Here is a 57,671-nt window from a genome sequence, read left to right as displayed (position 1 = left end):
CTGGGAACTAGACCAAAAAACTCCTAACTCCAAACTCCAAACTCCAAACTCCCAACTCCAAACTCCCAACTCCTAACTTCTCAAGTTGACGCCGAATTTTTCCACCAAGGCTTCGCGGACTTTATTGTGTACTGGTTCAACTTCGGCCTCAGTAAGAGTGCGATCGCTAGCCCGATAAACTAAGCGGAATGCTAAACTCCGTTGTCCTTGGGGGACATTTTCGCCGCGATATTCATCAAACAATTCCACCGATTCCAGCAAATCTTTACCCGCTTTGGTAATTACTTTTTGAATTTCGGCAACTGAGATTTTCACGGGTGCGAAAAAGGCGATGTCGCGATCGCTAGCTGGATAGGTAGAATAGGGCTGGAATGTTGGCACAATAACTTCATCTTCTCCCAGAGAATCTAAAAGCACATCTAGATCCAACTGGAAAACATAAACGGAATCTGGTAAGCCTTTTTCTCGTCGCAATTGGGGATGGAGTTGCCCAAAAATCCCCAGTCTGTTACCCTGAATCCACAGGGAAGCGGTGCGTCCTGGATGTAAGCGATCGTCGCGGCGATCGGGTTGAAATTCGATTTGCAAGCCAAGTTGCCGAAATACACTTTCTAAAATGCCTTTGGCTTCAAACCAGGTGATGGGTTCTTCACGTCCACTTTTTGACCATTTGCCAACAGAAATATCGCCTCCCACAATCCCAGCAAGGGCTTCTGTTTCTTGCAAACCGTCTTCTTCTCGCCAGAAAATTTGCCCGATTTCAAAGCCGTTAAGGGCACCATTACTCTGCTCTAAATTATATTGAAAGGCATCAATCAACCCAGATAGCAAATCGGTTCGCAGCGCTGAATATTCGACAAATAAGGGGTTTGACAGGACTATATTTCTGTCTTCTCCTGGTTTGACTAAAGAATAGTGGATTAATTCTGTCAACCCTTGAGCCCGCAGGAAAGCTCGTAACTTGCGAATCAGTTCCTCATCTAAAGGCAGATAGCCAGCTTCCGCTTTTTCTGGTAAGGTATCACAGAATTTGTTGTAGCCATAGAGACGGGCAATTTCTTCAATTAAATCAATTTCTCGCTCTAAGTCGCGGTAACGATATGGTGGTACGGAAACTGACCATGTACGTTGATGTGTAGTATCTTGTTCTGGGACATCAGCTGAAGGAGTTAACTGACATCCCAAGGCAGTCAGGATGCGCTCAACATCTTGTTTTTGGAGTTCTCCTGTGTCCTCTCCCAATTCGATTGGCCCCAGTATCTGATTAACTCGGTCTAAACGCAGTGCGATGGAACGACTCCAGGTAGATGGATGAGGGCGGGTGTCGGCAATTTCCTGGTGGACAAGAATTCCACTAGCTAACTCGCTAATTAAGGATAAAGCGCGGCGATTAGCTACTTCCAACTCAGCCCGGTTAACTCCCCGTTCATATCTGCCAGAAGCCTCACTTCTTAATCCTGTACTGCGGGAAGAACGGCGAATTGCCACAGAATCAAATAAAGCTGCTTCTAAAACTAAACTTTGAGTCCCTTCATGGACTTCTGTTTCTTGTCCACCCATGACTCCCGCCAATGCAACGGGTTTTTCGTTAGCGGTAATTAACAAATTTTGGGTTGATAGGGTGCGAGTTTGTCCATCCAGGGTTTTGAGGGATTCTCTAGCAGTGGCAAAGCGAACGCCAATTGTTAAATTTTCACCACCTGCAACAGATTGTAGGCGACTCAAGTCAAAGGCGTGCAGTGGTTGTCCCCATTCCAACAAAACGTAGTTAGTAATGTCCACCACATTACTTATGGGACGTACCCCAGCCGCCCGTAAACGCTGTTGCAACCATTCGGGAGATGGAGCAATTTTGACCTGTTCAATTACCGTACCAATGTAGGCAGGACATGCTTGGGTATCGGCAATTTTTAAAGCTAAATTTCCGGCATTTTGGGTAATTGATAGTTCACCCGGTTTAGAAATGCTCAACTTTCCACCCGTCAAAGCTGCTACTTCCCGTGCTACACCTACCATACTCAGAGCATCAGCGCGATTAGCAGTTGCAGTGAGGTCTAAAATTACATCATCTAGACCCAACAACGGACGGACATCACTACCCAATGGTAAATTTTCCTGGGTAAAAATATGAATTCCGTCTACATCAGTGGGCAAACCGAGTTCCTTTAAAGAACAAATCATGCCCTGAGATGCGACACCACGCAGTTTCGCAGGTTTAATTTTTAAATCGATGTTGGGTAAGTAAGTACCCGTACTTGCTACTGGCACATAGATATCTGCCTTGACATTGGCAGCACCACAGACAATATTTAAAGTCTCATCTGCACCGATATCGACTTGGCAAACACTCAATTTATCGGCGTTGGGGTGAGGTTGACGCTCAAGCACTTTCCCGATAACCACGCCATTTGCCCAAGTGCGGCGGTCTTCAATCTCTTCTACCTCAAACCCCGCCATTGTCAGGGTTTCGGCTAATTCTTCTGGACTAAGTTTTATCTCTACTAGTTCGCGCAGCCAATTTAGAGAAATACGCATGGAGTGTGATTGTTTTAGGAATCGTCTTTTGCTCTAATTTTAGGGTGTTTACTAGCGATCGATGGCTACTCGTCCCGCAAAGCGTACCCTTTCATTTGAACAATCCTACTACGTTAGATTAGCAGAACAATCTCTCATGCTAATCTTTTCTTGGCGTCTTGGCTTCTGTGAATGTGGGAGATATGTTTGAGCCAACTAGATATATTAGCCCGCTTATTCGCCACCAGTTTTTAAATTTTAGAAAGAAAGAACTTAACGGCATCAGCGATCGCAGAACTTGAATCTTTAAAACTCGATAAAACCTCATAAGTAATATTTTGTCACTCAAAAGACTACAAAAATCAAGCTTGACTCTTTTTTGTAGTGTAATTGCATTGTATTGTAGTACTCAAAAGAGGTAAATTTGCCCTGTTTGAGCCGAAAAAGCACTACTAAAACAGCCTCTAAAGCATTCACCATAAGGATTATCGGGCAATTTTGCTGAAATCTGCCTAAACAATATCAAAAGAATGGCCAATTCCATCTAAATTTTATTCATTTTAAATGTAAATCTGATTTTGTATAGTTTTGCTAGGTGTGGTACTTGCTGTTTTTATCAGTATTTCTTTATTGAAGATGAAAGTTAAAAAATGCTTTCATTCTTGTCGTTGATCTTCCTCTTGATGGATGAATTTCAGTTTGAGTAATAAGTAATAGGAGTTTAATTCTAATGGCAACTTCTGACAATAGCAATCAAACAACTGCCGGGTCACAAGGTAGTAGCAATTCAACTGGTAATGGCAATTTTTCTTTCAGTGATGGCAAATGGCAGTCCACCGATGGCAGCAGTTTAGATGGTGGCGGTAGCTTTGGTGGCGCTGCTAGTGGTAGTAATATCTTCGCTTCCTTCATTGGTGGTGGCAATTCATCCACAATCAGTAAAGATGGAAAGTACGCCTACAATTACGAGCGACCACTCGACAAGCGGGCTTTAACTGATACTAATAATCCGTTCAATCAACTGATCGGAGTCCTTGGCGGTGATACCAGCGCATTAGGTGGTAGCACATCTGGTGGTGGTAGCAACCCCTTTGCTGGTGGTAGCACATCTGGTGGTGGTAGCAACCTCTTTGCTGCTAGTAACGCATCTGGTGGTAGTGCCTCTAGTGCTAACAATACCGCGGCTAGCGGCAACCTCCCTGGTAACTTACCATTTGGCAGCACTCCCCCCTCTAAGGAAAGTGGTAGCAACCTACCTGAAACAGGCAACGGTCTACCTGTACCTTATAACAGCGACAACTGGGTATTTGATATTCAAAACTTAGATGGTGCAAATGCTACTGATAACAGTGGTCAAGGTAACGGCAACTGGTTATATGGTAGTAACAACACAACCGATGGTAATGGTAACTGGAATTTTGGTAGTAGCAACACAACCAACGGTAACGGTAACTGGAACTACGGTGATGATGGCAAAACTGAAGGTAATGGCAACTGGAGCTTTGGTAACGAAAACACAACCTCCGGTAATGGTAACTGGAACTTAAGCAATAACAACGACATCTTTGGTAATGCCAATACACAGACTAGTAGTAACAATGACATCCTTGGTAATGGCAACACTGCTAGTGTAAGTAACAGCCATCTCCTTGGAAATCGGATTGAAGCCAGTGGTGATGGCAAAACACTCGTTGGTAATGAAGGCTGGAATTTTTCTGATAGTAGCGAACTGATATCGCTAGGTAGTACTACGCCCAACCAAGGTATCGGCACTGATGTCAGCAGTTTACTCAGCAGTCCTGATCTTGTAACATCCGCCATGTCAAATCCAGGCTACAACAACCCGAATTATGATTTCTCTGCCATATCCTAAAACTTTGTAGCAGACAGAAGCCAGTTTTTGCATCGGTTACCCTGTCTATTGTGTTCCATTTACAAGCTTCCAGGCTATTTGCAATTAATGTGGGTTCAGCCCAATACTACTCGCTTAAGAAATTTAATTGATTTATCTTCACTAGCTCAAAGTCGTTAGATTTTGTGGTTAATTTAAGTCAAATGCATAAAGATTATTTTCAGTAATTCGGCGCGAGTAAACGGTTTAGTCAGATATCCAGATGCCCCGACTATTTTCGCTTTTACTTTGTCTACAATTCCTTTACTCCCAGTGACAAAAATGATCGGAGTCTTCTGAAAAATTGAATTATTTCGTATAATCCGACATAACTCATAACCATCGATTCCTATCATGTTTAAATCCAGCAAAATTAAGTCTGGTTTGTGCCTTATAATTGACAAAACGGCTTTTACGGGATCGTTGATAGTTACTACAGAAAAGTTTTCCTTTTCTAAGAAATAGCTAATTTCTTTGAGAATTGTGGGGCTATCATCTACAGAAACAATTTTGTGGACTTTTTCTGCCGTTACAGTAGCAGCCGTTACTCTTTGGTAAGCAGGATTTATGTTATTTGATATTGTTGGTCTCTGAAAGTTTTCTTTGGGAGGAGCAGAAATCTGTAGTAATCGTTGAACAGGAGCTATGTTCTCTTCAGAAATATCTGGGTAAGACTTGACGCTACTACTTAGTTTTTCTTTAGTATCAACTAATGTAATTAATTTTGAGAAAAGCGTAGGCGTAGCCCGTCGTAGATATCGCTCTTCAAATATCTTTGGTAATTTATCATATGGTGGATCAGGTTCATGCAAGATAATCTCGCCCTTAACGATGTAAGGGTATAAATTGCGAACCAGTTGGATTTCATCTTGATTCAAAATTGCAGCTAGATGACACAGGCTGAAACCCTTCATCCAATTAGTTAAATTTGGCTGGAGATTTGGGAAATCTTTTTGCTCAAGTTTGCTGTTAATCAACAGATATGGACGTTGATATGGAGAGGAAATTTTCGGAACAAAAGCCTGCCAATTCTGTAATCTTACTTGGCAACGTTCTAGAATTTTTTCTACATCTAGCCGACAAATTTTTGGCATTCTATTAAGTGGTTCTGTTAATTCATAAGTACCTTCTTTGATTAGCAAAAATGATTCAATCACCTCTTTAACCAATTCTTGAATCAGCGCTGCTGCTTGTGTAGAATGTAGATGTTGTTGACTAATAAGCCAGGATATAGCCTGATACTCAGGAGGGTGGCTTCTCGAATTGCTGTCATGTTCGATTAACTGACTGTGTGAGTCAGATTCAAACATCAAACGTAATTGAACACGAACCTCACTCGTAAGTAGTGGAATTTGGTGGCTAAGGCGACGCAAATTACGTTCTAATCGATCAAAGGGTTCCACTGAATGAGTAGCGTAGGTTATTTTGCCCTGTTCTAAGTAAATCAACCAAGAAACTGAGTTACTCAATGCTTGTAAACAAGTACTGTCGGAGCAATTGGATAACTGTCTTAACAAACTTAAAGGACGTAGTTTGGTGAATGCACCTGAATTATTCATATTTTTCAAGTTTTTTTGCGGAATCAACAACCGAACATTTGTAAATTGAAAATATCAGCTATGAAATATTCTCTTCTTTGTAATATTTCTCTACTCACAAATTATTTTTTTTAAAATATGTATATATATGTTAAAAATTATAATTTTTATAAATACTTTGTTATATTTATTACACTCTACTTAATTTATCTCAAAAAACAAGTAAGTTGGTATGAATAAAGGTAAACACTGATCATGACTAGACTAACAGTAGATGTTGGTTGCTTCAGGATTTTACTCACTACCGACAACTCTTGGCTGAAGAACCTAATCATGACGTTTATTTATACCCAATCAGTTAAAGAGGCAAATTTGATTTAAAGTTCGCGCAGTGACACTGGTATACTTCTAGAGCTAATGATCTTAATTATGGTTAATCACTTTTCTACAAAGGAACGATTCTTCTACACAAAATCTTTAAAAACTTATCTAGGAAAGTTTACGTATTTATTGTACTGTAGGTTTAAGGGATATAAATTTTTGGTAGATACATTACAACAGATAATGCTGGGTTTTGATAAACTCTTTTTTGCTAAACTAAGCTGTACTCAAGTTATTCTTAAATATATAGTGAACTTCATGAAAATAATTTGTTTAATAAAGATTAGAGCATCTACCACTAGATACTATATTCTGTAGTCGCCTCGGCGACGAGAATTACATACTATGAGAAAAGGGAAATAAAGCTTTGGACTTTAACATAACACAAAAAGTTATGCATGATACGTTAAGACTTGATGAAGTAGTAGAATTTGCTGAGAACCCAGAACCACGTTGTCCTTGTGTGCTATTGCTAGACACATCTGGCTCGATGCAAGGAGATCCGATTGAGGCTTTAAATCAGGGTTTATTAAGTTTAAAGGATGAATTAGTCAAAAATACCTTGGCCGCAAGACGGGTGGAAGTGGCGATCGTCACTTTTGATAGTAATATCAATGTAGTACAAGACTTTGTGACTGCCGATCAATTCAATCCGCCGATTTTGACAGCACAGGGCTTGACTACAATGGGTGCAGGAATTCATAAAGCTTTAGACATAATTCAGGAGCGGAAATCTCAGTATCGTGCCAATGGTATTGCCTACTATCGTCCTTGGGTATTTATGATTACCGATGGAGAACCGCAAGGCGAGTTAGATAATGTGGTAGAGCAAGCAGCCCAGCGCCTACAGGGAGATGAAGCAAATAAGCGCGTAGCATTTTTTACAGTAGGTGTAGAAAATGCGAATATGACGCGTTTAAATCAAATAACTGTGCGTACCCCGTTGAAGCTCAAAGGATTGAATTTTATCGAGATGTTTGTCTGGCTATCAACTAGTATGTCAGCTGTTTCCCATTCGCAGGTGGACGAACAGGTAGCACTACCGCCAATTGGTTGGGGGACTGTTTAATTAAAAATCGCAGCTAGCTGTGTAAACATCAAGCTGTTGTCAAAAAATCTATGAACATATCAAAACAGATTGCTGAATGGCAGATTGTGGCTGCGTCTGTATGTGGTACAAGTCACTTAAAAAACAAGCAGTTATGTCAGGATGCTCATCACTGGCAGATATTGTCAGATAATGTTTTAGTGGCGGCCGCAGCAGATGGCGCGGGTTCTGCTAGCCTTGGAAAAGTGGGAGCGATGGTTGCTGTGGAGACAGCAATAGAAAACATTTCCACCAAAAAACTCACCCGACAAATTTTGACTGATGATGCCTATGTGCGATCGCTTTTAAATAATGCCATACTAGCTGCTAAAAAAGCTGTGGAGGATGAGGCGGCTACTTGTGACAAACAGCCTCAAGATTTGGCAACAACCTTAATTATCATGGTCGCCACACCAGAAGTTGTAGCTGTGGCACAGATAGGTGATGGTTTGGCAGTGGCAAAAGATAGCATGGGCAACCTCTTGGCACTGACTATACCTGAAAGTGGCGAATACATTAATCAAACCACTTTTTTGACTTCGCCTAGTGCCTTAGATACAGTGCAGATGAGATTATGGCGCACAGACATAGTAAATGTTGGTATAATTACTGACGGACTACAAATGCTGGCTTTGAATATGGTTGTTGGCGAACCTCACAAACCCTTCTTTTTTCCGCTGTTTGAATTTGTAGCCAATACCGAGGATAAGACACAAGCTAAGGAGCAGTTGGTAAAATTTTTACGCTCGGAGCGGATTACACAACGCACTGATGATGATTTGACACTCATTATAGCTGCATTCAACGACTCATAAGCAATAAATCTACAGGTTTCACATCTTAAATAACTCCCGTTAGCGGTAATTTCATTATGCAGGTACTACGTTGTTCCCCTAGAAAAGAAATCCTCAGCCTCAATGTCAGTTTGGGGCGTGGCGGTGAAGCTTGTGTTTATGCAGTGCCATCCGATAACAACTTGGTGGCAAAGATTTACCACAAGCCAACGACTGCCCATGCTGATAAACTCCAGGCGATGCTTGCCAACCCGCCAGAAAACCCTACGGCTAGTTTGGGGCATATCTCTATCGCTTGGCCAGAGGATTTATTACGGGCGGCAGATGGCAAAAATAGCATCCTGGGCTTTTTGATGCCACGTATTCAGGGGATGCGTCCAATCATCGACTTTTACAACCCCAGAACCCGTCGCCAACACTGCCCCCTATTCAACTATCAGTACCTGCTCCGCACGGCTCGTAACCTGACGGCGGCTTTTGCAGCCTTGCACGCTAGTGGATATTTCATTGGTGATGTGAACGAGTCCAATATCCTCGTCAGTGACACAGCACTGGTGACTTTGATAGACACAGACTCTTTCCAAGTACGCGACCCCAACAACAATGTTGTTTATCGCTGCCCAGTAGGTAAACCAGAGTTTACCCCACCAGAACTACAGAATAAAACTTTTGCCCAGCACGATCGCGAAATCTCTCACGATTTATTTGGGTTAGCGGTGCTGGTATTTCAACTCTTAATGGAAGGCACCCACCCATTTTCTGGGATTTTTCAAGGTGCTATTGAGCCACCACCCTACGAAGCACGCATTGCATCCGGTCATTTCACTTATAGCCAAAAACGGCACGTACCCTACCTGCCTACACCCATTGCACCCGCTTGGGAAATTCTCCATCCCAGCTTACAGGAACTATTTGTGCGTTGTTTTGAAGAGGGTCACAACAACCCACTACTACGCCCTAGTGCCCAGACTTGGCTCTCAGCAATAGCTGAAGCCGAAGATTCCTTGATTACCTGTACTACAAATCCCCAGCATCGCTACAACAATCATATGCGTAGCTGTCCGTGGTGTGAACGGACTGTGCGATTAGGCGGACGCGACCCCTTCCCATCACATCGGGCTATAGAAGCTAAAGAACATCTACAACCGCGAGTCAAACCGAAAAAGCACTACACCCAGACACCGCGTTTGCCACAGCGAGCCATGTCATCGCACCTAGCTAATTATTGGCAGCCAGTAATTACCCCAAGCGGTTCATATTATAAACCTTCCAAAAAGTCAAAATTATACCCGATTATTTTTTGCTTGCTGGGTTTTGGTTTATTGGGATATGCAGACGTAATGATTAAATTTACTCAGCCATTGGTTTCTCAAAATGCTTATACCCAACAAGCATTGAATTCTCGCCAGCCAAATAACAAACTTAGCTTCGCTGATTACTATCAACAGGGTGATGCTGCTTACAAACAGCGAGACTATGAAAAAGCAATTGTCAACTTCACCCAAGCAATTGAACAACAACCTACACATGCTAGAACTATTGTAAATCGTGGCAATGCCCGCTATAACCTGAAAGACTACGAAGGAGCAGTTATAGATTATAGCCAAGCTCTCAAAATCAACCCCAATCAAATCAAAGCTCTTGTAAATCGTGGCAATGCCCGCTATATGCTCGCCGAATATAGCAACGATCCTGATACAGAGTATAATCTAGCGATCACTGACTATAATCGGGCCATCGGTCTGGATAATAATGAAGTTGAAGCTTATATCAGACGGGGGATTGTCCGCACCCAAATGGCTAAATACAGCGGTGAATCTCAACAAGCTTACAAAAAAGCGATCGCAGATTTTACTCAAGCGATAAAACTTAATGTATCTAAAGCAGAAGCTTACTTTCAGCGGGGTGTTGTCTATTATCAAATTGCTCAATATAGCAGCAATTATGAGCAAGAATATAATCAAGCGATCGCTGACTTTAACGAAGCATTAACTATTAGCCCTAAACTAGCAAAAGGGTATCTCAAACGAGGTATGGTTCGCTATGAACTGGCACAGTATGGTGGTACTGATTCTAACAAAAACCAGACGAAAGCTATCGAAGATATACAGGCATCCGCCAAAATGTTTCTTGAGCAAGATGATATGGATAATTATCAGCAAGCACTCAGTAACATGTGTGTAGTCGTAGAAAACAAATGTGATCCTTTATTCACTGGGCCAAGTAATCCAGAAAAAACTAATTAAAAATAAGTAACTTTTGTTACTTAAATATTATTGGTTTTGATTTCAGAAATCAAGCCTGACTAGGATTAGCGGTAGCTAACCCTAGTTATTTTATGGATGACATTTTTCTTAAATTGAGTAATTTATTTTTCTATTTCTAAATATTCATAGAGCTTTTATATAGAAAAGATTTTAATTTATGTTTCCTTCATAATTTTGCCAAAAATTATAGTTAGATTATTGACGGAGAAAAAGAAATCAGAAATAAATTTTTCTCTATCTGAGTGCATCCTCTTCATGTCGAGAAAGTCAACTAATTTTGGATTTTAGATTTGCGATAGCGGAGTCTTCTCCCAACGCGAAGAAGCCTCTTTGGGATTAGTCATCGAAAATCATGAGCGTATGAGTACATTTGTTCCGTCCACTTTCAGAGCGGGGCATCTATCAAAAAACTCTTTTAATCCAAAATCCGTCTTGAAAAGCTTTGATGGGAGGAAACCTCCGCTCAAACTTTTCGCAAAATCTAAAATTGGCACGGTCAAATAATATCCCTACAAATCTCCGAGGTAATTGCATGAAAGCGGTGATTTTGGCTGGAGGGCTTGGTACACGCCTCAGTGAAGAAACTAGTATCAGACCCAAGCCGATGGTTGAGATTGGTGGTAAGCCAATTCTCTGGCACATAATGAAAACTTACTCTGCCCACGGCATTAATGACTTCATCATTTGTTGTGGTTACAAAGGTTACATAATTAAAGAGTATTTTGCTAACTACTTCTTACACATGTCAGATGTTACCTTTGACATGCGATTTAATCAGATGAACGTGCATTCTGGTTATGCTGAACCCTGGCGTGTCACTTTAGTAAATACGGGTGATAATACAATGACAGGCGGACGCTTAAAGCGAATCAGCGAACATCTTGGTAATGAAACTTTTTGCTTCACCTATGGTGATGGTGTAAGTGATATTAATATCACCGAGCTAGTTAACTTTCATAAACAACAAAATACCTTAGGAACACTCACAGCCGTTCAACCAGCCGGACGTTTTGGAGCTATTTCCTTAGGATATGAGCAAACTAAAATCACCAGCTTTCGAGAAAAACCTGAAGGTGATGGAGCTTGGATTAATGGCGGTTATTTTGTGCTAGAACCAGAAGTAATCAATTTGATTGCTGATGACTCTACGGTGTGGGAGCAAGAGCCATTAGAAAAGCTAGCTGATATGGAACAGCTGTCTGCTTTCAAACATCAGGGTTTTTGGCAACCGATGGATACTTTACGCGATAAAAACTATCTAGAGGGGCTATGGAATAACAGTCAGGCTCCTTGGAAAGCTTGGTAGAAAGAGTTATGAGTTATGAGTTATGAGTTTCAACTCCTCACTCCTAACTACTAACTTCTGACTTTATAGATTTACTGTAATTTCAAGTAGAATAATACTAATGTATGATTTTGCAATTATAGGTGGGGGAATAGTTGGACTCTCGACAGCGTTGGCTTTAGGAAAACGCTATCCCAATGCCCGTATTTTAGTACTCGAAAAAGAGAGCCAATGGGCATTTCACCAAACCGGCAATAATAGCGGGGTGATTCATTCTGGTATTTACTACAAGCCAGGGAGTTTTAAAGCTAAATTTTGTAGTGACGGTTCTCGCTCAATGGTAGAATTCTGTCAAGAGCATGGAATTGACCATGAAGTTTGTGGTAAGGTAATTGTTGCAACTGACTCTCAAGAGCTACCACGCTTAGAAAATCTCTACAAACGCGGTTTAGACAATGGCATAGAAGTCCAGAGAATCAGCCCCGAAGAAGTCAAGGAAATTGAACCTCATGTAAGATGTGTAGGTGGAATTCGGGTATTCTCAACTGGTATTGTTAATTACAAGCAAGTTTGTTTCAAATATGCCCAGCTAATTCAACAGCAGGGTGGGGATTTACACCTCAATACAAAAGTTCTAAAAATCTCCCCAAGTGGTAAAAATCAGGTACTGGAAACAAACAACGGTAGCTTTGAAACGCGCTTTGTGATTAATTGTACTGGATTGCATAGCGATCGCACTGCCAAATTAGGTCAAGTTGAACCCCAAGCAAAAATTGTCCCATTCCGGGGAGAATATTACGAACTCACACCAGAAAAACGCTATCTGGTCAAGACACTAATCTACCCAGTTCCCAATCCAGATTTCCCCTTCCTGGGTGTCCACTTTACCCGGATGATTGATGGTAGCGTCCATGCAGGGCCAAACGCGGTTCTGTCGCTCAAACGCGAAGGTTACAAAAAAACCGACTTTGACCTGCGGGATTTTGTCGAAGTCATTACCTATCCCGGTTTCTGGAAGTTAGCGGCAAAACACGCTGATGAAGGCATCCAAGAAATCATTCGTTCTTTTAGTAAAGCAGCCTTCACCAGAAGTTTGCAAAAACTAATTCCAGAAGTCCAAGCAGAAGACTTAGTTCCCACCCATGCAGGAGTCCGCGCTCAAGCCTTAATGAACGATGGCAAGCTTGTAGACGACTTTTTGATCGTTTCTGGTCAAAACTCTATCCATGTTTGCAATGCTCCTTCTCCTGCTGCCACATCTTCTTTAGAAATTGGCAAAGCGCTTGTAGCAGAAATTCCCCAATTCTCGCATCTAGATAGTGTAGTAACTGCATAGATAGTATAGCTGTTACTTCCGGGGCTGCTGAATTAAGGGATGAATCTTGTATGGTGGGCATCTTTGCCTGGAAATACAAGGGACGGGCAAGATACCCATCCCACAAAAAAGTGTAGTGCATCAATTAAGAACCGCTATAGAGTGCTGCTACCCAACGAGTAAACCTGCAAAAGGTTTATAGCAACTATGTAATGACTGTTAGCCTCATATATAGCGCTTCTGTGTTGAGTCCAATGACCTAACCCCCAACCCCTTCCCTACTAGCGTTGGGGAGTAAAATTCAAAGCCTCTCTCCTCTTAGGAGAGAGGAATGGAAGTGAGGTTATATTGCATACAAACGAAAAATATAGCGGTTCCCTTTTCGATGCAACACGCTGTAGGGCGTATATCTGTGCGCCCCTACTAAACGAAGAATTTAACTCATCAATACAAAGGCATTAACCATAATGAAAATATTAGTAACTGGAACAGAAGGCTATCTTGGTTCGTTATTACCTTCTCTGTTAATTGAACGGGGACATGAAGTTATCGGTCTAGATACTGGTTTCTATAAAGTTGGTTGGCTATACAACGCTAATGGGGTGACACCTAAAACCCTCAACAAAGATATCCGCAACATCACCCCTGAAGATTTGGAAGGTGTCGAAGCAATAGTTCACATGGCGGAACTCTCCAACGACCCAGCCGGACAATTGGCACCCAATATTACCTACGAAATTAATCATATAGGTTCAGTTCGTCTAGCTAGTCTGGCTAAGGCTATGGGTGTGCGTCGTTTTGTATATATGTCTTCGTGCAGTGTCTACGGTGTTGCTACCGCAGGTGATGTCACAGAAGAATCCCCAATTAATCCCCAAACAGCCTACGCAGAATGCAAAACTCTGGTAGAAAGAGATGTCAGACCACTCGCTGACGATGATTTCTCTCCCACCTTTATGCGGAATGCCACAGCCTTTGGTGCTTCTCCCAGGATGCGCTTTGATATTGTTTTAAACAACTTAGCAGGGTTGGCATGGACTAGCAAAGAAATCAAAATGACCAGTGATGGTACACCTTGGCGTCCATTAGTCCACGCACTGGATATTTGCAAAGCAATAGTCTGCGCTTTGGAAGCACCACGGGACATTGTACACAACCAAATCTTCAACGTGGGAGATACAGCAAACAACTATCGCGTCAAAGAAATCGCTGAAATTATTGCTGATATTTTCCCAGATTGTAAATTGTCCTTTGGTGACAACGGCTCAGATAACCGCAGCTATCGGGTATCCTTCGAGAAAATCAACACAATCCTACCCGGATTTAAGTGTGATTGGAATGCCCAACTTGGTGCCCAGCAGCTATTTGATTTATTCAGTCAAATACATATGGCTGAAGATACGTTCTTATTTAGAGGATTTACTCGCTTAAAACAGCTAGAGTATCTGATTCGTACTGAGCAAATTGACAAAGATTTCTTCTGGAATAAAAAGTAGCTAGAGTTAGCTATTAGTATGTAAATAAATAATTTAATCATAGGAACTATTTGAACTTTCCATATTAATCAAGTGGAAATTACGAAGCAATTAAATCAAAATTTACATATTAATAGCATCAACTATTCCGAAATTAATAATACTTGGTTCAGACTTTTTTCACCTATCAAATTATTTGCAATCAGTGAGTTGAAATTTATGGCGATCGCAAAATGTCGTTTCAGTGGTCAACCTCTGCATCAAACCTTTATTGATTTAGGAATGTCACCTTTAGCCAATGCTTATCTTAGGGCAGAACAGCTAAATAATGCCGAAAAATTTTATCCTCTCCACGCTTATATCTCTGAAGACACTCTCTTAGTTCAATTAGAACAGTTTGAAACTCCAGATCACATTTTTAGCGACTATGCTTACTTTTCTTCCTATTCAGTAACTTGGCTCAAACATGCCAAAGCTTACACCGATATGATGTTAGAAAGGTTTGGCTTTAATCATGATAATCAAGTTATTGAAATTGCTAGTAACGACGGCTACTTACTACAATATTTTTTAGAAAAAGGAATCCCAGTTTTAGGAATAGAACCAGCGGCAAATATAGCAAAGGTTGCTGAAGACAGAGGCATTCCTAGTATCAACAAGTTTTTTGGAGTTGAAACTGCCAAAGAACTCGTAATCCAAGGAAAACTGGCTGACCTTTTGATAGGCAATAATGTTTTAGCTCATGTACCGGATCTAAACGATTTCATTGCTGGGATGAAACTCATCCTCAAACCCAATGGCATTTTGACAATGGAGTTTCCTCACATTTTACAACTCATTCAAAAAAATCAGTTTGATACGATTTATCATGAGCATTTTTCTTACTTCTCATTCCTGACTATCGAAAAAATTTTTGCAGCACACAACCTGCAACTTTTTGATGTGGAAGAATTACCAACTCATGGTGGTTCACTAAGAATTTATGCCAAACATGACCACGCTGATAATCCCAGCATTAGTAAACGAGTTAGCCATCTGAAAGCAAAAGAAATTGCTGCTGGACTGCATCGGATAGAGACTTATATTACATTTGCTGAAAAAGTCAAAGAAACAAAGCACAAGCTATTAAATTTTCTTTTGACGGCTAAAGCAGAAGGTAAATCAATCGCTGGTTATGGCGCACCAGCTAAAGGCAATACATTGCTCAATTACTGTGGGATTGGTAAAGATTTTATCGATTATACAGTAGATTGCAATCCCTACAAGCAGGATTTATTTCTACCTGGAACTCATATTCCCATCTTTGAACCAGATAAAATCCGCCAAACCCAACCAGATTATGTCCTAATTTTACCTTGGAATCTCAAGGAGGAAATTATGGAACAAATGGCATTTATTGGCGAGTGGGGTGGACAGTTTGTAGTGCCAATTCCTGAAGTAAAAATTTACCCATGTTCTGTTCCGGATAAGCTTTTAATAGCTTCGTAATTACTAAATAGAAGTAAAAAATGCCTTTTGTTACTAATTATTTAATTGTTTAGATAAAAAGCAATATTTAAAGACTAATTAAAAGGCGTATCTCCTATAAAGTTTTTGTCACCAAACACAAAAAAATAGACTAAAAAGCAGCTTAGTAATTAACAAGCTGTTGTGAGTCATGATTCTTATTAAGTACAAGTTTGAGTTTAATATGAATAAATTGCTTACTATCGCCATTCCTACATTCAATCGTGCCCAGCTTTTAGATCAACAACTTACATGGTTAGCTAAAGCTATTAAAGGGTTTGAGTCTGATTGCGAAATCTTTATTTCTGATAATTGCTCTACAGATAATACTCAAGAAATAATTAAAAAATGGCAGATAATTCTCAGTAATGTCAGATTTACATCAAACCGAAATAGCGAGAATATTGGCGTAATGGGTAATATTGCCTGTTGTTTGAAAACCCCAAATAGTAAATATGTTTGGACAATTGGTGATGATGATCCAATTCAGGACAGAACTCTAGATTATGTGTTAACAACACTAAAAAAACATTCAGATTTAGCACTAATGTTTTTAAACTTCTCCGGTCGCCAAAAACGAACAGGTCAACTTGTTGTAGAACGCTGGTTGAATAGTAATAACGATGATATAAGAGTTGATGGTAAGGCTGTATTTCAAGGTTATCTGAATGAAAATTTTGGTGGTGTACTTTTTATATCAGCAGCAATTTATCGCACAAATATAGTAAAACAAGCTTTACAAAAGTGGCCATCCGCTACTAGTAATTGGGCATCTCAAGCATATTGGACTGCGTTTTGCGCTGCTCATGGAAGTGTGATCATCACTAAAGACACTTATTTAGAATGTACTATGGGCGCTAGTCTTTTGGATCTTGATCCAACATGGAATTTTAGAATGCGATATGCGTACATACCTGAAGTTTATATAAAACTACTAAAAGTAGGATATCCTCAGAAATTTTGTCAAGAAATGATTTGGCAGAATTTCCAACAAAAAACTGACTTGAAAATCTTGTTAGGTGCTTTAAAACGTTGGCCTTTATTGACAATAAAGATATTTATTCCTTACCTGCGTTTGTTAAGCATATCAGCCTGGGCAATTCTTTTTCCACCCAAGCAGCTAGGAACTAGCCTGTAATTTAGTGTATTAATTGCCAAGTTACTGTTAACACTAGTTCTTGGCGATAAGCATTCATATACCAATTTAACTACTATTTCTTACCATGCATAAATTACTGACTATTGCCATACCCACTTATAATCGTGCTAAGTTACTTGATAAACAGTTAGCATGGCTGGCTCAAGCTATTAAAGGTTTTGAAGATGACTGTGAAATTTTAGTTTCTGATAATTGTTCAACAGATAATACTCAGGAGGTGATCCAAAAATGGCAAGTAACACTTAGCAATATCACATTTAAATCAAATAAAAATTTCCAGAATTTAGGCGTAGTCAAAAATATTATGTATTGCCTAAATTCTTCAACAACAAAATATGTTTGGACAATTGGTGATGATGATCCAATTCAAGATAGAGCCATTACTTATGTGATTAGCAAACTCAAGCAATATGAAGATTTATCATTATTGTTCCTTAACTTTTCCGGCCGTAACCAAATAACTGGTTCACCAGTCCATCCACCAACAATTATTGGTAATCGCTGGTTTGATGTAGATAGTGAAAATGGTGATGGTGATGGGAAAGCTATATTTGAGCATTGTTTCTCCAAAAGTGTTGGCGCAGTTATTTTTCTGACTGCTACAGTCTACCGTACTGACCTAGTAAAACGCGCTCTACAAAGTTGGCCAGATGCTGAAAATAACTGGATATCTTTAGCATATTTAGCCGGATATTGTGCTGCTAATGGTAATGTAATTGTCACTAAAGAGACTTATTTAGAATGTATTGTTGGTGTGAGTTATTGGCAGAAAGAACCAAAGTCTGCACTGTTAATGCAATACAAACACATACCCGAAGTGATTTTAAAGTTGGAGAAAAGTGGATATTCTAAGCAGTTTTGCAGGCGGATGCTTTTGCAGAACGGCAAAGAAGTTAACTTGAAAGTTTTTTTTGGTGCTTTAAGAAGATGGCCTATGTCCGCTATTAAAACAGTAGTTCCATTTTTGGCTTTAGTCAGCTTGTGTGCTTTTGACGTGATGGTTTCTAAAGAGTTCAGATTAGCAGAATCAAGTGAAATATCTACTCAAGAAGTGCAAAGTTATAAGCCATAAACTACTAAAATTCTGATAAATATACATTAAAATTAGAAGGGATTAATGTCATGTTTAGTGCAATTAAACGCAAAATAGCTACACTGTCTCCAGACTTTGAATACTACGTAGCTCGTTGGAAGCATAGCAGAAATCTGCCAGCATTGGAAGAACGCGATCGCCACATCTTTAATACTCTCAAAAAAGATGGCGTTTGTGTCACAACCCTGGCAGATTTAGGGTTAGACTCTAGCTCAGAACTGCTCAACGCTGCTTACAATCAATTGTCTCATATGGAAAATGCAAACAATGACCATCTAGAACAAAAGTGGCCGCAAATTTCCACAGTTACAGGTTTACCAGAATTTTATGCCTGGGGGATCGAGAAAAGGCTGCTCAATATCATCGAAAATTATATTGGTCTTCCCATTGCTTTTCACGGTGTACATTTACGCAAAGATTTCAATAATAAACATCAGTTTGGAACGCTGCTATGGCATAGTGATGCAGAAGACCGCCGCATTATCAAAATCTTTATTTACTTGAATGATGTAGAAGAAAAAACTGGGCCTTTTGAATACATTCCTCGCTCTTTAACTCCCTTATTTAGTTGGAATTATTTTCGACTTTACTACAAACTTTGGAAGTCAGGTTATATGGGTATCGATGATGAACAAGTAAAACCAGTCATCCCCAAATCAGCTTGGAAATCCTGCCCAGGCCCAGCAGGTACAGTCATTCTTGTAGATACGAAAAATGCTTTGCATCACGGCACAGTCCGCACAGAAGACCGGTCAGCGCTATTCTTTTGTTATACCGCCAACCCCCCCGAACGACCAGACCTTTGCACCCAATACTGGGATGATACTTATCCCAGAGCAGAGTTACGTTCTTCATCAGATGCAGTTAAAGTTTCGACTTAGTACCCTTTCGTAGGGTGTGTTAGCAACAGCGTAACGCACCGAAAGCAGCAGCAATGATGTGTTAGGGACATAACGCACTCTACGAAGTTGTAGGTGATTAAATCCACGTTCATTACTGTTATTTTCTAGCGCCAACACTGAGCAGTTATCAAGTATCTTCTATACTCAACATTCATCTCTAAGGAATCATATGATTTTCACCGAAACCGCACTTCAAGACGCATTCATTATTGACTTAGAAGAAAAACCAGACCACCGTGGTTTTTTTGCTCGGTCTTTCTGCGCTCAAGAATTTGAAGCACACGGATTAAAGCCAACAGTTGCCCAATGTAACTTGTCTTTTAACTACAAAAAAGGCACTATCCGGGGAATGCACTATCAAGTTCTTCCAGCAGCAGAAACGAAATTAATTCGTTGTACTAAAGGTGCTATCTATGACGTAATTATTGATATGCGTCCTGAATCTCCCAGCTTTTTATCACACATCGGTGTAGAACTAACCCCAGAAAACCGTCGCGCTTTGTATGTTCCAGAAATGTTTGCTCATGGCTATCAAGCACTCACAGATGAGACTGAGGTCGTATATCAAGTGGGTGAATTTTACACGCCAGGGTATGAGAGAGGTTTACGCTATGACGACTCATTCTTTAATATTGATTGGCCTCTAGATGTGACTGAAATATCTGAGAAAGATTTAAGTTGGCCTTTGTTAAGAATGATGACTGTTGGCGGTACAGCTTCCAGATAACTATAGGCTTTTTCTCTGCGCCTCTATATGAGGGTAAAATAATTAATTTAGGTAGAAATAAATGCCAAATACAATTCTATCTCGTGTCGGTAATACTATTTCTTTTGTCTCCAATAAAGTCCAAGCACGCATCAATTACGCCAAGACTTTACAAGTTGTTTCACTGAAGCCGAAACAGCCTTCTAAAGGAAATGTACTTCTTTCTTATCGGATTGAACCATTTCTAATAAAATCAGGTCAGCCTATCCCCAATGACCAGAGTTGGAACTGGGAATGTCTACTAATCGCCCAAACTTTTTTAGACCTGGGTTATAACGTTGATGTTATCCAATTCCACAATAATAAATTCGTTCCTCAAAAAGACTACGCATTTTTAATTGATATCCGTCATCGTTTAGAAGCACTTGCACCAAAACTGAATAAAGATTGCATCAAGATTTTCCACGTTGACATTGCTAATATGGTGTTTCGCAATGCAGCTGAATGCAACAGACTTCTAGAACTCCAACAACGTAGAGGAATTACCTTACGACCACAGCGATTTGAGACGCCCAACTTGGGAATTGAATATGCCGATTACGCTACCGTCTTGGGCAACAATTTCACAGTTGATACATTCAAATATGCGAACAAACCAATGTATCGTATTCCCATTTCTTCGTCACTCATTTATCCCTCTCCCGACGAGAAAGACTTTGAAGCGGTAAGAAAGCGTTTTCTGTGGTTTGGTGGTAATGCTCTAGTTCTCAAAGGATTAGACTTAGTTTTAGATGCCTTTGCCCAAATGCCGGAATACCATTTAACAGTTTGTGGCCCAATAAGTAATGACAAAGAATTTGAGCAAGCTTTCCATAAAGAACTGTATGAAACACCTAACATTCACACCTATGGTTGGATTGATGTTAGCAGCCCTGACTTTTTAAAGGTTACAAAGAATTGTTTGGGACTTGTTTATCCTTCCGTTTCTGAGGGACAGGCAGGAGCAGTAATAACTAGCTTGCAAGCCGGATTAATTCCGATTTTAAGCTACGAATCTGGTGTGGATGTTCATGATTTTGGTGTGATTTTCGAGAATCTTTCCCTTGAAGAAATTAAGACGAAAGTTAGAAGTATTTCCAATTTGCCTGTAGAAGACCTAAAGCTTATGTCTCATAAGGCATGGGAATATGCAAGAGCAAATCATACCAAAGAAAAGTTTGCCCAAGCCTACAGAAATGCTGTGGAGCAAATTATTGAAAATCACAGCCATAAAAAACAGACTTGTTTGATAGCATCTAGCAAACAACTGGTTAGCACTTAGCCCTGGCGATTAGAAATCACGGCTATACAAACTTTCGTCCGCCTGCGCGGGCTGATGGGAATTAAGGGTTTTTAACCCGCGCAGGCGAGTTTTGCCTGTATAGCCGTGACTTATAGTCGTTTGGTGCAAGCTAATCCTAATTCACCATGAAAATGTACTTAATATTTAGTTGTCACCAATTATTAAGTACAAGATTATAGAGAATTTGTATCACAATAAACAGTTCTATAAAGGAGTTTAGTTCATGATTATTATCGATCGCGCCTTACAAGCCCGTGCAGCAGCAGGCAATCCCATCAAAGTGGGAATGATTGGTGCTGGTTTTATGGGTCGAGGAATTGCCAACCAAATTGTCAATTCAGTGCCAGGAATGGAGTTAGTTGCTATCTCCAATCGTCAGATTGATGCAGCTAAACAAGCTTATTCGGAAGCCGGAATTGAGGATATTCAAGTTGTTGCAACTGTCAGCGAGTTAGAAGATGCGATCGCTAACGGTAAATATGCAGTCACAGAAGACGCTAAGTTACTGTGTCGGGCCCAGGGCATCGATGCATTAATCGAAGTCACAGGTGCAGTGGAATTTGGCGCTCATATCGTTATGGAAGCGATCGCCCATTGCAAACATGTGATTATGATGAATGCCGAACTCGATGGCACTATTGGCCCCATCCTAAAAGTGTATGCTGATAAAGCAGGCGTCATCCTCAGCGCCTGTGATGGCGATCAGCCAGGGGTGCAAATGAACCTCTACCGATTTGTGAAAAGTATTGGTTTAACTCCGTTATTGTGCGGTAACATTAAAGGACTCCAAGACCCCTATCGCAATCCCACCACCCAGGAAGGATTTGCTAAACGTTGGGGTCAAAAGCCCCACATGGTGGCTAGCTTCGCAGACGGAACCAAAATTTCCTTTGAGCAAGCGATCGTTGCCAATGCCACAGGCATGAAAGTTGCCAAACGAGGAATGCTAGGATATGACTTCAACGGTTATGTCGATGAAATGGCCCAGATATATGATGTTGAACAACTCAAGGAACTGGGCGGCATTGTCGATTATGTAGTTGGAGCAAAACCTGGCCCAGGCGTATATGTATTTGCCACTCACGATGACCCCAAGCAACGCCACTATCTCAACTTATACAAATTAGGCGAAGGCCCTCTTTACAGCTTCTATACTCCTTATCACCTCTGTCATTTTGAAGTTCCCCTGTCCGTAGCGCGTGCTGTCCTATTCGGTGATGCCGTTATGTCTCCACTCGCAGGCCCGCTAGTAGATGTGATCACTACCGCCAAAATTGACCTGAAAGCAGGAGAAACCTTAGATGGCATCGGCTACTACATGACCTACGGACAATGTGAAAATTCCGATATCGTCCAACAGCAAAATCTCCTACCAATTGGTTTAGCTGAAGGGTGTCGCCTGAAACGAGATATTACTAAGGATCAAGTCCTCACATACGAGGATGTAGAATTGCCTGAAGGCAGACTTTGCGACCAACTACGAACTGAGCAAAACACTTATTTCGCTCCAGAAAAAATCTTGGTAGCAGTTGGGTAATATCGGTTCCAAAAATATTTGCAACAAATAAATTGGCTGTAGGGGCGTACAGCTGTACGCCCCTAATACGTTTCGGATAAGATCCCCCCGCCTGCGGCGACCCCCTTTTTAAGGGGGTAAAGATCAGAAAAAGCTTTTTAAGGGGGGTTGGGGGAATCTCCGAGGCCCCTACCAACATATTTGTAGGAAGAATTTCGTGAAGAGGATAGAAGTTATACTGCTGAACACTAAAGTTGTTGATAGTAACTTGCTGGGGAGCGTTGAAAAAAACCTGATCGAAACTTTAGGTCAAATTCATGAAAATTGCTCTAGTCCATGATTATTTAACCCAGCGAGGTGGGGCAGAGCGTGTGTTTGAACTGCTTTGTAAGCGCTATCCTGAAGCAGATATTTTCACATCTTTGTACGATCCCCAAAAAACTATTGATCTAGGCGATCGCATAGTCAACACGACTTTCTTACAAAAGATTCCTGGTGCAGCAAAATATTTCAGGTCGATGGCTCCTCTATATTTTCCTGCCTTTCGTGCCTTGGATCTGCAAGCCTATGACCTAATTATTAGCAGTAGCACCAGCTTTGCCAAAGCAGTGCGAAAAAATCCCAATGCCCGCCACATTTGCTTTTGCCATAATGTCACCCGTTTCTTATGGGATACAACAACTTATTTAAGAGAGTATGGAGACTATAGATATTTAGCTCCTTTAATTGAACAAGTATTTCAAGTAATGAGAAAGGTAGACCTGAAATATGCACAGGAACCTGACCTTTACATTGCTAATTCTAGTGTTGTTGCCCGCCGTATTGAAAATATTTATGGCAAAAAGGCAATGATGGTGAATTATCCAATTGATACTAGTAAATTTGTTTTTTCAGATATAAAAGATGAATATTATCTGGCCTCCGCCCGGATGATCAGTTATAAGCGACTTGATATAATAGTCGAAGCTTTTAATTGGTTGGGGTGGCGGTTATTAATATCAGGTGATGGGCCAGAACTAGCACGATTAAAATCCAAAGCATTACAAAATATTGTGTTCTTGGGACACGTAAGTGATAGAACCCGTAAAGACTTGTTTTCCAAAGCCAAGTCTATTATTGTCGCAGCCCTAGAAGACTACGGACTAGTTCCAGTAGAGGCTAATGCTAGTGGCACACCAGTCATCGCCTATGGAGCAGGTGGAGTATTAGATACTCAAATCCCAGGTGAAACTGGAGTCTTTTTCAAAAGACAAACACCCGAATCTCTACAAATTGCATTACTAGAAGCCAATGGCATCGCTTGGGATTACGATCGCATCCGTAATCATGCAGTAGCAAACTTTTCAGAGAATGCATTCTTTGGTAAAGTTGAGCAAATTATTCACCAAACTTGTGGTATGCATCAATTATTCATTTGATTTCTTAATTTTTTTCCACAAGAAGATTATCTATGTATTTTTATCTCTCCTCCTTGGCGGTTAAAAAAATAGGTATTCTTCGGAGTATCTCTTAGCGTAAGTCTTAAAGACAAGGATAATAAAAGTGGTTCAAACTAGTCTAAATCCTCATATAGCTCCAGCTTCTGAAAATGAACCAAGTTACGGACAATTGTTTGCCGTATTTGTCCGGAGATTTCCTTGGTTTTTAGCAGTATTTATTAGTTGTATTGCTATTGCAACCATAGTAAATTTTAAGACAAAACCTACTTATAGAAGTTCAATGCAACTGCTAGTAGAACCTAACTATCAAGGTAAGACAGAAGGTGCTGGGGTAGACAACCAGTTTACGGACTCTAATGTGGTCATAGATACTGCCACCCAGCTTAACTTGATGCAGAGTTCGGGACTTATCCAAAAAGCAGTTGATAAACTTCAGTCTGATTATCCAGATATAACTTCAAGTGAGATTAAAGCTTCTTTGGTTTTAACTCAATTAAGGAGCAAAGAAGATAATGTCGCTACTAAAATATTTCAAGTGGAATATACTGCTGGAGATCCAGGGAAGACACAAAAAGTTCTGGGTGCAATTCGACAAGTTTATCTGGAATATAACAAAGAACAACAGAATTCGCGTTTACAAAAAGGTCTGCAAATTATCAGGGAACAGTTAAGTAAAGCCAGTGAAGAGGTAAACGCGGCTGAGGCAAATTTACAAAGGTTTCGCAGAAACCAGAATTTAATTGATCCAGAGTCACAGGCTAAAGCGATTGAGACAGCTTTGAACAATATTGCCCAAGAGCGACAGACAACTCGTTCTCAGTATGGGGAAGCTTTGGCACGCCAAAAATCGTTGGAAGAACAACTTAACCGTTCTCCCCAGAATGCTCTAGTTGCTTCTCGCCTGAGTCAGTCTGTTCGCTACCAAAGCTTACTAAACGAAATCCAAAAAACAGAACTGGCATTAGCACAAGAACGCTTACGCTTTACAGATCAAACTCCGAGTGTGCAAAAGTTCAAAGAACAGCTTCAGGGTCAGAAGGAATTATTGCAACAAGAGGTAGGAAGAACTTTAGGTGGAAAGTCTGCTAGTGCATTCACTTCTGGAGATTCTCTTCTCGAAAAAGGACAGCTCGGTGAAATTGATCTCAGCCTTGCTGGTCAGCTAGTGGAAACGCAGACAAATCTAGTTGCTTTAACTGCTCGCGATCAAACTTTAGCTAAAAAAGAGAACGAACTGCGTTTTGAAATCAAACGTTTCCCGCCTCTGTTGGCTTATTACAATCGGATGCTACCACAGTTGCAATTTAGTCGTGAAAGGTTAGAGCAGCTTTTAAGAGCAGAGCAGCAATTGCGGCAAGAACTTTCCAAGGGTGGATTTAATTGGGAAGTGGTAGAAGATCCCCAAAAAGGCGGACAATTAGGCCCAAATCTCCAGCAGAATTTGCTCTTAGGTGCTGTGGTTGGGTTTATGTTAGGAGGCATTGCTGCCTTTATTCGAGAATCGGCGGATGATGCAGTTCATACCACTGCTGAGTTAGAAAAGCAAATGGCCATGCCGTTGTTGGGAACAACTCCCAAGTTACCGCCAGCCAAACCCAGAGAATCAATGATCAAGTTGCCTTTTGGTAAGCCAGAAGTTCTCGCCCCCTGGACAATTCAGGTATTGCAATCTCCACCGCGTTGGGAATCGCTGGATTTGATTTACAAAAACATTGAGCTTTTAAATACTGTTACTAACTTGAAATCTTTGATGGTCACCTCGGCTTTGCCGGATGAGGGTAAGTCAGCTTTGGCGTTGGGTCTGGCAATGAGTGCTGCCCGTTTACACAAAAGGGTACTGCTGATTGATGCCAACTTACGCGATCCCAGTCTGCACCAACAACTGAATCTTCCTAATGAACAGGGGCTTTCAACTCTATTGGCTAGTGATGCAACTCTACCCAACCAGATTAGTCTTCAATACTCAGGCTCCGCTTACATCGATATTTTGACCGCTGGCCCCAAACCTGCTGACCCAGCGAATCTGTTGAGTTCCCCTCGGATGATCCAATTAATGGCAGCATTTGAGGAAAACTATGATTTGGTACTCATAGATGCTCCCCCAGTTCTTGGTTTGGTGGATGCCATGCTTACCGCATCATCTTGTCGTAGCGTGGTTATGGTGGCAAGCATTGGTATTGTGACGCGAAGTCAGCTGACTCAAGCTACAGCTATGTTAAGTAAGTTAAATCTGATTGGGGTTGTAGCTAACGGGGTATCAAACTCTAGCAGTAATTACGTACCCTATACCAAACAACAGCAATTAGCCCTACGACAAGCTGTAGAAAAGTAGCTAGTACCGCTAGATGATAGATCCCTGACTTCTTAGAGAAGTCGGGGATCTTGTATTTCGCATTTATAGCAGATTGCAACTTGGTGAGGTACAGATTATCGTAGGGGCATAACATGTTGTGCCCCTACCCGTGTACCAATACGGTTCAGTTAAAGCTAAAACTCTTTGTCAAAGTCAGTTTTTTTAACGAACCGCAGAGGCGCAGAGAAGCCAGTGCGTTGGGCGGGTTCCCCGACTTGTAGCAACTGGCGCGACACAGAGAGAAGAAAAAAATGCTTAACTGAACTGTATTGACCCGTATACTTCATTTACCTGCAATACGCTGTATAACCAAAATTTCATTTTGTTGCTATCAGGAAAATTCCAGTAGATTTATGCTATCTTTATGGATTATCAGAGAAATCACTGGCTCTTTAAAGAGTAAATAAAGAATTTATTTGAGCGATCGCTATTTCTACATAATCTTATATTCTAGAGATTAAAGCATCTTAAAAAAGGCTAGAAGACAACAGGGGACTGGTTTTGTTAATATCGACACAATAAACACCTCAGCACAATTAAACGTAGATATAGATTCATGGGTAATTTCCCTCTACACTTCTCTACTGTCAGTAGTTCCCGGAAAATCATGATTTACCCATGAATGTTAATAGTAGCGGTGATTGCTACCAATGTAATTAGTATCTGTCTAATTTGTATATCTCTACACCAGCAGAATTCTGCACGATATGTGCTTGGCTGAGTGGCAAAAAGTAATAACATATTTTTGCCCTCAATTCTCTCCAACTTTTTGGACTTACAACAAGATGCGGATTTGGGTCAAAGGCTATCAATGCCTTTGATAACGCCTCAGCAATTCACTCCTGTATAAACCCAAAGACATTATGACAACTTCAATAATTCCAACTCTAGAGAATTTATATGATGTAACCCAGGAACACCAAGATAATCGTGGGTACTGCACACTCCAGTGGCGACGGGGTAAACTGTTGGTGAAGCCGCCTGGACTAATTAAACAACCATATCTGCCTTCATTAGATAGTAAGCGATCGCTAGTAGAATGCTTACAACATTCTCCTGTAAGTTTGGTGAGCATAGATCCAAAACTGGGTGAGGCTTTGCTCAGGTTTTGGGCAGATGCATGTCAAAAAGCTAAAAAACCAATATTCCTAAGCATACCCGCTGGCAATAAACTGCCTAACCAACCCTTGAGACAATTGCAGCGACTAATTGATTGGATTGCTGCTTTAGTGTTGCTGCTATTAGTAAGTCCAGTCATGTTGGGATTGATTGTATTAATGCAGGTTTTCTCGCCAGGGTCACTTTTTTGTCGTGAGTGGCGGGTTGGAGAACGGGGTAAACTCTTTCAAGCGATTAAGTTTTGTACGACTGCAAAGCAGAACATCACACCGTTAGGGCGTTGGATGCGTAAATATGGTCTTGACAATTTGCCCCAGTTATTAAGTGTATTGCGGGGTGACATGAGTTTGACCGGATCTTGTTGTTGGACTTTAGAAGATGCAGTACAGCTAAATAAACTACCAGAAATTAAGGCTTCATGGGAAGTAGAGGCACAGTCTCACCTGTTACATCTAGATAGCCAAACACTGTAATTTATCTGTGCGGTAACTGATGATTTCATCTGCCGCACTGAGGCTACAGCAAAAATTGCTTACTTAGCATCTATATCGGTCTATCTACCTTGCCAAACTATTATGATAAAATCCATGCATTTCCAACTTCCTCAACAACTCCGTAGTCTGCTCAAAGCTAGCAGCTTCTGGCAGGACAACTATTTGATATTGCGAGAATTTAAACACTTTCGCAAAATTGCAACTTTAGCTCTGATATTCTCGATTTTTGCGGCAACTTTTGAAGGTGTGAGTATTGGTTTTTTACTTTCCTTTTTGCAAAGCTTAACTAGTCCTAATGCTCAACCTGTTCAGACAGGAATACACTGGTTTGATATCTGGATTTTGGGAGCTAAGACATCGGCAATTAATCGTCTGTACCGCGTATCTTTGCTGATTTTATTGAGTACTTGGTTACGTGCAACCTTTAATTACTTTTCCCAAGTCTATACTGAATTATCTCAACTACATCTTGCCGATCGCTTACGTAAGCAAATTTTTGAACAGTTACAAGCCTTGTCACTAAGTTACTTTGCCAAAACTCGTTCTGGTGAACTAATTAACACAATTACCACAGAAATTGAAAGGATCAGACAGGGTTTCAGTGGCGCAGCCTTTTTAGTAACTAGAGGACTAACAACCTTTGTCTACTTAATATCAATGTTTTTGATCTCATGGCAACTAACGCTGATATCAGCATTACTATTTACACTTTTAGGTGTGGGGTTGTCAAATCTGAACGCTAGAGTCAGAGAATCAAGTTTTGGGATGACAACTGCTAATGCTAATTTTACCTCAACAGCCATAGAATTTATTAATGGTATTCGCACTGTTCACTCCTGTGGTACTCAAGAATTTGAGCGTCAGCGTTACTACAAAGCTAGTGACAAGGTAATAAGTACTACAACGAAGGTTGTGTTCACCTGGACACTTGTTAAGCCAATTGCCGAAGGGGTAGCGACTACGGTATTGATCGGAATGATTATTTTGGCGTTCACTAGCCTTGTTACTAATGGAACACTACAAGTTGCTTCTTTACTAACCTTTTTCTTTGTGCTATTTCGCTTCATACCATTTGTTCAAGATATTAATGGCACGAGAGCATATCTCAGCACTTTACATGGTTCAGCAGACAATATTAAAGATCTCTTGAAAACTGATGATAAATATTACTTTCAAAATGGCACAACTGAGTTTAAAGGGTTAAAAAGGTCAATAGATTTAGTATCTGTAGATTTTGGCTACGATGATCAAAATATAGTGCTACATAATATTACCCTGACTATTGAAAAGGGAAAAATGACAGCATTAGTCGGAGCATCTGGTGCTGGTAAAACAACCCTTGCTGATTTAATTCCCAGATTTTATAATGCTACAGATGGATATCTTTTCATGGATGAAGTTGATGTACGGCAGTTTGAAATTAACTCCCTACGTCGCAAAATAGCTGTCGTCAGTCAGGATACTTTTATCTTCAATACTAATGTTTGGGAAAATATTTCTTACGGAACTCCAGAAGCTACTAATGATGAAATCGAAGAAGCTGCTAAACTAGCGAATGCACTAGAATTTATTTTGGAAATGCCGGAAGCTTTTAACACCCAATTGGGAGATCGAGGTGTTAGGTTATCTGGGGGACAAAGGCAGCGAATTGCTATTGCGCGAGCTTTACTGCGGAACCCAGAAATTTTGATTTTGGATGAGGCAACTAGCGCCTTAGATTCTGTATCTGAGCGCTTAATTCAAGATTCATTAGAAAAGCTATCTATTGGTAAAACAGTGATTGCGATCGCTCACCGTCTTTCTACCATTTCTAAAGCAGATAAAGTTGTAGTTTTAGAACAGGGACGGATAGTAGAGCAAGGTAAGTACCAAGAACTCTTGGATCTCAAAGGCAAGCTTTGGAAATATCATCAAATGCAGTATGAAGTAAGGCAATCAGATTAGAAACAATATCCAAAGGTTCGTCAGATTTAATTAAATCAATTTACCAAAATCCTTGCAACACATGAATCGGCTGTACACCCTTACAGCCGTACACCTCTAACTATATGTGAGTTCGACGGGTATAAATAAAGAACCCCTCTCCAAACCTCTCCCCGCAACGGAGAGAGGCTTTGAAACCTTGATTTTTTCGTTCAAAACTCGAAAGATTTCTGCCCCTCTCCGACACGGAGAGGTTCATCGAACTCACGTTAACTATGTATTTATATCAGTAGCTTTGTGAAATAGGAACGCAAAAAAATAATATTAGAATGCCCATTGTCTCTACAAATAAGTTGATAATAAATATTAAAATTAGTGCTATATGCTAAACATTAACAGAAAATATGTACCAGAAAATATTTGACAAAGACCTGATTTATCAATGCTCCAATTTTGAGGTAGGTGAAGGCGGAGGTGTTGAAACTTATTTAGCTTCTCTGTTTGAACATCGACCACCTGATGTTAGCAATCGCGTGATAAAATCGCTTAATAATGTTGACCAAAGCCAGTTCAAACTCTTACATATCCATAGCCCAGATTTGCTATTACAGCTTACAGGCGAATGTCCTACCATCTTCAGCGTTCATAATCACTCATTCTACTGTCCTAGTGGCACAAAATATTTAGCAGGGCAGCAGACAATCTGCGATCGCAACTTTTCTTATTTAGGATGTACCTGGGGCAAACTAGTAGATAAGTGTGGTAGCCGTAAACCTTTAAGAACTCTTAAAGAACTTCAAACTACTGAGCAGTTTTTAGATGTATTAAAAAAGGTAAAAATTACTTTCATTGCTAATAGCGAATATGTGCGGCAACAATTGATTCAAAATGGTGTACCCCCAGAGCAAACTGTAACGCTACACTGTGGTATCTCTGTACCGCAAACAGCAACTGCACCTCTGAGTTTAGAAGTACATCAGAATCATAGAATTTTGTTTGCTGGACGGATTGTTTCTGATAAAGGTCTAGAATGGTTACTCAAGACCTTAATACATACAAACCCGCAAATTAAACTTGATATCGCAGGTGAAGGATGGGAAAGACCCCGCTTAGAAAAGTTAGCAAACACCCTTAGATTGAATAACCGGATCACTTGGCATGGCTGGTGCGATCGCGATAAATTAAATAAACTTTATCAACAGTGTTTTGCAGTAATCTTTCCCAGTGTCTGGCCTGAACCTGCCGGTCTTGTAACTCTAGAAGCCTATGCTCGTTATCGGCCTGTAATTGGTAGTGCAGTTGGAGGGATTCCAGAACATTTACGAGATGGAGAAACAGGTATTCTTGTTCCAGGCAATAATATCAAAAAGCTGGCTGATGCCATTAATGAGTTGTATATAGATCATCAAAAAAGCCGACATATGGGTGAACAAGGTCATGCTTTATTGATGAATAAATTTACAATGGATACTCATCTAAAAAATCTGCGGACAATTTATGCAAAAACAATAGCAGAATTTCCTTCTAGAGTGAAAAAATTATATAGTATCCCTCAAGCTAAATAAATTTAGTTTGCTCGAAATATCAAATGGTGTATCTTTTACCTATGAGAGGATGTTTTAAAAGTCCTATTGTCGGTATCAAAACGTTCTAGATCCTCCTAAATACCCCTTCAAAAGGGGGACTTTGATTCCGGTTCCCCCCTTTTGAAGGGGGGTTAGGGGGGATCAATAAGTGCCTAAAATCACAGCCAAACACTTTTAAAATATCCTCTGAAATATAAAGGGAAAAAATATGTCATTGCATCAAGAATACCAACAACCTTTAGTTAGCGTTATTATCCCCACCTATAATCGGCCAGAGTATCTTAAGCAAGCGATCGCTAGTGCTATTAAGCAGACTTATCAAAATATTGAAATTATTATTTCTGATAATTGCAGTTCAGAAAATCCCCAAGCACTTGTTGCGTCTTTTGGTGATTCACGCATCAGATTTTGGCGGCATCAGCAAAATGTGGGTATGTTAGCTAATCAGCAGCATGGCTTCAAGATGGCGCGAGGTAAATATGTTGCTAGTCTCCATGACGATGATATGTGGAATGAAGACTTTTTAGCAAAGCTTGTACCACCACTAGAAGCCAATTCTGATTTAATTATCGCTTTTTGTGACCAATATATCATCGATGCTAATGGCATAATTAATGATGCTGGAACTGAAGAAAATACACGTGGTTATCAGCGGGATAAATTAGCACAGGGAATTCATCAACCTTTCTATAAAATTGGGTTGATAGATAAAAGTATACCCACTGCGGCAGCTTGTGTGATTCGGAATAATTTTGTGGATTGGGATAGTATTCCCTCAGAAGTTGGCGGCATGTGGGATTTATATTTAACTTACCTTTGCTGTATATCTGGTCGTGGTGCTTACTACTATCCAGAAAGGCTGACGCGATATCGTGCCCATGAGCAAACTGATACCATGCTCAGTGGTAGTCGAGATGTGCAGGCAAAAATTCGCAAAGCTAAAAGCGAAATAATTTGTTATAAAGTCTTTATGGAAGATACTCATCTACAGGAATTTAAGACTTACTTTGAACATAAATGGTTAGAAGCTAATACAACTTTGGGAATTGGTTTGCTGCGAAGTGAACAGATAGCAGCAGCACGTCCTTATTTTTGGCAGGCGCTGAATATACAAAAATTTAATGCTCGAACTATCGCAGCACTTACTCTTAGTTTTACTCCACAATTTTTAGCAAGTAAGTTAATGAAAATATCGAAATACTAGAGCCATCGTATCTAAATCTTGGAGTTTATTTTTTAACGAACCACAGAGACGCAGAGGACACGGAGAGAATAAAAATAAGATTATTTTAAACTCTTTGTTTACAGTTTTGCGTGAGTTTATATTATTCAGGAAGGTAGTGTATGAAACTTTGTATTGTTACCCATAAAATTAAAAAAGGTGATGGTCAGGGACGGGTAAACTACGAAGTTGTTCAAGAAGCAATTCGTCGTGGTCATCAATTGACATTATTGGCTAGTGAAGTCGCACCAGAACTAGAAGACAATAGCCAAGTTAATTTGATTTTAATTCCAGTCAAAGGCTATCCCACAGAATTTGTGCGGAATTTCATATTTGCTAAAAAAAGTGCAGATTGGTTGCGTCAAAATCGCTCTGGCATTGATTTAGTTAAAGTCAATGGGGCAATTAATATGGCTGTGGCTGATGTGAATGCTGTACATTTTGTCCATAGTTCATGGTTGCGATCGCCTGTTCATATTTCCCGCAATCGTCGAGATTTGTATGGTTTTTACCAGTGGCTGTTTACGGCTTTTAATGCCCGTTGGGAAAAACAGGCTTTCCAAAAAGCGCAGGTTGTGGTGGCTGTATCCGAAAAGGTAGCTCAGGAATTAGTCAATATTGGTGTACCGCGTTCTCGGATTCGCGTAATTGTCAATGGCGTTGACTTAGAAGAGTTTGCCCCTGGCCAAAGCGTAGGCGTAGCCCACCGTAGGCATCGCCAAAAATTAGGTTTACCGGAGAATGTCACCCTAGCACTGTTCGCCGGAGATATCCGCACACCCAGAAAGAACTTAGATACGGTATTGCACGCCTTGGCGAAAGTTCCCGATTTACATCTGGCGGTGGTGGGTCATATTGAAGGTAGCCCCTTTCCTCAACTAGCCGCCTCTTTGGGGTTAAACGAACGCGTACATTTTGTGGGATATCGCCGTGATATCCCCGAAATTATGCGGTCAGTAGATTTATTTGTTTTTCCTTCCCGATACGAAGCTTGCACTCTCGTATTGTTAGAAGCACTTTCTTCAGGATTGCCAGTAATTACTGCCACAGCTACCGGAGGTGCAGAGTTGGTGACACCAGAATGTGGCATCGTCTTACCCGACTCAGATGATATCGATGCTTTGGCTGTGGCGCTGATGTCCTTGGTGAGCGATGTTTCGTTGATGCAACAGATGGGTCAAGCAGCTCGCTCTGTGGCAGAACAATATAGCTGGACTACTATGGCACAAACTTATGTGGATCTATTTGAGGAGTTAAGCAAGAATGCGGAACACCGTTCTCATACCGACTTATCGCCGTCCACAAGACCTCTCACGCTGCCTTTTGGCACTACAGGAGCAAATTAAACCCGTTGATCAGGTGATAGTGGTTGTCCGCGATACGGATGCAGAAACTTGGCAATTTCTTGCCGAATACAAAGCCGACAACTTGCCACTGCATATCGTGAAAGTGACACAACCGGGGGTAGTAGCAGCTCTCAACGCCGGACTAGCAGCAGTGGAGGGCGATATTGTTTCCATTACTGATGATGATGCTGCACCCCACCCGGATTGGCTAGAGCGCATCGCCGCTTACTTTAGCTGTGATAGTCGCCTCGGTGGTCTGGGAGGGCGTGATTGGATATACCACGGCAGCAAATTAGAAGACGAATCCCGCTTAGTAGTCGGACAGTTGCAATGGTTTGGGCGAGTGATTGGCAACCATCATCTGGGAGTGGGAGAACCCCGCGAAGTCGATATTCTCAAGGGCGTAAACATGAGTTTTCGTACCCAAGCAATCGGACAACTGCGCTTTGATCAGCGGATGCGCGGGACAGGAGCGCAGGTACATTTTGAAATGGCATTCACTCTGGCATTAAAGCGGGCTGGTTGGAAGATGATTTATGATCCTAACGTTGCTGTAGATCACTATCCGGCACAACGTTTTGATGAAGATCAGCGAAACAACTTTAATGAAATTGCCTTTATTAATTTAGTCCATAATGAAACTTTAGTTTTATTAGAGCATCTGTCATTTATCCGCCGGATTGTATTTTTGTTCTGGGCAGTATTCGTGGGTACATGCGATAGTTTGGGCTTTGTACAATGGCTAAGATTTTTGCCTAGCCAAGGGCAGTTGGCGGGGAAAAAATTACTGGCATCCTGGCGTGGGCGTTGGCAAGGATATAAACAATTCAAAATCCAAAATTAAAGACCTATTTCAATACCGTTCACTTAAGAAGAATCGGAGGTTGGGTTAAGCGCAGCGCAACCCAACAAAGTCTTGATAATTTTGGGTTTCGTTCCTTAACCCAACCTACATCAGTTTTAGTTTTTAGCCTTAGCTGAACTGGAGCCAGGGAACGAGTTGATCTGCCAAATTTATTTATGTGTACATCTAAAATTGAATGAATTCTAAGCAGATACTTTTCAATAGTTTTTTACAAGAAAACTATTCTCCCGAAGAGCGATCGCTACAGGGTTGGATGGCGATCGCAGGCTTTATATTACTGACTGTAGTTTGCTATTTTGCTGGTGCCACTGCCGCATTACGCCTAATTTACCCGGTGACAGCTTTAGCAGTAGCCGTATTTTTATACTTGCGGCATCCCATTCTCTACATCAGCTTTACCTGGTGGATCTGGTTTCTCACGCCCTTAGCTACTCGCTTAGTTGACTATCGGGTGGGCTGGGACGCTACCCGTCAAATGCTGATAGCACCCTACTTAGTGGTGTTTGTCACCATAGCAACCTTCTTCAGACACTTTCCCCGCGCTTCTCGTCAAGGGGGCTTGCCGTTTGTTTTGGCTTTTATCGGAGTGTTCTATGGCTTTCTAATCGGTCTGATTTACAATCCACCTATCCCTGTAGCACGCGGATTGATGGATTGGCTCAGTCCGATCATCTTCGCTTTTCACTTATTTATTAACTGGCGAGATTATCCCAGCTATCGCCAGAACATTCAGCGAACATTCCTCTGGTGTGTGTTGATTTTAGGAGCTTATGGCGTATATCAATTCGTCGTGGCTCCTGAGTGGGACAGGTATTGGCTGATCCAATCAAAACTATTCATGAGTGCTGGAAATCCTGTACCTTTTGGGATGCGTGTCTGGAGTACATTGCACTCAGTCGGCCCCTTTGGTTCAGTCATGCAAGCTGGTTTACTGTTGTTATTTACCAGTTCAGGAAATTTAATTTTTCCGGCTTCAGCTGTTGGTTATTTATCCTTTTTATTGACACAAGCACGTACTAATTGGGGAGGCTGGTTATTTGGAATAATTATGATCATGGGTTCAGTCAAGGCCCGGATTCAAATGCGCTTAGTCACCATAATCGTAGTAATGGCAATTTGTGTTGTCCCATTGACAACTATCCAGCCAATTTCTGGGGTTTTAGCAGCGCGTATGGAAACTTTTTCTAATCTTCAAGAAGATGGCAGCTTTAAAGATAGATCGGGAACTTATGACAAAAACCTTGGTCTAGCTCTTTCTAATGGTCTAGGTAACGGTTTAGGAAATATCTGGAAGGTCAACGAAAAAACCGGTCAAATTGAAGTAGTGGTGATTGATAGTGGCATTTTAGATATGTTTTTCACCCTTGGTTGGTTTGGAGCCATCTTTTATATGGGTGGATTAATCTTGTTGATTATTAGTGTTAGCAGTTATGGTGAAGGCCGTTTCGATAGTTTTATCAGTGCTGCCCGCGCCATTGGTATCAGTTCTGCTGGACAGCTAGTTATCGGTAGCGGCATGTTGAGTGTCGCAGGTATGATTCTTTGGGGATTTTTAGCTATGGCTATGGCAGGACATAAGTACTATAGCAATCCTCAGATGCCTTCCAAGATCCCCAGCTTTTTAGAGAAGTCGGGGATCTGATAAATCTTACAACTTAAATAGGACTGATATAGATTATGAAAGTAATTATTGTAATGCCACTGGCCGAGCAACGAGGCGGCGGTGAAATGATGCTTTGGGATTTGGTGCAGCAGGGACGTAATGCTGGTGTTGAGTGGCTGGTGATATTTTTAGAATCCGGCCCAATGGTAGAACAAGTAAAGTCCCTCGGTATTGATACGCGAGTTGTAGAAAGTGGACGTTTACGCCAAATTCACCGTTTTATTGGCGCTGTTTTTCGGATAGCTGCGATCGCTCGCCGCGAACGTGCAGATATAATTGTCAATTGGATGTGGATCACGCATATATCTGGAGGTTTGGCGGCGATGTTGGCGGGGTTGCCTGCTGTGTGGTATCAACTAGAAGTGCCTAGTGATCAGACTTGGTTGGTGCGAATCGCCACTTTAATCCCAGCCCAGGCAATTATCACCCTCTCCCAAGATGGTAAGCAAGCACAAGCAGAAATTTGGCCCCACAGACCAACACCTTTGGTTTATCCTGGTGTCGCACTAGACCGATTTGAGCCTGATGCTTTGCCTTCTCCTAAAGAAGCACGGCGCAAGTTGGGCTTACCTTTACACGGGCCGTTGATTGGAATTGTTGGACGATTGCAACGATGGAAGGGAATGCATGTATTAGTGCAAGCAATGCCCAAAATTTTACAGAAGTATCCCGATGCTCATTGTGTAGTGGTTGGCGGTAAACACGATTTGGAACCAGATTATCAGGACTTCTTAAAAGCAGAAATCGCCGTCTTGGGCTTGAAAGAGCAGGTAATTATGGCTGGGTTACAGCGTAACATCCCGGAGTGGGTGCAGGCGATGGATGTATTTGTCCATGCATCAGATAAAGAGCCATTTGGGATTGTGATTATTGAGGCAATGGCGCTGGGTAAACCTGTGATTGCTGGCAATGCAGGCGGCCCGACAGAGATTATTACCGATGGGATGAATGGACTATTAACACCTTACGGCGATGCAGAGAAATTAGCGATCGCAATTCTCCGCTATCTTGACGAGCAAGAATTTGCCCAGAGTGCAGGAGTAGCTGCCAGGCAACGCGCCCTCGATTTTTCAACGCAGAATTATGCCCAAAACTTTATTAGTGCAATTCGTTCTGCGATACCGAGTGTTTCATAGGCTGAATGAAACGGTAAACTTCTCGCATAAGTCAATTTTATGAAAATTAAACCACAGATGTACATAGATAATTAATCGATGTACATCTGTGGTTAAGAATAATAAATCAGATTAAAAGGAATTAAATTAATGTTGATTGATAGCCGGAGATTGCCAATAGATGAAGTTATTAATACCGAAGTTTGTATAGTTGGTGCTGGCCCAGCCGGAATTACACTCGCACGAGAATTAATTGGGCAAGACTTTCGAGTTTGCTTACTAGAAAGTGGTGACATTGAATTTAATCAAGAGACTGCATCTCTCGGTGAGGGTGAAACCGCTGGAGATCCTTTTCCACCACTGCAAGATATGCGTCATCGTCAATTTGCTGGACTGGCTAATGTCTGGAATATTGAAATCAATAAAAATCAACTTGGTCTGAGGCATGTGCCGTTAGACGAAATAGATTTTGAAAAACGTGATTGGGTGCCATACAGTGGCTGGCCTTTTAGTAAATCTCATCTGAATCCATTTTATCAGCGTGCTCAAGCAGTCTGTAAGCTCGGTTCTTTTGCTTATGAAGCTGAGGCTTGGGAAAATGCTCAATCTCCTCGGACACATTTCACAAGTGACCGAGTTTCTACCAGTATGTTTCAGTTTGGCCCCCGTGATATTTTTACCAATGAATATCGCCACCAAATCAATCAATCTCCTAATATCACCACATTCCTCAACGCCAACGTGGTAGAAATTGAGGCAGATGAAACAGCCCAGAAAGTGAAACGCGTGCAAGTAGCTTGTTTATCTGGTAATAAATTTTGGGTTGTTGCAAAAGTATTTATTTTAGCCACTGGTGGTATTGAGAACGCGCGTTTATTGTTGCTATCAAACCGGATTCAAAAGAATGGATTAGGCAATCAAGATGATTTAGTGGGTAGGTTCTTTATGGATCATCCTTTTATCCGTTGTGGTATGCTTGTTCCGCAAAATCGCAAAATCTTCAATTCGATGGCTTTGTATGACTTACGCCGGGTGAATAATGTCACAGTGATGGGAAAATTTGCCCTAACGGAACAAGTTATGCGTCGCGAAAAATTACTAAATATGACCGCGTTGTTATATCCCAGAGATGAAAGGTTTAGATCGGCAGCAAAGGCTTCTGCGAGAACTTTGTTCTCTTCAGTTCGACAAGGGCAGTTACCCAAGAATGTTTTTCAACATTTGCAAAATGTCATTAATAATATTGATGATTTAGTAACTGATTGGTATAAGTATAATGTCAAAAAAGAATATTTATTCCCTGATTTAAGTCATGGAGGATGGTCATACCATGAAGGTAATGAACAGAAATATACAAAGTTTGAAGTTCTCAGCCAAACTGAACAAACCCCAAATCCAGATAATCGGGTGACACTCAGTAATCAACTAGATAAGCTTGGCTGTCCTCAAGCAAAATTAACTAATCATTGGAGCGAAATAGATATTTGCAGTGTGAAGCGATCGCAGCTAGTATTTGCAGAAGAGTTTGCTAGTGCAGGGCTGGGTGAGTTGCAGATTGAATTGGATGGAGATCGTCCAGTTGCTTCGCTGAGTACCCATCACAATATGGGAACAACACGTATGCATCATGACCCAAAACAGGGAGTAGTAGATGCAAATTGTCAAGTTCACGGCATCTCTAATTTATTCATAGCAGGTAGCTCTATTTTCCCTACAGGAGGCTATGCTAATCCGACGCTCACCATTGTTGCCTTGGCAATTCGATTGGCAGACCATGTGAAAGCTCAATTGTGTCACTAAGTACAACTTTGCATAAAATCGTCACGCTTTTAAACCTAGCTATCGCCTGAGCGCACATCACCAGATTACAGGATCTGCACCGATCCTAAGCCTGTTGCTACTGCCAGAAGCCAGCGAAAAATGACTTTTTAGTGGTCTATTGCTGGATTAGAAGATAAAAATTGATTTTTCTTTCACCAAAAGTCCTTCAATCGCAGTTGGAGGACTTTTGGTGGGATACTTACTGTAAAAGTTTGTTTCGCTCATTTTGTACATTGCGTTCATTTTGAATAGGAGCTATTATAGAACCCATTTGGTATCTTTTACAATGTAGAGAAATCAAACTAAGAGATGAAGTAAATGTACTCAAGTAGCTTAACGGATCAAGAGTGGTTAATCATAGAACCGCTATTGCCAAAAAAAAGCTGACTCGTCCACCGACACTATACCGTTTCATTGGTATTATTCGACCCTGCGGCGATAGCGTTGGAAGTTGCGATCGCCCTCACCCAGCGTAACATCGTCAAATGCCGCCACACTGTATGCTAGGATAACGGCGAGATTTGGCGCTAATCCCATGAATAAACAGTGGTGAGTTAAAAGCGAAAGTCATCGGCAAGGGTTGGCGAGTTAAACGCAGTGACCTAGAAGTTTATATTGACAAGCTGTGAAAGATTCTTGTCAAATTGCGACAGGGTAAATCTCGCCAATAGCGTAGAGCGTATTAGGGTACTTGAAACAGTGGCGAGATTTAACGCGATTGCACTCTCTACTGGAGTTTAGACTAAGCCATGCAAAACGACTCAGCAGGGCAGAGTTAATCACAGACGTAGTGAAATTATGAATAATCTTGAATATTAAACAGCAATTGATGGTTCTTTAAGTGGTGCATCTCGATGAATTAAATCTTACCCTACCTCGGATGGTGCCACTTTCTTTCCCACCTGATTGCTGATCAGGTAAGTCCTCTTGTCAATAGGTTTTGAGACGCGCTAACCCTGTAATACCACGCTTGACTTATTTGACTGTAAACCTTGTACCTTGCCCAAAAACCGTTGTGAGCAAGCTTTTTAAGACTTAACTGGAAAAGTCCGGTTTTTGCATACCTGAATTTAACTGAATTTAACTGAATTGACTGAATTTAATTGATTTTAAGAATCCTGAATTTAACTAAACTACAGAGTTAAAAAGCCAAGCATACTTTAAATTGTGATGAGCAACAGAATAATTATTGATGTTTAGACCAGTTCCCGGTGCGAAACTCTTTTTGAGTCCAAGTTAACTCTCATTCAGCTCAGTTACTTGAGAACAAGCTATGGTTTTTTGTGAATGACTTCTAACTTTCAACGAAGTTGGATCAACACTTAATAAGTACATTTGTTCTAATTTAGAGTTTTGCACCAGGAATTAGTCTAAACTCCAGTTCTCACTATTATTCCTGGTTTTTCCTAAAACAGCTCGTACATCAAACATCAAATTGTTAAAAAATCACAAGATGATGTTTGTCATAATAGCAATTCAAAAAAAGAATGGACATGTAATTATGGTGAATTCAGTGAAAAAGTTTGTGAACTCAGCAAAAATTCTGGCAGTTGCGTTGTCGTTGCTAATATTATGTTTCCATGCATCCGCAATTGCAGATACAATGCCAGACACGATTCAGATGAAAGATTCAAGTAATTATGCACAGCGTGGTGTAACTATCAACAAAAAACTGGGTATCCCTGAGTCGGTTATGATTCAAGATGGATTTTTTGCTGTTGGAGTACAAGGTAATGTACCAAAGGACGTAACAGTTGAAGAAGCAATTGTTTCATTTCCCGAAAAACCTGAAGAGAAGGGAACGATAAACCGTATTATCATTGTAGGTCCAGATAAAAGCATAGAATTCGATTGTCGTCCCGATATCTCTGTGAGTCAAGATGTTGATTTAATTACAATATGTGGTAAAGGTCCAGTTAAATTGAAGGCTGGAAACACTGATTACTTGGCAATAGGAACTGGTTTAAAACCAGATCTTTATACCCGTCTGCGAGTTAATCTACAATAGTAACCGTTCACACTCCTCCCTACCCCTCAACGAGAAATTAAAGCTTTCGGCAATTTTCCAGGGGGGGGGAGGGAATAATTACATAGGTACTTCATTTAATGGATAATACTGACGGACAATACAAGTTAATAGAACTGCAAAACTTTTGGCTTAGACTCAATCCAAATCCTAAAGGAGTCGTACTCTTTATAGGAGGCTACTTTCTTCTTGACGAAAGTTATAGCAGGCTGTTGGATAAATTGTATGACAACGGTTATACTGTTCTATCTTATTCGTACTCTTTCCTTCAGACTAATCACTGGTGTATTGCAAAAAATTTATTAGAACAAATTGAGAAGTTGCAAGAGAACATCATTGAAAAAGCTGATTCTATGGACTATGAAACAAATATTTACAAAGATTTTAGTAACTACTGTTTCTTAGGTCACAGCTTGGGATGCGAGTTGATTGCTCTGATCCAATTCTTGAGTATTCAAAGAGACGCTCGAAATCAACTTTTGAAAGAAGCTTTCGATGTTTTAGAACCTTCTTATGTTACAGAAGATGATATTTCGGATGTTCAAAACATTTTCTTTGAGAAATTTATTCCCTTCAAGGCAAGTGTACTAATGGCTCCTTGCTTCCAGCCTCCAAAGTCTATTTGGTGGTTCCCTTATATCGATATACAACCAAAACCAAAACTGCTCCAGTGTCTGATTAACACAAAGCGTTTACTCCCTTGGACGACATTGATTTCTTTTGAGGGAGACAACATTGCTAATGAGGATGTCGAGTGGTTGCATAAAAACTTAGAAGATGGTCGTCTAGTTAATTACAGTAAGATTGAAAAGCAGAAGTACATAATTTCTCACTTGATACCTATCTTGGAACCTATTATATCTGGTCTTTCGGATTGCGTGATTAAAGATCTAGAGAGCTTAATACGTTATCAGAAAGTCAGTAGACCGAAAACAGGGGAAATTTGACGAGAGAATAAGGTATCCCCTCAATACTTCGGGGTAAAGAGTTATTGGGGCATAGATGAATAACCCAAGGAATTAAGAACAGATTTTTCAAGAATAATAGTCGCCAAAGATGGAATATTCCCAAGTTGAGAAATGTGGTCACGCACATACTCAAAAAAGCTGATTCCTAACTGACGAATAGCAGCAACAAGAGACATAAAAGTATCCCAAGCCTTAGTACCTTCTAGAGTTTGAGTGGCATAACTACTCTAGACCAAGAACTCATTGCTATTACTAAACTTACCACTAACTGTGCTGGTAGCGATCGCTTTCGTTCCTGTTCAGTTTGGGTATTAGCCATCGCCATCTCAATTGCTTTAAGCACATCACCACTTTGTATCTCAGGAGACACCAAAGAGAAATCCTTAAGATGCACCACACTCTATTTCCATTCTTGGGAACAATACCTAATTTACATGACTTTTAGCCTTAACTGACCGTATTGGGGTAGAGGCGGCGATCGCCGATAAGCTGCTACTAACTATTACAGAGGCACAAGCTTTGACTGGATTATCTAGGGAAGTACTGAAAAGTGCGATCGCTTGCCTTGCCCCTTGCCACTTTTCTTGGAGGAGATTTCAGGCTGTGGCTGGGCTTGGGTCAAGAGAGTACAGCGCTGGGGGAGGAATTTTAGGTGGGCGGGCGATCAGGGACATCAATGAACGGAGAAGACTTTGAAGCTCTGATTACACGTATTAACTTTCAAAAGTTTTCGGTCTACTGACTTTGAGCAGTTTGTAGAAGCAATGGCACTTTTCTCTCACGAGAGTCAAAAAAGAGCGTTATAGAAGCCATTTGAGATCTATGCGTGGGCTAACCGCTTAAGCATAAGCCGGACAAAACATAGATTGAGCTTGGTAGTCGCATGAGTGAGAGTGCGCTGTTACACCCGTTCTTGAATTGATAAAAGATACCATCTCAGATTTGTCGCTTTGTCCACTTTGGCGGTCTAGTTTGCTTTTTCTGGGGTAACAGTGTTTCAATTATTTGCCACTCTTTATCTTAGGACTTACGCACAGGTAATGGAAAATCAACCGCAGAGGACATAGAGGTCACGGAGGAATGAGAGTTTGAGAGGGTTTTTGCGTAAGTCCTATATCTGTTAAGCTGCTGGAGTACGGCATTTATTTTTTATTTTACCCTCCATCCCAAGATACCAAATGGGTTCTATAAGCGAGGGTTGGAATTAATTACAAAATCTAAGAAGAAAATGAAAAATCGTTTGGTAAAACTAATTGATAAGATTCTTTTACGCAAACGAGCAGTTATTGAATCGGTGAATGACCATCTCAAAAACATTTGTAAAATAGAACACTCCCGACATCGTAGTCCATTTAACTTTTTGGTTAATTTAATGGCAGGGTTGGCTGCTTATACCTATTTGCCTAAAAAACCTTCTATTGACATTTACCCAAAAGACTTACCTGCTCAACCTCCTGCTCTTTTTTAGTTCTATCGAACTCACGTCGGCATGAATGGGAGCAAGCAATTGCAAACTGTTTAACCACAAGTGTTACAGCTTTTACTAGTACAATTCAGTGCAAAAACTTACTACGGTCTTACCAAATGTTGCACCAGCCAGCAATGTAAGCCCACCATTAAGAGCGCCAATGGCAGCATCAACATTGGGATGATTTCTAAATTTGCCCAACTTGCAACCCAGCCTGCTCCAGTAGGTATGATCGCTGCCCCCAAACTGGCGGCACTAGTGGCGATGCTAACAGCCGCAGGAACATGGGCGTCTGGCAATCGTTGAGGGATTAACCAAATGGTCGCAGGAAAGATGGCTGCCAACCCAAAGCCAATCAACGGTAAGCTAATCCATTGATCTGGCAGTTGCCACCAAGCAAGCAATCCAATGATCACCAGACTAAGCGACATACTGATTGTGCGGACTGCCCCAAGCCATCGCAAGAAATAACCTAAGATGAAACGTCCCAATGTTAATCCCAGCCAGTATGCACTAACGCTATAACCAGCAATGAGCGTGGGAGTGTGACGAGCGACGGATTGCACAGTGTATGCCCAGTTGCCGATGCAGGCTTCAGTGCCAACATAAACCAGCAAAAGTAGCCCAGTTAGTAGTACTATCGGAGTTTGGAGCGCTCTGCCCAGATTTTCTAACGCAGTTGTATTCGATGGCAATACCCGTAGTGTCATTGGTGTGTAGTTGAAGATGATTACGCCCAGCACGCTCACAATTAATAGGCTGACAATCCCGGCTAATACCCCATAAACCTGTCGCCAGTTCATGCCAATTGCTAACAAAGTAGTAGCGATCGCCGGACCTGAGAGGGCGCCAATACCATAGAAAGCATGGAGCAAACCAATCAGACTGGCACTGCGGGAATCTTGCACAATGTAGGTGTTGATCCCTGCATCAATCAGCCCAATGCCCAATCCCAACAATGATCCAGCGGCAACCATGAGAAACCAGGAGGGTGAGGTGGCATAGATCATCAGTGCCATCGTCAGCGCACCCGCAGCAATCAACAGCATTCGGGCTAACCCCAGCCGACTACTCACAAGACTGCTGGTGAATGCTGCCAGAATGTAGCCGCTAATTTGACTGATAAAAAGTAGGGTAACGGTTGCTGGAGTCAGGTTATAGGTAGATAGAATCGAGGGTAGAAGAACTCCTAATCCTGCTTCAGCGATGCCAATGGCAATAAAGGCATAGAAGGCGATCGCCAAACCTATCCACACAGGCGGTAGGGTGCGTTGATAGTCTTTCATTGGCTGGAATACTCCTGGATCAGACAATTTGACTGCTGAAATCGCGACATCGAGGTAGGAGCATCTATGAAAGAGCAATAAGTCCAGTATTAGAGAGGATGAAAAAATTATCCAAACACATTTCTGTATCTTTATTTGTCGATCTGCTCAATTAAAAACTGCCCAGAGGATTGCTTGATTCAATTTCAGAAAAAATAGCGGTCGCCTGCATTAATAGTGATGTATTTTTCTGCCCTAAACTATTAGTAACCATCTCAAAACCTCATCACCATGTTGCCAAAAAGTCTACAAGGATTTATCTCAAACCCTTGTAAAAACTAGATTGCAAATTTTCGGACAGGTCTATCTATCCTTCCTTTTTGAATACTTGAACTGCTAGGAACGCTAATGCTAAGGTACCAGCGATCGCACCCCACTGGAGAAGCGGATTTTTTTCTAGCCAGTCGGAAACGCTAGGTACAACTAAGTTACCATAATCCCCGTTAACTCTGTCGTCTTCAGCAACAGGTTGGTAAAAATTATTTGGTGCATCTTCAGACTTCAGTTCAGAAGTCCGCTGTAAATCTAAGCCGACCAGCACTAAAAGTGAATCTACTAATGATGGGGAGAGGCGCTGTACCACATCTAATATTTTCGCTACATCCCCAACCAAGTAGTCACGAGTTGGATGTTCGGCTACATAGAGGATAGCATCAGCTACAAGTTTAGGGTCGTAGTAAGGTGGTATCCCGGTAGGTTTTACGCCTAATTTCGTCAAACCATTGTTCCAGAAAGGGGTGTTGATCACCGCTGGTTTCACACTCGTGACGCTGATCGGCCATTTTTGATATTGCAACTCAACGCGCATAGCTTCGATAAAGCCCTCAACCCCGTGCTTGGCTGCCGAGTAAGCACTTTGGTAGGGGAGCGATCGCCTACCTTCCATTGAAGAAACGTGGATCAGTGCCCCCCGTCCCTCACGCTTCAGATGCGGTAGGGCCGCCATTGCACCATACACCTGTCCCATGAGATCGACATCAATCACATGCTTAAACTCTTCCGGTGTTGTATTGTCAACAGTAGCAAAGATGCCGATCGCGGCGACATGTACCCATGTATCGAGTCGCCCGTAGACTTCCACAGTTTTATCTGCGATCGCTTTTACTTGCTCAAATACTTCCACATCAGCTACGTAAAAAGTTGCCTCGCCGCCAAAGCTGCGAATCTCGTCTACTAAAGACTTTAGCTTCGATTCACTGCGAGCCGAGACTACGACTTTTGCCCCGCGTCTAGCAAACTCAAGAGCTGTGATCCGTCCGATACCGCTGGAGGCTCCAACGACGGAAACAACTTGCTGATTGATTGGCTTTAATTGCATAAGTGTTACTTTTTAAAATAAATTAGGGATTGGGAATTGGCTACTAGGGGTTGGGGATTAAAACAATTCTTTCCAACAGTGGTGCTGTTTAAGGGAGCCATTGTAATCCCTTATTCTGTAATTTATGCTCGATATGCTGCATTTGTTCGATAGTTTCTCCAGAAACGATCGCATAAATTTCGGTGTAGATTTTTCCGTATTTGACCTTCTCTAAAGCCGACAGGATGATCAAGTCTTTGCGATCTAGTTCTGGTTTTAAGGTCACTAAAATTGAATCCAACGTTCCTTCCATCCGGTAGTCACTGGAATATTTAGCTACTTCCTTTCCCTGTCCCAGTAAGGTATGGCGCTGCAAGCACAATGGAGTTGATCCATTGACTCGGAAATTGGCATCGATCGCATAAAATTGTCCGTCTTGATCTTCTAACACATCGAAGCCAATCACGCCGAAATAACTCTGTTTGTGAGCATACTGACCAATGGCGGCAATCATTTCAAAGAACTTGCTCATGTCAGTGTTGTGGTAGTCAATCAGTCCCCCTAAATAGTTGCCTTCTGGAGTCACGAGTTGCCTGGTAGTGCCGATCAGGGTTATCTCTCCTGCCTTGTTGACATAGAACTGTACGCAATAATTCTGCACTTCATTTTTGACGAACTCCGAAACAATAATTTTATCGAGCAACTTAATATTGAGATATTTCCTGATTTCTTCAAGGCAGTAGTTCAAATCGCTGAGGCTTTTGATGATATAAGTGCCTTCTCCTGAGAGTCCGTGGGACGTTTTAATTAAGTAGGGAAATTGTGGTAACTGAATATCTTCCAGACTACAGGTGTGCAGATTGTAGCTCTCATATTTTGGACATTGCACCCCCAATTCGGCTAATGTTACTTTGCTGAGTAAGCAGTAATGGGTATCTGAATCAATAGCGTGTTTTTCTCTTTTGAGGTGATCAAAAGGAAATAGAGTAATGAGTTTGTCAAAGTATTCGCTGTGGCTGAGGTCATTCAGATAAGTCAAGCGATCCATCATCTCAATATTGGAGTAGCTGAAGCCGAAATGCTCTTGCCAGTATTCAAGCAGCGACTTTGGCGGCGGAATAATCACAATTCCGGGAATGCGATCGCCTAACACAGCCAGAATTTTCCAAGGTTCCTTTTGGCAAATCTTGTCAAAGGAAGTTTTGGTGGCTTCACTACTACCATCTTGAATAAAATATTTTTTCAGGTTGGGATAAGCAGCCCAACTGGCAGTTGCAGGATAATTTAGGATAAACCCATAAGATGTATCTGTGATATCTTGAGCAAACAAATCACAAAGAGAACTCCCTTGAAAGTATTGAAAGTTATATTTTGAGTTCATTTAGCCCTCCTTTGAAACTGCATCTCCTTGTGGATGCAGTTGTTGATATAACTGGTGTAATTTGAGTTTGGCTTGGTGTTCCCACAGCAATTCGGATAACTTACCCACGCCGATTAGCTGATAACAAGAAATGGGGTGATGAATTTATTTACTAATTGCAGATAAGGCTTAGACAAACTCTGGCTAAATGAATCTATCTACTGGTGGATTTTGCTCAAGAATTAGTTGTAATTGTTTAATTTTTTTAGTTTTAATACTTAAAACATTACCATAGTTTTTTGGATAAAACTAACATTTGGTAATTTGCTTTTTAGCTATCTATATTCTATTTTGCTATTTTTTATTTTAATTAACTCTATCAAACGAAATAAAATTAGTTTATTTATTGTCCTCTTAATAACGTTACTCATAAATTATTGTTCATATCATATATAGAAGTGATGAAGCTATATGCATAAATGTGTAGATATGTAAATATCGCTATGGTTGAGATATTTAACCCAATTTTTTCTACCTGCTAGTGCGATCGCACTTCTAAAATATTCAAGCGGCGATTTGAAACAGGTATAATTCTTAAAATTGCCTTTAATCTTTGCTATAGCTCCTTGGGTGAAGTATCATCTCGTTCCAATATTGAGTGAAACGTACCTAAAAGCTGATCTTAGCTATAGGTAATGCACCAACCAGTTCAGATTCTAAATAAATGCGATCGCAATTTACTTTCAAAACTGTCGAATCGAGGTAATGGCAATCTAGACCGATAATTTCTTATCTACATGCCATTACCTCATATATTCGTTTTAACTGTACGTGACAAAGAGCGGTATAGAATCTTTTCCCTCTTTTGCTAATTGAGTGACTTCTTTTTCAAATCCCTGAAACCGTTCGGGTGTCAATACAATACATCCCATTGAGCCAGGAACATTAGCATCTTTATGAATCCCAAAATCGCCTCTTACACCTCCTTTATCAGTCTTGAATTCAGATGGAAGAATTTGGTAAAAATTGCCTTCTACACCTTTTTTCTCTTTCATTGAGATAGGTTTAGTATTAACAGTCCAAAATTTTAGTTCCAGTACTCTGTACTCAGGTGGTATCATACTTCCTTTCTCATGAAAGCTCTCTGGAAATTGCTTTCCAGTGGTAGCTGGTGTAGCTACCCAAACTTGTAACGTACCCTTTTCAAGATGACGTAAATACAAGCGACCCTCTTCTAAACCTGGGTCTTTATCGAAGTTCAACGAAAAAGTTAAGAAGTACATTTTTAGTAGGTTTACTTGAAATATACATAGATTCATCGGGTGTGAGTTGAAAATTTATGCAAGCCTATATAAAGTTTAGATTTATTAACTACCTGTTGTCGAAATACACGGTTTGCTGTATAAACGTGTTCTCACAACTCAACGATGAAACTGTCCCGCAAATGAAAGTCAGCCTCTGCACCTCGATGAGTTAACGCCCAGTAAGTCACCTCACCATCTCTATGTTTAATAACTGTAGTAATGGCAACTTCAATGGCTTGTTCTGCCGAGACAATTCTATCTAAATCGACATCTAACGCAAGTGCTAAACCATCGGCTTGATTCTGAACATTAAACGGAAGTATTGTAAAAGCTGTTTCTTTTTGCATTCCTTGACGGTAGCCATCAAAGCGATAGACATTCCAGTGTCCGGCAGGGGAAAGATTGAATTCCCAATACCGTGCAGAATCTTTGATGCCAACAAACAACTCAAAACATGTGTCTTCCCACAGTTCATGCTTGCGTGATCGTGCATTTGATGGTAATGCGATACCTACGGTAGACTTCTCTACGAGACGCTGCGCGAATGCCAACGCAATTTCTTTTAAATCGCCTTCAAGCATATAGCGGATGACAAGTTGATTATAATTTCGGGCGATATTGCCTGCAATTTTCAAATTAGGCAGGGATTTTGGAGAAGGAAAGGGTTGCAGGGAAAATGTCTGATCGTTCATTTCATGTCTTTGATAATGTTACGAATCTGCGTTTCTTGAGATTCAATACTTTCGGTAAGCTTAAATTGGACGATCGCTCTTGCCAAGTTATGTTCTGGGTGCTTAACTTTAAAGTAGACATTCCCTGCTAAGTAATCAGCAAAAAATCTCAGTCCTAGTTCAAAGGTGATGAGACGAATTGCATCGTAAATATAGGTATAGTCATTCTCAGAAAGAAATGCCTTTGCCACCGATAGATAACCTTTGAGAATTCCCTGACACAGATCAGTATCGAAATAAATACTTTCCCAATTCTCAGTTTCTTCTCCAGTAGGATTGCAACCCGATCGCAGGCAATCACCAATATCGTAATGTACCAAACCGGGCTTTACGGTATCGAGGTCTATAATGCTGACGGCTTGCTGGGTAGCAGTGTCAAACATGACATTGTTAATTTTTGGATCACCATGCATCAGACGCAGAGGTAGCTTGCCTTCAACTTTGGCATTTTCTAGGATATGTGCAAAAGCTTGGCGATCGCTCACAAACTGTAAGCAATAATTAACTTCCGAAGATTGACGCGCACTAGTTTTCGCTAAAACTTCTTCGTAATTCTGGAAGTAAAGGGGTGTAATATGGAATCCTTCAAGAGTGTCGGCGAGTTTTTCTGGTGGTAAGTCGCTGATCAGATTGTGGAACATCCCCAAGGCATAACCGACTTCTTTGGCGTGAGAGCGATCGCGCATAGTATCAAAAGACTGGGAACCTTCAATAAAGCTAATCGCCCGCCAAAAGGAACCGTCTGCATCCCTCCAGTGGTCTTGATCATCCTTGTTCAACAGTACGCGTGGCACTTCCCAGCGACGATTCAGGGGTATGTGTTGTAAACGTTTGTGAACATGCTCAGTGAAGGTACGCATATTCTGCATAATCAGTTGGGGCTGACGAAATACCTGCGTATTGATGCGTTGTAGGATAAAATGTTGTTTTTCTGAGGAATCTAGAGTTACTAAGAATGTGTCATTGATATTACCACTTCCAAATGCTTTAACGCCTGTAACCTTCCCCCATTGGGCGAATTGATCAGCGATCGCAACTAGATTTTCTGCGCCCTGTGTATTAAATTCTTCTGTCATGTTCGTGTTTAACCTGCATTACTCCTCACGAAGATTTTAGGCTGATAAGTAGATCCGACAAATAGTCAAATTGCAGGCTTGCTTCAACAGATGCTCACGGTGTTGGATGGTTTAAGCAAATATTTAATGACAGATATTGATTTTTGTAATTTGATTGATTATTATAGTTTTATCACCACAGTGGAGAGGTTGTTATGCTATCGCGTCAACTTGGAAAAAACGGTCAAACAATATCGGCAGTTGGGCTTGGCTGTATGGGCATGTCTGATGTTTATGGCCTAGCCGATCGCAAAGAAAGTATTGCAACAATTCATGCAGCGCTTGATGCAGGCATTACCTTACTGGATACAGGCGACTTTTACGGCATGGGGCACAATGAGCTGCTGCTACACGAAGCCCTAGCAGGACGGCGGCGGGAAGATGTCTTCATTGCTGTTAAATTCGGTGCGCTGCGGTCTCCTGACGGCAACTTTATTGGCTTCGATGGTCGTCCTGAAGCCGTAAAGACTTCACTTGCCTATACATTGAAACGACTGGGAACCGATTACATAGACCTTTACCAGCCAGCTCGCCTCGATCCGAGGGTGCCCATTGAAGACACCGTTGGGGCGATTAGCGAAATGGTGAAAGCTGGATATGTTCGCCAGATTGGTTTATCTGAAGTGGGTGCAGCTACAATTCGGCGTGCTCATGCGATTCATCCGATCGCCTGGCTTCAGATCGAATATTCGCTCCTGACTCGTGGCATTGAGGATGACATCCTCCCAACAGTGCGGGAATTGGGCATTGCTGTCACCGCTTATGGAGTCCTCTCACGGGGGTTGTTGAGCGGTCACTGGTCGAAAGAACGCTCTGAGCAAGCGCAAGACTTTCGAGGAAATCTGCCCCGCTTCTCAGGAGAAAATCTGGATCACAATTTGTTGCTAGTCGAAGCCCTTCGCCTGATTGCCCAAGAACAGAGTGCGACAGTTGCTCAAGTAGCAATTGCTTGGGTACTGTCGCGGGGGAACGATATTGTGCCGCTGATTGGGGCACGGAGTCGCGATCGCTTGAATGAAGCGTTGGGGGCGCTGGATCTGCACTTGGGCGAAGATGATCTCGCCCGGATTGAGGTAGCAGTGCCACTGGATGCCGTAGCTGGCGATCGCTATGCTCCAGAACAAATGGCAATGCTGGATAGTGAAAAGAGATAAAATACCCATAGCATGAATGATTCATGCTGGATAGTGAAAAGAGATAAAATATCCCTAGCATGAATGATTCAGCTTTGACACCGGAGCGGATTCTTGACGCGGCGGAAGAGGTTTTGCGTCGTTACGGTCTGGCAAAGGCAACAGTCGTCGATGTGGCTCGCTTTTTAGAGGTGAGCCACGGCACGATTTATCGGCATTTTCCCAGCAAAGCTGCCCTGCGTGATGCGGTAGCAGAACGATGGCTGCATCGGGTTTCCACACCGCTAGCAGCGATCGCCCAAGAGCAAGGTTCCGCCGTTGAACGGTTGCACCGATGGTTTGAGCAACTCATAACCCTGAAACGTCAAAAAGTCCTGGACGAGCCAGAGTTGTTTGCAACCTATTCTGCGATCGCTCAAGAGGCACGAGGGGTGGTTCAAGCTCACATTGATGAACTCGTAAAGCAAGTAGCTGCGATCGTCGAGAGCGGTATTTCTAGTCACGAGTTTAAGGTCACTGATCCGCAGGTAGCGGCGAAGGCAGTCTTTCAAGCGATGGTTCGGTTTCACCATCCAGCTCACGCATCCGAATGGAGTGATCCAGCCATCGACACAGACTTTGCCCAAGTATGGCGCTTGGTAATTGCTGGTCTTGTGGTGGGTGAGTTAATCGTTTAGGTGCTTGTCAGCATTGAGTGAAAGCAAGCGCACGCCATCGGGGATAGAAACATTCCCGTTAGGGAAAGTGGTTATGTAAAGTCAGCTAGTTATACCATTTCTTTGTGAGGCTGCGCTAAACCCTTTTAACTTCTTTCTTTCTTTGTGTCCTTCTCTACGAGACGCTACGCGAATGCGTCCTTTGCGGTTCGTTTTTCTTTCTTGTACTTAAATATGGTTTAGCGCATCTTCATACAGAATTGGTATTAGCCTGCTCCAACAGCAACAATTAAGTAGAATGTTTCCATCCCCTTTAGGGGAAGTGGTTATGTATTGTCAAGCTGTATTGCCTATTTCCCCGTTTCCAGTTGCTCCCGTTGCTTACCATACTCCCGCAGCTGCTTCAAGAGGTCTTCTTGAGATGAGTTAGAGATAGACGGACTGGGGGTTGGTTCAAGGTTGGTGTCAGTACTGACAAAATTAGCAGGTGAGGGATTAATTACGTAGACGGGTAGAGACTTGTCATTAAACATCGCCTGTTGGGTTGGTGCTGGGGTAGGAATTAGATTATTTGGTTTACTGACAGCAGCTTTTACCGAATCTAGAGTCGTAGCAACTTGCACTTGTTGCTGCATTTGTTGTGTAGAAGATACTAAACCACTTAGACCATTCACCAATTGCCGCAAATTTTTTCGGAAACTAGGATCACCTGTCAATTCATCCAAATCAGATGTAATTTTTTGGCTATTTTCAAACGTTACTCGTGCTGAATCTAATGTTTGTTGCAGCAGCACCACATTCTTTGGATCATTTAAGGTTTTAGAAGCATCGCGTAAATTAGCTGAGGCTTGCGCTGCATTTGCTGAAAGAGTTTCTAAATTGTTGAGTAATTGTCCTTGAGTTAATCGATTCACAGATGGTGATAAGCTACTGACTGTAACACGCAGTTGGTTGCTGGTTTCGGTGATATTGTTCAAAGCGCCAACCAGCGAAGAACGATTTGTTGTCAACAGATTATCCAGGTTGTTCAGCAAACGATTTGCTTGAGTTGCAGTTGCACCGAATTTATCGACTGTTTGAGTCGCGGATGCATTAAATTGCTTTGTCGCCCGTTGCACTGAATTAGCAGTGGCTGAAAAGGTATTAAGTTGTTGTCGCAAGCTTTTGGTCAAACCTTGTAAATCCTGACTTAGCTCAGTAAAACTGGTTGCTGCGCCTGTGGTAGTTTCTAGAACCTTATTGACATTTCTAAAAAACTTTGGGTCATTGTATGCAGCAGCTAGGTCAGTTGAACTGCGAATTAGGTCATCAACACTGATGCCAACCTGACCTTTTAACCGAGAGCCATTACAGACTATGAGGCTGTTATCACAATTTTTATCTAGAGGTTTAGCATGCACAACCCCAGGAGGTAAGGTTGCTTTTGGTGTGATGTCGATAATACTTTCGCTAATTAATCCGCTTTGATTAGCTTCCACCACTACATTCCGGGGGATAATTAGGTCAGTTTGGGCAATTTCAATCTCTACATCAATGACATTTGGCCCTGGTCGAACCTGGGAAATAGTTCCTATTTTAAAGCCACGATAGCGAACTGGTGATCCCTTTTGCATTCCGCCAGCGTTAGCAAATTCCACAATAGCTTTGTATGAACGGCTAGGAGCAGTGAATCTATTTAACCACAAAAAGAGTAATCCAAATACCCCTAGTCCTAGCAGGAGTAACAACCCCACAGAGCCTTCTCTAAATGTTCGCCCAGACGCGAAGCGGATTGTCATAAGACCTCGCATTTTTTTGCCTCCACCAACAACCAATTAGGAGTTAGGAGTTAGGAGTGAGGAGTTATAAGTTTAATTTAACTCATAACTCCTCACTTTATAACTCTTCACTTTTAAATTTCTAGCCGACGACATGAATCGGTCCTTGTACACTTCCACTGATAAATTGTCTGATCAATGGATTTTCTGTATTGTAGATTTCACTAACTGTACCCTGCCACTGCACTTTACCTTCATACAGAAATATAACTCTATCAGCTGTATGGCGGATAGTGCTGTCTTGGTGGGTAACAACGGCATAGGTACTACAAACTCCATGCAAACATTGCAAATAGCGGATTAAATCTTCGATTACTGTTGAGGCAATGGGATCAAGTCCGGCTGTTGGTTCGTCGTATAGTAGAACTTCTGGGCCTTCTGAGGGATTATCGGGGTTAAACATAATCGCACGGGCAAAACTCACCCGTTTTCGCATTCCCCCAGAAAGTTCGGCTGGGTAGAGATTAGCTATTTCTGGCAAACCTACCATCTCCAATTTTTCTTTTACCAAATCTCGAATGCGCGATCGCGGTAGCTTTGAATTTTGATAAAGTAAAAATCCCACATTCTCCTCCACCGTCAGCGAATCAAATAGCGCCGCCTGCTGAAACACCATGCCAATACCAATCTGCTGGCCACCATCCTCAATCAAACCGTCTCGCCGCACTCCTTGCACATAAATTTCTCCTTCATCTGGAGTAAGTAACCCCGCCATTACCCGTAAAATTGTTGATTTACCAGTCCCTGATGGGCCAATAATCCCCAGTGCTTCTCCCCGGTAAATGGTCAAGTCTACATTATCTAGAACTTTATGGCTACCAAAGGACTTAGAAACACCTTTCAGTTCAATCAATGGTTCAGTCATTAGTTATTAGTCATTAGTCATTGGTGAGCCAGTCCCTTGGATGGGTTACCCAATTTGTACCCCTACAAGCAAGCTAGCAAGAGCGTCTCCACTTCTCCCATTCGTCAGAGGCTAGCACCTGCCGTAGGATGCCTGAACGCGAACAGCGTCTCCTTTAAAAGAAGGGCTGTAGGGAGAAGCAACTGGTGTGGTTTCCCCGATGAGCAACTGGTGAGTCCAGTCCTGTACTGCTTCCCTACGAGACGCTTTGCGAACGCAGAACCCGCAGGGTAGACGGGTTTCCCGCCGTCGGAAACTGGCTTTCCCGTTGGGCGTTAGCGACGTACCCCTACAATACAAGCAAGCTACGCCTAGCAAAGACACCAGAAGGAGCATCATCCAGAGGGTCATTAGTCAGTAGAAAATAAACAAATAACTACTGACAACTGACAAAGGACAAATATACCCAATAGTGATGTCATAGTTATTGGTAGGGCATTTTATGATACATTATAAGTATATGATTAGCATTCTGATTAGCAAATTTTATTTTTTTAGCATAATATTTAGTGATTTGCGATGTTTAAGTCCTAGAATCCCCTCAACGCAAGCCTGATGAATACACCGCAGTAATTTTACGTCTCAGTAACGTGAAACTAAGACTCAGTTTTCTGTGGAGATCAGCAAAGTAAGATCATAATAGTATAAAATTAGTAATTTGTGCTATAACTACTCAGAGAAATCCTCCGACAACAAAAACTAATTAACAGGTTGATGCAAGATATAAGATTTCTTGCAAAAGTCCCTAACAGCCAACCCCCAACCCCTAAGAGCAAGCTCTTAAGGGAAACAAAGCGTAGCTTTGGCGGGATGAGGTTTTTATTTTTGATTTATGTAAGAGGTCTATAGTAATTCTATTTGATTTTTAAAAATTAAATATTTAAGATTCCCGGCTTTTTAAATAAGTCGGAAACCTTGTTGTACACGAATGATTAAGTAGGACTATAGAAACATTTAGTTTATTACCATCCAAGGTTCTTGTAATTAGCAGACTTCTAAGATAATTTGAGAGGTTAATCGCATCATCCCTCAATTTTGGAATTGGCAAGTGCCAAAATTTTTCACTAATATTGTAACAATTACTTACAAAAATCAAAGTAGAGATTATGAGTAGCAACTTAGAGCAGTTTGCAAGTGATAATTCCTCTGGTATTTGTCCAGAAGCGCTGGAATATATGATTAGGGCAAATCAAGGTAGTGTTCCAGCCTATGGAAATGATGAATGGACTCAAAAAGCCACAGATTATTTTCGGAAACTCTTTGAAATTGATTGCGAAGTATTTTTTACCTTTAATGGTACAGCCGCAAATTCTTTATCTTTAGCTGCCCTTTGTCAGTCATATCACAGCGTCATTTGTCATGAAACATCTCACATAGAAACAGATGAATGTGGCGCACCGGAATTTGCATCTAACGGCTCTAAACTGTTACTTGCTCAAGGTAAAAATGGCAAGCTAACATCAGAGGCGATAGAGGCAATTGTCACTAAACGTACTGATATTCATTATCCCAAACCTAAAGTTATTAGTATAACACAATCAACTGAATTAGGAACTTTATATTCTATTGAAGAACTTCTGAAAATTAAAGAAGTTGCGAAAAAGTATAACTTAAAGATTCATATGGATGGCGCTCGTTTTGCAAATGCAGTTGCCGCGATGAATAAAAGCCCTGCTGAAATTACTTGGAAAACTGGAGTGGATGTGTTGTGCTTTTGTGGTACAAAGAATGGAATGGCATTAGGTGAAGCCATTCTTTTCTTCAACAAAGAGCTAGCAGAGGATTTTGATTATCGATGTAAGCAAGCAGGTCAGCTAGCCTCAAAAATGCGGTTTATCTCTGCTCCCTGG

Annotated in this window: 44 protein-coding genes and 2 pseudogenes (1 of these 46 only partly in view); 33 read left to right on the top strand and 13 right to left on the bottom strand. The window is 41.3% G+C overall.

All coding sequences use genetic code 11. The features are described 5' to 3' along the window. Positions 1-72 precede the first annotated feature (72 nt). A complete protein-coding gene (gene pheT, locus V7K85_RS19230) occupies positions 73-2,535 on the bottom strand; it encodes a phenylalanine--tRNA ligase subunit beta (protein ID WP_334815547.1) in 2,463 nt (820 codons plus the stop codon). Positions 2,536-3,244: 709 nt separating this feature from the next. Between pheT and V7K85_RS19225 the strand changes: the two genes are divergently transcribed. Further along, positions 3,245-4,387, top strand: coding sequence for a hypothetical protein (locus V7K85_RS19225; protein WP_334815545.1), 1,143 nt, complete (start codon positions 3,245-3,247; stop codon positions 4,385-4,387). Positions 4,388-4,560: 173 nt separating this feature from the next. Here V7K85_RS19225 and V7K85_RS19220 read toward each other — a convergent pair whose 3' ends face one another. Next, on the bottom strand, positions 4,561-5,964 hold the full coding sequence (locus tag V7K85_RS19220; RefSeq protein WP_334815543.1) for a response regulator: 1,404 nt from the start codon (positions 5,962-5,964) through the stop codon (positions 4,561-4,563). 754 nt (positions 5,965-6,718) lie between these two features. On the opposite strand from V7K85_RS19220, the gene V7K85_RS19215 reads away from it, so the two are divergent. The 27 genes from V7K85_RS19215 to V7K85_RS19090 all read left to right on the top strand — a co-directional run bounded on the left by V7K85_RS19215 (position 6,719) and on the right by V7K85_RS19090 (position 42,690). Continuing rightward, positions 6,719-7,393 (top strand): vWA domain-containing protein, encoded by a 675-nt coding sequence (locus V7K85_RS19215; RefSeq protein ID WP_334815541.1) that lies wholly within the window; start codon positions 6,719-6,721, stop codon positions 7,391-7,393. 50 nt (positions 7,394-7,443) lie between these two features. Next, entirely contained in the window at positions 7,444-8,226 is a 783-nt protein-coding gene (locus tag V7K85_RS19210) for a PP2C family serine/threonine-protein phosphatase (RefSeq protein ID WP_334815539.1), read from the top strand. Positions 8,227-8,282: 56 nt separating this feature from the next. Continuing rightward, positions 8,283-10,451, top strand: coding sequence for a tetratricopeptide repeat protein (locus V7K85_RS19205; protein ID WP_334815537.1), 2,169 nt, complete (start codon positions 8,283-8,285; stop codon positions 10,449-10,451). A 553-nt stretch (positions 10,452-11,004) separates the two neighbouring features. Beyond that, entirely contained in the window at positions 11,005-11,778 is a 774-nt protein-coding gene (gene rfbF / locus V7K85_RS19200; protein ID WP_334815535.1) for a glucose-1-phosphate cytidylyltransferase, read from the top strand. A gap of 100 nt (positions 11,779-11,878) precedes the next feature. Next, on the top strand, positions 11,879-13,093 hold the full coding sequence (gene lhgO / locus V7K85_RS19195) for an L-2-hydroxyglutarate oxidase (RefSeq protein WP_334815533.1): 1,215 nt from the start codon (positions 11,879-11,881) through the stop codon (positions 13,091-13,093). Between the two features lie 446 nt (positions 13,094-13,539). After that, positions 13,540-14,568 carry an NAD-dependent epimerase/dehydratase family protein gene (locus V7K85_RS19190; protein WP_334815531.1) on the top strand — a complete coding sequence of 343 codons (1,029 nt, stop codon included), beginning with the start codon at positions 13,540-13,542 and terminating at the stop codon, positions 14,566-14,568. Between the two features lie 198 nt (positions 14,569-14,766). Next, on the top strand, positions 14,767-16,035 hold the full coding sequence (locus V7K85_RS19185) for a class I SAM-dependent methyltransferase (protein WP_334815529.1): 1,269 nt from the start codon (positions 14,767-14,769) through the stop codon (positions 16,033-16,035). 202 nt (positions 16,036-16,237) lie between these two features. After that, positions 16,238-17,191 (top strand): glycosyltransferase family 2 protein, encoded by a 954-nt coding sequence (locus V7K85_RS19180; protein ID WP_334815527.1) that lies wholly within the window; start codon positions 16,238-16,240, stop codon positions 17,189-17,191. Positions 17,192-17,276: 85 nt separating this feature from the next. Beyond that, on the top strand, positions 17,277-18,284 hold the full coding sequence (locus V7K85_RS19175) for a glycosyltransferase family 2 protein (RefSeq protein WP_334815525.1): 1,008 nt from the start codon (positions 17,277-17,279) through the stop codon (positions 18,282-18,284). Between the two features lie 50 nt (positions 18,285-18,334). Beyond that, on the top strand, positions 18,335-19,186 hold the full coding sequence (locus tag V7K85_RS19170; protein ID WP_334815523.1) for a phytanoyl-CoA dioxygenase: 852 nt from the start codon (positions 18,335-18,337) through the stop codon (positions 19,184-19,186). Between the two features lie 190 nt (positions 19,187-19,376). Beyond that, positions 19,377-19,934 (top strand): dTDP-4-dehydrorhamnose 3,5-epimerase, encoded by a 558-nt coding sequence (gene rfbC, locus V7K85_RS19165; RefSeq protein WP_334815521.1) that lies wholly within the window; start codon positions 19,377-19,379, stop codon positions 19,932-19,934. A 61-nt stretch (positions 19,935-19,995) separates the two neighbouring features. Beyond that, positions 19,996-21,234, top strand: coding sequence for a glycosyltransferase (locus V7K85_RS19160; RefSeq protein WP_334815519.1), 1,239 nt, complete (start codon positions 19,996-19,998; stop codon positions 21,232-21,234). A 244-nt stretch (positions 21,235-21,478) separates the two neighbouring features. Further along, positions 21,479-22,792 (top strand): NAD(P)H-dependent oxidoreductase, encoded by a 1,314-nt coding sequence (locus V7K85_RS19155; protein WP_334815517.1) that lies wholly within the window; start codon positions 21,479-21,481, stop codon positions 22,790-22,792. Positions 22,793-23,088: 296 nt separating this feature from the next. After that, entirely contained in the window at positions 23,089-24,189 is a 1,101-nt protein-coding gene (locus V7K85_RS19150; protein WP_334815516.1) for a glycosyltransferase, read from the top strand. Positions 24,190-24,313: 124 nt separating this feature from the next. After that, positions 24,314-26,542, top strand: a complete 2,229-nt coding sequence (locus tag V7K85_RS19145; protein ID WP_334815514.1) for a GumC family protein — start codon at positions 24,314-24,316, stop codon at positions 26,540-26,542. An 884-nt stretch (positions 26,543-27,426) separates the two neighbouring features. Beyond that, entirely contained in the window at positions 27,427-28,155 is a 729-nt protein-coding gene (gene hepC / locus V7K85_RS19140; RefSeq protein WP_334815512.1) for a heterocyst development glycosyltransferase HepC, read from the top strand. 114 nt (positions 28,156-28,269) lie between these two features. Further along, positions 28,270-30,120: a heterocyst formation ABC transporter subunit HepA gene (hepA, locus tag V7K85_RS19135; RefSeq protein ID WP_334815622.1), complete on the top strand. Its 1,851-nt coding sequence runs from the start codon at positions 28,270-28,272 to the stop codon at positions 30,118-30,120. Between the two features lie 383 nt (positions 30,121-30,503). Next, positions 30,504-31,664 (top strand): glycosyltransferase family 4 protein, encoded by a 1,161-nt coding sequence (locus V7K85_RS19130; RefSeq protein ID WP_334815510.1) that lies wholly within the window; start codon positions 30,504-30,506, stop codon positions 31,662-31,664. A gap of 229 nt (positions 31,665-31,893) precedes the next feature. Continuing rightward, the gene (locus V7K85_RS19125; RefSeq protein ID WP_334815508.1) at positions 31,894-32,889 is read left to right on the top strand and encodes a glycosyltransferase family 2 protein; all 996 of its coding nucleotides are present in this window, start codon (positions 31,894-31,896) and stop codon (positions 32,887-32,889) included. Positions 32,890-33,029: 140 nt separating this feature from the next. Then, positions 33,030-34,253 carry a glycosyltransferase family 4 protein gene (locus V7K85_RS19120; protein ID WP_334815506.1) on the top strand — a complete coding sequence of 408 codons (1,224 nt, stop codon included), beginning with the start codon at positions 33,030-33,032 and terminating at the stop codon, positions 34,251-34,253. Continuing rightward, a complete protein-coding gene (locus tag V7K85_RS19115; protein WP_334815504.1) occupies positions 34,171-35,097 on the top strand; it encodes a glycosyltransferase in 927 nt (308 codons plus the stop codon). The genes V7K85_RS19120 and V7K85_RS19115 overlap by 83 nt, the downstream gene beginning before the upstream one ends. 196 nt (positions 35,098-35,293) lie before the next feature. Further along, positions 35,294-36,760 (top strand): O-antigen ligase domain-containing protein, encoded by a 1,467-nt coding sequence (locus tag V7K85_RS19110; protein ID WP_334815502.1) that lies wholly within the window; start codon positions 35,294-35,296, stop codon positions 36,758-36,760. Between the two features lie 35 nt (positions 36,761-36,795). Further along, on the top strand, positions 36,796-37,917 hold the full coding sequence (locus V7K85_RS19105) for a glycosyltransferase family 4 protein (RefSeq protein WP_334815500.1): 1,122 nt from the start codon (positions 36,796-36,798) through the stop codon (positions 37,915-37,917). 129 nt (positions 37,918-38,046) lie between these two features. Then, complete coding sequence (locus V7K85_RS19100; RefSeq protein ID WP_334815498.1) at positions 38,047-39,696, top strand: GMC family oxidoreductase; 1,650 nt, start codon at positions 38,047-38,049, stop codon at positions 39,694-39,696. Positions 39,697-40,256: 560 nt separating this feature from the next. After that, positions 40,257-40,346 (top strand): hypothetical protein, encoded by a 90-nt coding sequence (locus tag V7K85_RS36570; RefSeq protein ID WP_442940603.1) that lies wholly within the window; start codon positions 40,257-40,259, stop codon positions 40,344-40,346. 806 nt (positions 40,347-41,152) lie between these two features. Next, complete coding sequence (locus V7K85_RS19095; protein ID WP_334815496.1) at positions 41,153-41,725, top strand: hypothetical protein; 573 nt, start codon at positions 41,153-41,155, stop codon at positions 41,723-41,725. 98 nt (positions 41,726-41,823) lie between these two features. Next, on the top strand, positions 41,824-42,690 hold the full coding sequence (locus tag V7K85_RS19090) for a DUF1350 family protein (RefSeq protein WP_334815494.1): 867 nt from the start codon (positions 41,824-41,826) through the stop codon (positions 42,688-42,690). A 41-nt stretch (positions 42,691-42,731) separates the two neighbouring features. On the opposite strand, the gene V7K85_RS19085 is transcribed toward V7K85_RS19090, so the two are convergent. Together V7K85_RS19085 and V7K85_RS19080 are read right to left on the bottom strand one after the other, a co-directional pair. Further along, a complete protein-coding gene (locus tag V7K85_RS19085) occupies positions 42,732-42,887 on the bottom strand; it encodes a hypothetical protein (protein ID WP_334815492.1) in 156 nt (51 codons plus the stop codon). Between the two features lie 50 nt (positions 42,888-42,937). Beyond that, positions 42,938-43,036 (bottom strand): annotated as a pseudogene (locus V7K85_RS19080) (transposase domain-containing protein); the annotation flags it as partial. A gap of 194 nt (positions 43,037-43,230) precedes the next feature. Between V7K85_RS19080 and V7K85_RS19075 the strand changes: the two are divergent. Both V7K85_RS19075 and V7K85_RS19070 read left to right on the top strand, forming a co-directional pair. After that, on the top strand, positions 43,231-43,407 hold the full coding sequence (locus V7K85_RS19075) for a hypothetical protein (protein ID WP_334815490.1): 177 nt from the start codon (positions 43,231-43,233) through the stop codon (positions 43,405-43,407). A gap of 493 nt (positions 43,408-43,900) precedes the next feature. Continuing rightward, positions 43,901-44,179 (top strand): annotated as a pseudogene (locus V7K85_RS19070) (transposase); the annotation flags it as partial. 101 nt (positions 44,180-44,280) lie between these two features. Here V7K85_RS19070 and V7K85_RS19065 read toward each other — a convergent pair. From V7K85_RS19065 to V7K85_RS19040, 6 genes are all read right to left on the bottom strand, one after another. Beyond that, positions 44,281-45,465, bottom strand: coding sequence for an MFS transporter (locus V7K85_RS19065; RefSeq protein WP_334815488.1), 1,185 nt, complete (start codon positions 45,463-45,465; stop codon positions 44,281-44,283). A gap of 346 nt (positions 45,466-45,811) precedes the next feature. Further along, a complete protein-coding gene (locus V7K85_RS19060; protein ID WP_334815486.1) occupies positions 45,812-46,822 on the bottom strand; it encodes an SDR family oxidoreductase in 1,011 nt (336 codons plus the stop codon). Between the two features lie 88 nt (positions 46,823-46,910). Continuing rightward, positions 46,911-48,182 carry a carbamoylphosphate synthase large subunit gene (locus V7K85_RS19055; protein WP_334815484.1) on the bottom strand — a complete coding sequence of 424 codons (1,272 nt, stop codon included), beginning with the start codon at positions 48,180-48,182 and terminating at the stop codon, positions 46,911-46,913. 800 nt (positions 48,183-48,982) lie between these two features. Next, positions 48,983-49,423: a hypothetical protein gene (locus tag V7K85_RS19050; RefSeq protein ID WP_334815482.1), complete on the bottom strand. Its 441-nt coding sequence runs from the start codon at positions 49,421-49,423 to the stop codon at positions 48,983-48,985. Positions 49,424-49,575: 152 nt separating this feature from the next. Next, positions 49,576-50,157 carry a DOMON-like domain-containing protein gene (locus V7K85_RS19045; RefSeq protein WP_334815480.1) on the bottom strand — a complete coding sequence of 194 codons (582 nt, stop codon included), beginning with the start codon at positions 50,155-50,157 and terminating at the stop codon, positions 49,576-49,578. After that, positions 50,154-51,272 carry a phosphotransferase enzyme family protein gene (locus V7K85_RS19040; protein WP_334815478.1) on the bottom strand — a complete coding sequence of 373 codons (1,119 nt, stop codon included), beginning with the start codon at positions 51,270-51,272 and terminating at the stop codon, positions 50,154-50,156. Before V7K85_RS19040 ends, V7K85_RS19045 begins: the two co-directional genes overlap by 4 nt. A 194-nt stretch (positions 51,273-51,466) precedes the next feature. On the opposite strand from V7K85_RS19040, the gene V7K85_RS19035 reads away from it, so the two are divergent. Both V7K85_RS19035 and V7K85_RS19030 read left to right on the top strand, forming a co-directional pair. Beyond that, positions 51,467-52,465 (top strand): aldo/keto reductase, encoded by a 999-nt coding sequence (locus V7K85_RS19035; protein WP_334815476.1) that lies wholly within the window; start codon positions 51,467-51,469, stop codon positions 52,463-52,465. A gap of 59 nt (positions 52,466-52,524) precedes the next feature. Continuing rightward, complete coding sequence (locus V7K85_RS19030) at positions 52,525-53,121, top strand: TetR family transcriptional regulator (RefSeq protein ID WP_334815474.1); 597 nt, start codon at positions 52,525-52,527, stop codon at positions 53,119-53,121. Positions 53,122-53,450: 329 nt separating this feature from the next. On the opposite strand, the gene V7K85_RS19025 is transcribed toward V7K85_RS19030, so the two are convergent. From V7K85_RS19025 to V7K85_RS19015, 3 genes are all read right to left on the bottom strand, one after another. Beyond that, positions 53,451-54,890: an MlaD family protein gene (locus V7K85_RS19025; RefSeq protein ID WP_334815472.1), complete on the bottom strand. Its 1,440-nt coding sequence runs from the start codon at positions 54,888-54,890 to the stop codon at positions 53,451-53,453. Between the two features lie 109 nt (positions 54,891-54,999). Further along, positions 55,000-55,782 carry an ABC transporter ATP-binding protein gene (locus tag V7K85_RS19020; protein WP_334815470.1) on the bottom strand — a complete coding sequence of 261 codons (783 nt, stop codon included), beginning with the start codon at positions 55,780-55,782 and terminating at the stop codon, positions 55,000-55,002. A gap of 111 nt (positions 55,783-55,893) precedes the next feature. Continuing rightward, positions 55,894-56,172: a hypothetical protein gene (locus V7K85_RS19015; RefSeq protein WP_334815468.1), complete on the bottom strand. Its 279-nt coding sequence runs from the start codon at positions 56,170-56,172 to the stop codon at positions 55,894-55,896. A gap of 755 nt (positions 56,173-56,927) precedes the next feature. On the opposite strand from V7K85_RS19015, the gene V7K85_RS19010 reads away from it, so the two are divergent. Further along, positions 56,928-57,671, top strand: the 5' portion of a protein-coding gene (locus tag V7K85_RS19010; protein WP_334815466.1) for a threonine aldolase family protein. The gene runs 303 nt beyond the window's last position; 744 of the gene's 1,047 nt are visible here — the first part of the coding sequence; its start codon is at positions 56,928-56,930; its stop codon lies off the right edge, out of view.

It is taken from the genome of Nostoc sp. (assembly GCF_036917615.1).
Classification (GTDB): domain Bacteria; phylum Cyanobacteriota; class Cyanobacteriia; order Cyanobacteriales; family Nostocaceae; genus Nostoc.
Note: the sequence above shows the minus strand (reverse complement) of the source record. Positions and strands in the feature narration are given on the sequence as shown.

Bases quoted from the DNA above. Each gene is read 5' to 3' on its own strand.
- V7K85_RS19170 (WP_334815523.1), top strand. From the start codon at position 18,335: ATGTTTAGTGCAATTAAACGCAAAATAGCTACACTGTCTCCAGACTTT.
- V7K85_RS19110 (WP_334815502.1), top strand. From the start codon at position 35,294: ATGAATTCTAAGCAGATACTTTTCAATAGTTTTTTACAAGAAAACTAT.
- V7K85_RS19105 (WP_334815500.1), top strand. From the start codon at position 36,796: ATGAAAGTAATTATTGTAATGCCACTGGCCGAGCAACGAGGCGGCGGT.
- V7K85_RS19205 (WP_334815537.1), top strand. From the start codon at position 8,283: ATGCAGGTACTACGTTGTTCCCCTAGAAAAGAAATCCTCAGCCTCAAT.
- V7K85_RS19225 (WP_334815545.1), top strand. From the start codon at position 3,245: ATGGCAACTTCTGACAATAGCAATCAAACAACTGCCGGGTCACAAGGT.
- V7K85_RS19190 (WP_334815531.1), top strand. From the start codon at position 13,540: ATGAAAATATTAGTAACTGGAACAGAAGGCTATCTTGGTTCGTTATTA.
- V7K85_RS19090 (WP_334815494.1), top strand. From the start codon at position 41,824: ATGGATAATACTGACGGACAATACAAGTTAATAGAACTGCAAAACTTT.
- rfbC (WP_334815521.1), top strand. From the start codon at position 19,377: ATGATTTTCACCGAAACCGCACTTCAAGACGCATTCATTATTGACTTA.
- V7K85_RS19210 (WP_334815539.1), top strand. From the start codon at position 7,444: ATGAACATATCAAAACAGATTGCTGAATGGCAGATTGTGGCTGCGTCT.
- V7K85_RS19085 (WP_334815492.1), bottom strand. From the start codon at position 42,887: ATGTCTCTTGTTGCTGCTATTCGTCAGTTAGGAATCAGCTTTTTTGAG.
- hepA (WP_334815622.1), top strand. From the start codon at position 28,270: ATGCATTTCCAACTTCCTCAACAACTCCGTAGTCTGCTCAAAGCTAGC.
- V7K85_RS19025 (WP_334815472.1), bottom strand. From the start codon at position 54,890: ATGCGAGGTCTTATGACAATCCGCTTCGCGTCTGGGCGAACATTTAGA.
- V7K85_RS19060 (WP_334815486.1), bottom strand. From the start codon at position 46,822: ATGCAATTAAAGCCAATCAATCAGCAAGTTGTTTCCGTCGTTGGAGCC.
- lhgO (WP_334815533.1), top strand. From the start codon at position 11,879: ATGTATGATTTTGCAATTATAGGTGGGGGAATAGTTGGACTCTCGACA.
- V7K85_RS19045 (WP_334815480.1), bottom strand. From the start codon at position 50,157: ATGAACGATCAGACATTTTCCCTGCAACCCTTTCCTTCTCCAAAATCC.
- V7K85_RS19175 (WP_334815525.1), top strand. From the start codon at position 17,277: ATGCATAAATTACTGACTATTGCCATACCCACTTATAATCGTGCTAAG.
- V7K85_RS19065 (WP_334815488.1), bottom strand. From the start codon at position 45,465: ATGAAAGACTATCAACGCACCCTACCGCCTGTGTGGATAGGTTTGGCG.
- V7K85_RS19115 (WP_334815504.1), top strand. From the start codon at position 34,171: ATGCGGAACACCGTTCTCATACCGACTTATCGCCGTCCACAAGACCTC.
- V7K85_RS19100 (WP_334815498.1), top strand. From the start codon at position 38,047: ATGTTGATTGATAGCCGGAGATTGCCAATAGATGAAGTTATTAATACC.
- V7K85_RS19215 (WP_334815541.1), top strand. From the start codon at position 6,719: ATGCATGATACGTTAAGACTTGATGAAGTAGTAGAATTTGCTGAGAAC.
- V7K85_RS19035 (WP_334815476.1), top strand. From the start codon at position 51,467: ATGCTATCGCGTCAACTTGGAAAAAACGGTCAAACAATATCGGCAGTT.
- V7K85_RS19015 (WP_334815468.1), bottom strand. From the start codon at position 56,172: ATGACCCTCTGGATGATGCTCCTTCTGGTGTCTTTGCTAGGCGTAGCT.
- hepC (WP_334815512.1), top strand. From the start codon at position 27,427: ATGACAACTTCAATAATTCCAACTCTAGAGAATTTATATGATGTAACC.
- V7K85_RS19020 (WP_334815470.1), bottom strand. From the start codon at position 55,782: ATGACTGAACCATTGATTGAACTGAAAGGTGTTTCTAAGTCCTTTGGT.
- V7K85_RS19030 (WP_334815474.1), top strand. From the start codon at position 52,525: ATGAATGATTCAGCTTTGACACCGGAGCGGATTCTTGACGCGGCGGAA.
- pheT (WP_334815547.1), bottom strand. From the start codon at position 2,535: ATGCGTATTTCTCTAAATTGGCTGCGCGAACTAGTAGAGATAAAACTT.
- V7K85_RS19185 (WP_334815529.1), top strand. From the start codon at position 14,767: ATGGCGATCGCAAAATGTCGTTTCAGTGGTCAACCTCTGCATCAAACC.
- V7K85_RS19130 (WP_334815510.1), top strand. From the start codon at position 30,504: ATGTACCAGAAAATATTTGACAAAGACCTGATTTATCAATGCTCCAAT.
- V7K85_RS19125 (WP_334815508.1), top strand. From the start codon at position 31,894: ATGTCATTGCATCAAGAATACCAACAACCTTTAGTTAGCGTTATTATC.
- V7K85_RS19040 (WP_334815478.1), bottom strand. From the start codon at position 51,272: ATGACAGAAGAATTTAATACACAGGGCGCAGAAAATCTAGTTGCGATC.
- V7K85_RS19180 (WP_334815527.1), top strand. From the start codon at position 16,238: ATGAATAAATTGCTTACTATCGCCATTCCTACATTCAATCGTGCCCAG.
- V7K85_RS19120 (WP_334815506.1), top strand. From the start codon at position 33,030: ATGAAACTTTGTATTGTTACCCATAAAATTAAAAAAGGTGATGGTCAG.
- V7K85_RS19160 (WP_334815519.1), top strand. From the start codon at position 19,996: ATGCCAAATACAATTCTATCTCGTGTCGGTAATACTATTTCTTTTGTC.
- V7K85_RS19220 (WP_334815543.1), bottom strand. From the start codon at position 5,964: ATGAATAATTCAGGTGCATTCACCAAACTACGTCCTTTAAGTTTGTTA.
- V7K85_RS19150 (WP_334815516.1), top strand. From the start codon at position 23,089: ATGAAAATTGCTCTAGTCCATGATTATTTAACCCAGCGAGGTGGGGCA.
- V7K85_RS19055 (WP_334815484.1), bottom strand. From the start codon at position 48,182: ATGAACTCAAAATATAACTTTCAATACTTTCAAGGGAGTTCTCTTTGT.
- rfbF (WP_334815535.1), top strand. From the start codon at position 11,005: ATGAAAGCGGTGATTTTGGCTGGAGGGCTTGGTACACGCCTCAGTGAA.
- V7K85_RS19155 (WP_334815517.1), top strand. From the start codon at position 21,479: ATGATTATTATCGATCGCGCCTTACAAGCCCGTGCAGCAGCAGGCAAT.